The sequence below is a fragment of the Pseudoalteromonas sp. MSK9-3 genome, assembly GCF_003590335.1.
Classification (GTDB): Bacteria; Pseudomonadota; Gammaproteobacteria; order Enterobacterales; family Alteromonadaceae; genus Pseudoalteromonas.
Map to the genome: position 1 here is coordinate 173,015 of NZ_MIET01000024.1, position 57,671 is coordinate 230,685.

Consider the following 57,671-nt stretch of genomic DNA (forward strand, 5'->3'; position numbering starts at 1 on the left):
CATGCTGCCTTAGATAAAGTGGGCTTGTTAGATAAAGTGAAATGCCAGCCCAGTACCTTATCTGGGGGGGAGCAGCAACGGGTCGGTATTGCACGCGCCATTGTTAATTCACCGCCGCTATTATTAGCAGACGAACCGACCGGTAACTTAGATCCTGAGCTATCTATGGAGATCCTCAAATTATTTGAAGATTTTAATCGCCATGGTACGGCTGTTTTGATAGCAACGCATGATTTAGGTCTGATCGCGAGAATGAAATACCGTAGTTTAACCTTAGATCACGGGCGCTTGATGCAAGACCCTTTAGCTGAGGATCGTTTATGAGTTTGTTATTTAAAAGCCGAGATAAGCAAAGTAATACTCAGAAAAAGCCACTGTTATTAGGCGTCTACTTTTTTATGCTTACCATCATTCGCCAAGGTATACATAGCCTAGGGGAGATGTGGCGTACACCAATTGCTTCGTTAATGACCATATTGGTATTGGGGTTAAGCTTAACGTTGCCAGCCACATTATACGTAGTGGTGAAAAATGTGCAGCAAGTGAGCAGTGGCTTTAATGATGCAGCAGAGATTTCGTTATTTGTGAAAGAGCAAATGAGCGAACAACAAACACAAACGCTGGTTAAAAGGTTGGCGCTGTATCCTGAGATAGAGAGTGTGAGTTATATATCAAGTGCGCAAGCGTTAGCTGAATTTAAGCGGGTGTCAGGTTTTGGTCAGGCGCTTGATTATTTAGAGAGTAACCCCTTACCAAATGTTGTATTGGTTACGCCAACCAGCAGGTATAGAAAACCACAGGCTGCTCAAAAGTTGTTAGATAAGTTAGAAACGGAACGTGAGGTTGAGTTCGGTAAACTTGATATAGAGTGGCTAGAGAGATTAAATGCTTTACTGAGTCTATTGAAAGAAAGTGTCTTTACGGTGGGTCTACTGTTGTTGAGCGCCGTTATACTCATTATTGGTAACACAATACGACTCTCTATTATGGACAAAAAGGAAGAGATCCAAGTATTGAAGTTAGTTGGTGCGACAAATACGTTTATTCATACACCCTTTATTTGGACGGGTGTATGGTATGGCGTAATTGGCGGTTTAGTGGCATTTATTTGTGTTGTACTCATGCTGTGGTGGTTAGAGTCAGCAGTAAGCATGGTGGCGGGTGTATACCAAAGCAGTTACATATTACAGGGTCTAAACGGTCAAGAGTTAATGATATTATTAGGGCTCGCGGTAGGGCTTGGCTTTAGCGGTTCATTTATTGCTGTCGCGAAGTATATTAAAGAAATAGAGCCAGATAGAGTCTAATACACAGAGGCAGAGGACTGCTAAATAAACGTATTAGCAGTCTCTTAAATGATTTTAAAGTCACAAATTTGACTTATAGTGCAAGAAGGACAAATTTGCCCTGTAGTTTAAATATAAAAAATTCAATAATTTCATTCTGTTATCTTTTTCTTTTTTTTAGATAATAAAAAACTTGCTTTTTAAGTGAAAAACCTATTATATACACATTAGCACTCTCAAGGAGAGAGTGCTAATTTGAACTAAGATACTTATCACTGAGGTGAAAAATGAGTAAAGATTTATACGCAATGGCATTATTGTCTAGTCAGCAAAGCGCAAGCATGGAAGGTTACTTACAAACGGTAAGTACTATCCCTATGTTGGATGCTGAGCAAGAAAAAGTGTTAGCTACTCGCCTTCAACAAGAAGGGGATTTAGAGGCTGCTAAACAACTTATTGTGTCTCATTTACGGTTTGTTGCACACATTGCAAAAAGCTACTCAGGATATGGCCTACCACAGGCAGATCTTATTCAAGAAGGGAATATCGGCCTGATGAAGGCTGTTAAGCGCTTTAACCCCGAAGTGGGCGTTCGCTTAGTTTCTTTTGCTGTGCATTGGATCAAAGCTGAAATACATGAATATGTATTAAAGAATTGGCGGATTGTAAAAGTTGCGACAACAAAAGCGCAGCGTAAATTATTCTTCAATTTGCGTAAAAACAAAAAGCGTCTAGGTTGGTTTAACCAAGATGAAGTGTCAACTGTGGCATCAGAGCTGGGTGTGAGTGAGAAAGAAGTACGCGAAATGGAGTCGCGCATGAGTGGTCAAGACATGGGTTTTGATTTAACTAATGATGATAATGACGACACGCCAGCTTCAAGCTTTTCTCCAGTCCAGTATCTAACTGACTCAGCAAGTGATTTAGCTGAAGAGGTTGAACAGGACCAATGGAAAGAGCAGTCACAAAACCGTTTGTTTTCTGCATTGAAAACGCTAGATGAACGCTCGCAAGATATTGTCAGTGCGCGTTGGTTAGCAGATGAAAAAGCCACGCTTCAAGAGCTGGCTGAAAAATACAGTGTATCGGCTGAGCGTGTTAGACAACTAGAAAAATCAGCAATGAAAAAGCTACAGGCAGCGATGAGCTAAGCTCTTCAGTTTGTCATAAACTTGCTGTACAAATATAAAAATGCCGCTTTATAAGCGGCATTTTGCTTTTATGTGTTTAGAAAAAATTTGAGCTTACAAGTGTTCACTATTTTGATTATAATGCGCAGCAATAAAAATGAGGAGCGCCTATTTTGTTAGTCTTATTGCGTATTGTCGCGATGGCATTATTTATTGTTGTAAGTGGTCTTTTTGGGTTGTTGATGTGTTTGGTGAGGCCTTTTCACCGTAACAACGTTCACGTTATTGCCAGTTGGTTTGGCAAAATGTCACGTGTACTCGGGGTAAAGCTAGAAATTACACGCCACCCTGATAGCGAACAAGCAGGGCCTGCTATTTACGTTGCTAATCACCAGAATAACTATGATTTATTCACACTCCCTGCGGCGGTGCCAAAGAGTACGGTTAGCATGGGTAAAGAGAGCCTTAAGTGGATCCCCTTCTTTGGTCAAATGTATTGGCTATCAGGCAATATATTAATTAATAGAACCAACCGTTCTAAAGCAATGGGTACTTTGGGCAAGTCAGCAGATAAAATTAAACAGCAAGGCTTATCGGTATGGATGTTCCCAGAGGGAACACGTAGCTATGGTCGTGGGCTATTGCCTTTTAAAACAGGTGCATTTCATACAGCAATGAATGCCGACGTACCGGTGATCCCTGTGTGTATGAATACCACACATAATTGTATTAAGCTAAACCGATGGGACAATGGTACAATATATATTGATATGCTAGCGCCGGTTTACCTTGATAAAGAAACCAGCGCTCGAGACCATGCTGGTGCAGTTCAGACGTTGATGCGTGATAGAATTGTAGAGCTTGATGCGAAAATGAGAGAGAAAAATGGAAAACTGGCGCGAAATTAGCGAAGAGATTGTTGAATCATTACTTGAAGATGGTTCATCAACAGACACATTGTATGAAGTTGAGCATCACTTTGTTTGCGAAGATTTCGATAAATTAGAAGGTGCGGCATTGGCTGCATTTAAACTCGGTTATGACGTAGAAGAGCCTGCGGAGCTGGAGCTTGAAGACGGTGGCAAGATATGGGGCTTTGACGTTGTCGTTGAAGTTGAGTTGGATGCTGACGTTATTATGGAAGATGTTGATAAGTTAGCAGCGTTAGCCGTTGAACATAATATTGAATACGATGGCTGGGGTACGTACTTTCAAGAGTAAGTATGTTTTCAATTGAGCATTGCTAAAAAAAGGAAGCGGCTGCTTCCTTTTTTTGGTTTGTTAATTCATTCCTAATTAATAGCCTCAGTTAAGCACCGTGAATTGAGGTGTATTCTTGCTTTATTTACTACGAAAAAGATATTAAATATTGTGCGTATTATAGACTTTTTATAGCAAAAAGTGCTATTAATCACTTTTCCTATTTAATAGTGTATTAAACCTAATATGCGGGTAACGCTTCCTATATCAGAACTTCTGCCAGGTATGTTTGTTGACAGTGTTAACAAGCAGCGCAGCGATGCCGGTATTAAAATCAAATCACGTGGTATGGTCAGAGATCAAGCCATTATTGCCAAGCTTCTTTCTGAAGGGGTATTAGAGCTTAATATTGACTTTGCACAAAGTGATATTGAGATCCCTGAAAAGTACCAATTAAAGGAAGTTGAACGCTCAGCCCCAGAACCCACACCTATTGCCAGCTCTGTAGAAAAGCAGCCAACTGATAAGGTGATCTCAGAACCCGCTGTTAAGAAAGTCAGTAAGTTGATTGCGCCACAATCACTTGAGAAAGAATTTGAACGAGCCAGTCAGCATTTCGAAATGCACAATCGTAAAATTCAGTCTTTATATGGTGACATAACGGCGGGTGGAAAAGTTGATATTAGCTTGATCAGCGATGTTAGCAAAGAAATTGTGCAGTCGGTGCTACGTAATAGTAGTGCAATGGCGATACTGACTCGATTGAAAGACAAGGAGGGTTACAATTGGCGGCATATGATCAACTGTACCATTTTGATCAGTGTTTTTGCTAAGTATTTAGGATTGAAAAACTCAGTAATACAGCAATTGGCGATGGGCGCTATGTTGCATGATGTAGGGCACGCACGACTGCCACAAGGGATAATCAATAAAGAAGGTAAGCTGACAGCTTTGGAATATAAAGCGGTTAAAAAGCATGTTGTACAATCTTTGGGATTAGTAAAAGGTGAAAAAGGGATCACCCCGATTATGATGGATGTCATTATTAATCATCATGAACGGGTTGACGGCAGTGGCTATCCTAGAAGGTTGAGTGGGAGTAAAGTCAGTAAAGCCGCACGTATTATGGCTATTGTTGATGTATATGATGCGATCACATCGGATAGGCCTTACCAAATGAGTGAAGAGCCAGTTCATGCGCTTCGATACTTATTAGCGAACAAAGAGCAGTTTGATGCTGAGCTTGTGCAGCGGTTTATCAAATGTATGGGCGTACATCCTGTTGGAACCATTGTAAAGCTCACGAACGAGCGTTTGGCATTAGTCTTAGAGGGTAATAAACAGGCGCCGACGGCACCTAAGGTACGGGTTTTTTATAACACCAAGCATATGCATCATATTACCGCAAAAGAGCTTGATTTAAGTGATGAGGAGCAAGAGGTAAAAATTGTCGCCAGTGTGAGGCCATTAGATTATCAAATTAATTTATCCCGCCTGTTAAAAGATCATCTGTTGGTTTAGTTTGGTCGCACTGTTTGAGCTTTTGTTTTCGCGCTGACAGTATAGCCCCAGATAAACAACTACTCATTAATACTAACCACAAGTACGTTCCATTTTGTGCATGTAGCGCAATACAGCAGCACGCCAGTGCAAATAATGAAAATACTATAGACGCTAGCCAATAATGGTTTATTGGGTTGTCGCATTCCCCCGCGTGATTGCATGCACAGTAATTTGCCTTACAAAAACTAAATACACTGGCGCCTGAAAATAGCAGCGCTGCGACTACGAGTATTGCCATCGTTATCATTATTTAGTTCTCCATACTGAATCAAGCCTGTGCAAGTGTATACAAAGTTAAGTTGTTTCGTCAATACAAATAAGAATTAATATCAATTGGGGTGGTTAATAAGTCATCCGATCTGTTCCTATAATCATTTTCTTGGTGTTAAATTGTGCGATTAGATGGTTAAGATTCGTTAAGTTGCAGATCTTTGTTGTAAATTTAGGTAGTGTGTAGGCGATTAATAAGATGGCGGTTTAAGCCGGATTTACACATAGGATTGAGAATGACAGGATTTAAGAAAACTATATTGGCATCGAGTATGATGCTGTTATCTGGACAAGCATTTGCAGCGGCATTTCAATTAGCTGAGCAGAGTGTGTCAGGTCTAGGGCGTGCATATGCCGGTGAAGCTTCGGTGGCTGATGATGCGTCGGTTGTGGCACGTAACCCAGCATTGATGAGTCAGTTTAAAGGGTCACAAGTGAGTGTGGCTGCAATGTATGTTAAACCTGATGTTAGCTTGTTAGGAACTTCGACCAATAATGGCTTGAGCCCATCTGTGCTTGATAGTGACAGTATTGCGCCAAGTGCGATCGTACCCGCTGCATTTTATACGACAGATCTAGGAAATGATTGGTATGTTGGTGTTGGCTCATATTCCCAGTTTGGGCTTGCAACCGAATTTGCAGCCGATTATGCACCTGGTCAGCTTGCTGGCGAAACTGAGATTGTCACGATTAACACCAAATTAAGTGTTGCTTATCAGGTTAATGATGCTTTGACAGTTGCATTGGGCTTAAACCATGTCTACGCAGATGCAAAAATTTTGCGTACTTTTGGCGCATCACCAACGGCGATACCTGCTGCAACAGAGGCCGTTAATTTAGAAGGGGATGATCATGCTTATGGTTGGGATGTGGGTGTTAGTTATCAGTTAGACAAACATAATCGTTTTGGTGTGCATTATAGAAGTGAAACGGATGTGCGTTTTGAAGGCGAGTTTAGTAACCAGTTGCCAGCGGGTGCACCGTTTTATGGAACGCAAGGTCAAGCGCTGCCAGGCTTTGTTGAACTGACTTTACCTGCGATTGCTGAAGTATCTGGCTCTCATCACATTAATAAGCAAACGGCTTTGCATTACAGCGTTGTATGGACTGGCTGGAGTAGTTTTAAAACCTTAGCGGCGCAAGTTGAAGGGCGTGGCACCGTGTTCAGTAAAGATGAAAACTTCTCTAACTCGCTGCGTTACGCTGTTGGTGGGGATTACCAATATAACGAACATTTAAAGTTACGTGCTGGTATTGCTTATGATGAATCTCCGGCTGATCAGCATCATATGTCAATTTCTATTCCTGATACGGATAGAACCTGGTTTTCATTTGGTGGTGAATATCAATTAACAGCCAAGAGCAGTGTTGATATTGGGGTGAGTATATTACGCGGCAAAACACAGAACTTTGTAGAATCAGATAACCTAGGTCAACAGTGGGGTTTTGAATCGAAAGGGCACGCGACGGTCTTAGGTGTTCAGTACAACATGCACTTTTAATTAGCGCTTTGTTAAAAAGAAAAGGGCAGTATTCACTGCCCTTTTTTTATTAAATTTAAGAATACAAAACGGTGGTTTTATAAACTTTCAATTTTGGTTTTTTGCTCTAACAGCTTACTTTTAGCATCAGAAAATTCAGCAAGCTTTTCTTTCTCTTTCGCCAACACAGCTTCAGGTGCATTATTTACAAACTTTTCATTCGCAAGTTTCTTTTCCACTTGCGCTAGGCCTTTTTCGGCTTTTTCAAGTTGTTTTGCAATACGTGCAAGTTCAGCTTCAACATCGATAAGGCCAGCCATCGGGATTAATATCTCTAGGTTACCAACAAATGCAGTTGCACACGCAGGGGCATCATCTGTATTTTCAAGTACGGTAAACTCTTCAAGCTTTGCAAGCGCACTTAAGAATGCTTTGTTTTGTTCTAAGCGACGCAAATCTTCAGTATCTACTTTGGCCAGTAGAACACTTAATGGTTTGTTTGGACTAATGTCCATTTCACCACGAATGTTACGAATGGCCAGGATGAACTGTTTCACCCATTCTAAGTCAGACATCGCTTGCGCATCGACTTGGCTTGCATCAAATTCAGGGAAGCTTTGTAGCATGATGGTATTTGCTTCAATACCGGCCAGTGGTGCAACACGTTTCCAGATAGTTTCTGTAATGTATGGCATGAGTGGGTGCATTAAGCGCAGTAAACCTTCCAAGACGGTGATCAATGCATGGCGTGTACCACGTTGCTGAGCTTCATTACCTTTAAACAGAACCGGTTTTGTGAGCTCTAAATACCAATCGCAGAATTGGTTCCATGTAAACTCATAAATGGTATTGGCAGCAAGGTCAAAACGGTAATTATCAAGGTGCTCAGTAAACGTTTGTACGGTATTTTGGAATTGACCCAAAATCCAGCGGTCGGCTAATGAGTATTCTTTTTCACCACCACTAAAACCACAGTCTTGCTCTTCGGTGTTCATTAACACGTAGCGGCTGGCATTCCACAACTTATTACAGAAATTACGATACCCTTCTAAACGGTTCATATCCCAATTAATATCACGGCCAGTTGATGCCATTGCCGCAAGGGTAAAGCGTAGCGCATCAGTACCGTGTGGCTCGATGCCATCGGCAAAGGTCTTACGGGTTGTTTTCTCAACTTTCGCAGCGACTTTTTCTTGCATTAAGTTACTGGTGCGTTTGGTCACTAGGCTTTCTAAGTCAATGCCATCGATCATATCAAGCGGATCGAGTACGTTACCTTTCGACTTTGACATTTTATCGCCATTTTCATCGCGAATAAGGCCAGTAACATAAACCGTTTTAAATGGTACTTGTGGTTTGCCATCGTCATCTTTAACAAAGTGCATGGTCATCATGATCATGCGGGCGACCCAGAAGAAAATAATATCAAAGCCAGTGACGAGTGTATCTGATGGGTGGAAGACTTTTAAATCATCAGTATTTTGTGGCCAACCTTGGGTAGAGAAAGTCCATAAAGCAGATGAGAACCACGTATCAAGTACGTCTTCGTCTTGAGTTAGTATTACTTCGTCAGCAATATTATTGTCACGGCGAACTTCTGCTTCATCACGACCAACAAACACGTTACCTTCTGCATCGTACCAAGCTGGGATACGGTGGCCCCACCAAAGTTGTCGTGAAATACACCAATCTTGTACGTCGTTCATCCAAGAGAAGTACATGTTCTCGTATTGCTTAGGTACAAATTGAATGTCACCATTTTTTACCGCATCTTTTGCAGGTTCAGCAAGCGGTGCAACACGTACATACCATTGATCAGTAAGCAGTGGCTCAATCACAACCCCTGAACGGTCGCCGTAAGGAACGGTTAGACTGTGATCGTCAATTTTTTCAAGTAAGCCTGCTTCTTCAAATTCAGCGATGATCTGCTTACGTGCATCAAAGCGGTCAAGCCCATGGAAACGTTCAGGGATTGGCGCATCTAGTTCAAGTTCTTTGCCATCAAATGTATAGCCTTCACCCGCGCTTAATACCGCTGCATCTTTATTAAAGACGTTGATCATAGGTAGCTGATGACGCTTACCTACTTCATTATCATTGAAGTCATGCGCTGGTGTGATTTTCACACACCCTGTGCCTTTTTCCATATCAGCATGTTCATCAGCCACAATAGTAATACGGCGATTCACAATTGGCAGCAAAATATCTTTGCCGACTAAGTTTTGGTAACGTTCATCATCAGGGTTAACCGCCACACCAGTATCACCAAGCATGGTTTCAGGACGTGTGGTAGCGACAACAATGTAGTCTTTACCATCGTGGGTTTTAACACCATCAGCCAGCGGGTAACGTAAGTTCCACATGTGGCCTTGTTTGTCTTTGTTTTCAACTTCTAAATCAGAAATGGCAGTATGTAGTTTTGGATCCCAGTTTACTAGGCGCTTACCACGGTAGATCAAATCTTCTTTATGCAAGCGAACAAAGACTTCTTTTACTGCTTCAGATAAGCCATCGTCCATCGTAAAGCGTTCACGCTCCCAATCAACAGATGCGCCGAGACGGCGAAGTTGCTTGGTGATGGTGCCACCTGATTGCTCTTTCCATTCCCATATTTTGTTAATGAACTCATCGCGGCCTAGATCATGGCGAGTTTTACCTTCTTCGGCTGCGAGCTTACGTTCAACAACCATTTGCGTAGCAATACCTGCGTGGTCTGTACCGACTTGCCATAAAGTATTATTGCCTTGCATACGCTTGTAACGCGTTAGGGTATCCATGATGGTGTCTTGGAATGCATGGCCCATATGTAGGCTACCCGTGACATTTGGGGGTGGGATCATAATTGAATATGCGTCACCTTTGCCTGATGGCTTAAAGTAGCCATTTTCTTCCCAGTCTTGGTATAAAGACTGCTCTATATCTTGTGGATTATAGGTTTTATCCATTTCACAGAACCTTAATAAAATACTTTAATTTTCAATTTCTTTGGTAGAAATATTGGCACCAAACTGACGCAAACGTTTAAATCGCTCGCGAGCGGCTTGCTTGGCATTTTGTTCAGCGGGTACAAAATCGTACACCATACTGAAGCGTCTAATAAAATCAGGTAGATGAGTCGCTAAATTGATCAGTACCGTCCGTTTTCCTACGGGCGGTGTTTGACCTATTTCGACCGGAGCGCCGCCTTTTGGACCTTCACCTTGTAAATTGTGCGGTACAAAACTGTCGGGCTCAAAACACCATAAGTGTTCATCAATAACATGTGCATCATCAATCGAGTCTACATAAATAAATATGCGCTGCCCGGCACGATACTGTTTGGCTGCCGTTCGAGCGGCTAGATCAAAATGAGCCGGGCATGTTGCTCCCAGCTCATTGTCATGCTTTAACACATAAAACTGTGCATTGATGGTCATGGCGTTGGCTTAATCTTAGGCAATAAGTGATGTTTTATATCATCCTTTACTGCGTTCAAAATAAAGCCGCATTTTGACACAGAAAGCCCGCGTCATCAATCTAGCACGGTGCTTAATCCTGTTGTGCGTCGCTCACTTCAATACGGTTTAATAAGTATTGAGTTAACATCGGGACAGGACGACCTGTGGCGCCTTTGTTCTTGCCACTTTTCCACGCAGTTCCAGCAATATCTAAATGTGCCCAATTGTACTTTTTAGTAAACTTAGACAAGAAACATGCAGCTGTAATGGTGCCAGCGGCACGACCGCCCAAATTGGTGAAATCGGCAAATGGGCTGTCTAGTTGGTCTTGGTAATCATCCCACAGAGGTAATTGCCATGCTCTGTCGCCACTTTGTTCACCCGCTTTAAGTAAGTCGTGGGCGAGAGGGTTATGACTCGATAATAACCCGGTTGCATGCGCACCGAGGGCAACAATACAGGCACCTGTTAAGGTCGCAACGTCGATGACGATTTCGGGCTCAAACTTTTCAACGTAAGTCAGAGCATCACACAGTACCAAACGTCCTTCCGCATCGGTATTGAGCACTTCGACGGTTTGACCTGACATGGTGGTTAGTATGTCACCTGGGCGGTAGGCATTTGAGCTTGGCATGTTTTCGCACCCAGCAAGAATACCGATGACGTTTATTGGTAACTGCATTTCGACCAATGAGCGCATCAAACCAATAACGCCTGCGGCACCCCCCATATCGTACTTCATTTCATCCATGGCTTCGCCAGGCTTAAGTGAAATACCACCTGAGTCAAAGGTGAGGCCTTTACCGACAAAGATAATGGGCGCTTGATCTTCACTGCCGCCTTTATAGTGTATGACCGACATAACCGATTCATTTACACTGCCGCGGCCTACCGCTAAGTATGAATGCATACCTAGCTCTTCCATTTCTTTCTCGCCGATGAGATCCACAGAGACATTATTAAACTCTTCAAGCGTTTTGGCTTGCTCGCCTAAATAGCGAGGGTTACAAATATTAGGTGGCATATTGGCGACGTCTTTACATAGCTTAGCGCCTGAAGCAATGGCTAAACCATGCTCAATCGCTGTTTCGCCAATAGTCAGTTCACGTCTTGTGGGTACATTAAAAACGATTTTACGTAATGGGCGACGAAGATCTGTTTTTTTGCTTTTTAATTGATTGAATGTGTATAAACAATCTTGTGTTGTTTCTACCGCTTGGCGTACTTTCCAGTATGTATCGCGCCCTTTTACGTGCTGCTCAGTTAAGAAGCAGACCGCTTCCATTGAGCCGGTATCGTTAAGTGTATTGATGGTTTTAGAGATGATCTGTTTGTATTGCTTGTCATCAAGCTCACGCTCTTTACCGCAACCAACTAAGAGTACACGTTCACTTAGTACATTGGGTACATGGTGCAATAATAAAACTTGTCCGGGCTTCCCTTCTAAGTCGCCACGACGTAGTAAATTTGAGATGTAGCCATCACTGATTTTATCCAGCTGCTCACCGATTGGAGATAAGCGGCGCGGTTCATATACGCCAACTACGATGCACGCACTGCGTTGCTTTTCGGGGCTACCACTTTTAACGCTGAATTCCATTACGACTCCTGAGTCTATGTTATGTCTTTTTGAACTTTATATGTCTTCTGCAATCAATACCATAAATGCAGTATTATCTCTTGTGTGTCGGTATAATAATTAGGTTTGATGACATATAATAAAGTGACTAAAATAACCAGTTTACTCAAAATTTCCTACTATTCCAGTGAAACAAGACGTTTATAGGGGCAAGCATTGCTAATCTTTCGTTATTTAACTGCTGAGGTACTGAAATCGCAAGTTGCGGTGTTCCTCACATTAATGACCATTTTCGTATCTCAAAAGTTTGTGAGAATTTTAAGCGATGCGTCAGAAGGGGGCTTACCGTCACAAATGGTCGCGGCTTTTTTACTATTAAAATTGCCTCAATTAGCGGTCTATATTTTGCCTTTGAGTTTATTCTTGGGGATCATCTTAGCTTACAGCCGGGTTTACGCAGACAGTGAAATGACGGTGCTACGTGCGTGTGGTGTGAGTGAGTGGTATGTCGTTCGGGTTACACTTGTCTCTAGTGTATTGTTTGCACTCATTGCAGGTACGGTTAGCCTGTATGTTGCGCCTTGGGCCAGTGAAAAAGAGTATCAGCTTAAAGAGCAAGCGGACGCTGAGTCTGGTTTATCGGCATTACGTGCGGGACGTTTTCAGCAAACGGGCAATGAGAAGGCCGTAGTCTTTGTGCATAATATTATTGATCAAGGGCGTGAACTCAATAAAGTATTTGTGGCACAAATGCCAGATAAAGGATCAAATCAAGGTGCACGAATCGTCTACGCTCAAAAAGGACAAGTGATTGAACTTGAGTCAGGCGAGCAACAGCTGTTACTCGACCAAGGAAAGCGTTACGAAACCGATGGACTCAGTCAAGCACTCAACAAAACGGAGTTTGCGAGTTACCAAGTACAAATTCGTGAGCAAGAAATTGAACATCAGCGACGCAAGTTAGAAGCAATCCCTTCTTTGACCTTACTCGAAATGGATACACCTGAGGCGCTCGCGCAGTTTCAATTACGTCTATCAGTGCCTATTTCTATTATTTTACTGACATTAATGGCGGTGCCATTGAGTGTGGTTAATCCAAGGCAGGGAAAGTTTGCTAAGTTAGTACCTGCTATCTGCTTATATCTAGGGTATTTCATTTTACTAAATGCGGGTAAGTTTTTAGTGGCTGAAGGTAAAATTCCTGCGACCGTAGGGTTATGGTGGATCCATTTAAGTGCGCTGTTTATTGGGACTTATTTAATTGTGAAAGGGCGGCCGATGGGTGTGTGGATCAGATCGTTGTTTGCTAACAAGGAGCAACCAGCATGATGAAAACACTCGATTGGTATTTAGGTCGTAGTATTTTACAAACAACCGGTTTTGCACTGTTGGTATTTGTTGGGATCAATACTTTAATCAAATATATTGAACAGCTTAAGTCGGTTGGTCGAGGGAGTTATGACATGACAACTGCATTGCTATACACAGTGTATAGTATGCCTTCAGATATTGTGGTGTTTTTCCCTATGGCAGCGCTTATTGGTGGTTTAACAGGGCTTGGCGCCTTAGCTTCAAGCAGTGAGTTAGTGGTGATGCAAGCGGCAGGGATGTCTCGGTTACAAATTATAGGCTCAGTGATGAAAACCGCCATAGTACTTGCGGTGTGTATGATGGCATTGGGCGAATGGGGTGTACCTGAATCTGAGAAGCAAGCTAAGCAGCTCAGAAATAATGCCATTTATGGTGGGGAAGTCTTCAATGCACAAAAAGGCGTATGGGCCAAAGATGGCAATAACTTTATCAACATTGATAATATAGAAGCGTCAGGTGATTTAAAAGATGTCAGTATTTATCACTTCAACACCTCTTTAGAGCTAGAGAAAATTACGCGAGTTGCCAAAGCGCAGAGTGTTCCACAAGGGTGGCAGTTTAGTGGTATTGAAGAGGTGAATATGGGCGAGTCGCATATTGTTACTGAATACAAAGAGTCGATGCTTTATACCTCACAATTAACCTCTGAAAAATTAGATGTGGTGTCTGTAGAGCCTGAGTCACTCTCATTCAGTGGGCTTTGGTCCTATTTATCGTATTTAGAGCAGAATGAACAAGACACAAGTACGTATGATTTAGCACTTTGGCGTAAAGTTATGCAGCCATTTACAATTGCCGTGATGTTGCTGGTGGCGCTCTCATTTATTTTTGGGCCACTGCGTTCGGTCAGTATGGGGGCGAGGATCATCATGGGCGTAGTGACAGGGTTAGTATTTCATTTAAGTAATGAAATATTTGGTCCTATCGTGATGGTTTACAATGTTCCAGCGGTGTTAGGTGCGGCCATGCCGAGTGTGCTCTTTATTGGTATTGCGAGTTATTTGCTACAGCGCAAGCAATAGCCAATGAAATTAAAAGGCGCGCAGCGCCTTTTAATACAAGCACGCTAGTTTTAATCTAAGCTGTTGTATACTTTTTTATTTTCTTCTTTAGTTAAAAAGACGACTTCGGTCCCGCAAATCATATCTTGCAGCGCGCGCTTTTGTTTAAAATCAATTAAGACCAATAAATTACCTAGTCCTAGCACTGCGGTTAAGCTACGTAGCATTGCTTTTGGCCAGCTGAGTAAAGCGCCATCTGGCGTTTGTACTTTAAGACGCCATGCTCGCATACCGATTGTTTGGCCACTTTTGGTCCAAAAGTAACTGAAAAAAAGCACACTGACTAACACCAATAAAATGGCTCGCAATCCATATAATAGTGATGAACCTTGGATAAGCGCTGACACATCTTCATATTTGCCAAGAGATAGCACGCCAAAAGAGATGAGGCTCTGAATAAAAAACAAATACATAATAGTGGTTAACATCGCAAATGCGATAACCACGAGGCCATCATACATTAATGATGCTAAACGACGTAAAAGGCCCGCTTTTGGAAAATCTGACATAACAATACTCGCAGTGTGGCAGAGGAAACAAAGTTGGGTCATTCTACACAAAGGTTTTACCAATGGCGAAACCTATTAGATTTACTGCAAATAAGTGCGTTTAATCGTGTATTTGTTGTTTAACATATCATTCTTGCACAAATGTTAAGCAGTTGATGCAAATAAGCAAAAAACAGCTTGCCGGGCGGGGTTATATTTGTATAATGCATGGCATAGAGACGAGGGCATACAAACAAAGCCTTAGCTCAAAGTGGTTTTTCTTTATTTTCTCTTGTTTTAGAAGATGAAAGAAAAATTATGCCAGTGTGATGGAATTGGTAGACATGACGGATTCAAAATCCGTTGCCTTCGGGCGTGGCGGTTCAAGTCCGCCCACTGGTACCACTTTTTATAGCCCGCTGATTTATCAGCGGGTTTTTTCTTGTCTGAATTTTGAGTATGCTCCCGCGCGCGAGCTTTATCTGCTTTTCTACACTCTACTCCTTTACTAGTCGTTGTACCTCGCCATCTCTTTCACCTGGCTGCTATCACGTATTTTACATTGTTTGGTATAAGGCAACATGACGTTATTAGCCCCACAAAGACAGTTGTTATAACTGGTACTCACACTTATCTGAACTAAACTCAAATAAATAGTGATCAGAGGATGAGTTGCGTGCAATTAAGACATTCAGTATTACTGTTTAAAAATTATCCTTGCCTTGCCTTGCCTTGCCTTGCCTTGCCTTGCCTTGCTATTCGTATAAAATACCCCCTAATTATCAATTGATTGAGTATTCTATTTTGCAATTTAGAAATGATATAAATGGACTTCGAGCCATTGCCGTTATAGCTGTTGTGCTATTCCATTTTAACGCATCTTGGATGCCCGGTGGTTTTGCTGGGGTAGACGTGTTTTTTGTTATTTCAGGATTTTTAATGACTGGGATAATATTCAGAGGCATAGAGCAAGAAAACTTTTCTATTTTGAAGTTTTATGTTGCCCGAGCAAACAGGATTGTTCCTGCATTAGCAGTGCTTTGTCTGGTTTTATTAGTGTTTGGGTGGTTCTATCTTACTCCATTAGATTACAGAGCATTAGGAAAGCACGTAGGGAGTAGTATGGGCTTTCTATCCAATATCATATATTGGAGAGAGTCTGGCTACTTTGACGCTGCTTCACACGAAAAATGGCTTTTACATACTTGGTCTTTATCTGCTGAATGGCAGTTCTACATAATCTATCCATTAGTCCTTGTTGCTATGAGAAAGTTTATGTCGTTAAAGGCTATGAAAGCGGCTGTTTTAGTTGGAACGGTGTTGGGCTTTATCTTCTGTGTTGTAGCTACTTATAAATGGCCTAATCCTTCTTACTATCTATTACCTACCAGAGCGTGGGAAATGATGATTGGTGGTGTTGCATACCTTTACCCGTTAAAACTCGCAGAGAATAGAAAGAAAGTCTTTGAATGGGTTGGGTTAGCACTAATAATCCTATCTTATATTTTCATTTCAAAAGAAAACTTATGGCCTGGGTATTTAGCTTTAATTCCTGTTTTTGGTGCGTTTTTGCTAATCCAAGCTCAAAGGAATGATAGTATTGTAACAGGTAATATAATATTTCAATCATTAGGTAAGTGGTCTTATTCGATTTATCTTTGGCATTGGCCTCTTGTTGTTGCTGTATATTACTTTTCTTTAAATGAACAATTCATATATTTTGGTATTATCGCCTCTGTAATCCTTGGATTTGTTAGTAATAAGTATATAGAGGGGATTAATTTTAGAAATGACTTTTCTAATTTAGTGCAATATTTAAAGTGTAAACCTATTTGGTTTGTTTTTATGGTTGGTTTATTTGGTTGTGTGGTTTTTGCTAATCATGGTTTTATAAAGTTATCCCCTGATTCATATCAAGAATTAATAAGTAAGTCAATACCGAGCCCATATAGAGATAAGTGTCATATTGGATCTTATCAAGAACCATCTAAATCGTGTGAATATTTTGGAGAAAACATATCATGGGCTACTTTTGGAGATAGTCATACGGTTGAAATAGCATATGCATTAGCAAAAAAATTAGAGGTTAAAGGGGAGGGATTAAAACACTTTAGTTTCTCTGGTTGTAAACCATCATATAACGAGTTAGATAGCTTTAGTAAATGTGCTAAATGGTATAACGAAACGATTAAATATATAATTGACAATGATAATATAAAAAATGTTGTTTTTAATCACCGTTTCACAACAGGTATTTTTGGTGGTGATGCAAATAATTATCCTAATGAAAATAAATTTGACATTTCAAATGAATCTTTATCTACAATTGATAAATTGGATGAGTTGATTTTTTTATTGGCATCTAAGAAAAATAACGTTTATATTTTTTACCCTATACCAGATCTACCAAGACCGATAAATCAATTGATAGGTTATAAACTTCGCAATGGCGAAAGTTTAGATAATATAGTTGGTACGAAACTAAATTGGTACAAAAATAGAAATGGATATATGATTAGTCATTTTAACAAATCGAAATATCCAGCTAACGTTCATTTGATAAATCCTGAAGATGCTTTTTGTGATGAAAATAATTGTTATGCTGTAAAAGATGGAACTCCCTTTTATTTTGATGATGATCACCCCTCTGTCCTTGGTGCAAGAAAGTTAGTAGAAATGATTGAAGTATCAAATTAAATTGTCTGGAAGATCTTGAATTAACTCTTTTAGTTTTAGATCTTCCGTTTTTAAATAGAATACTTTCTTACTTCGGTCATATTTAGTATCTTTAATAAAATTATGCTTTGATAGCGTCTCTATGGGGCCTTGTTGATCAAATAGCTAACTACCAATCAACTTCTAAGTTTTAACTCTGTTGCTGATATTTGGGCATACCTAGCCAGGGTGAGATCATGAATGTATTTTAAGCAATTAACACAACCTGTCTTGCTTTAATGGGTCAAACATGATCGTATACTCTATTTTTGAGTAACGCCCATTATGAGCCTGAACGTTTTGACAAAACACTTTGAATTAATAGAAGACCCACGCCAAAAAATTAAAGTAATTTACCCTTTACACGACGTCTTGTTTCTTACCGTAGCAGCTATCATTGCTGGTTGTGAAGGCTGGGAAGACATTGAAGATTTTGGCCATTGCAAGCTCGAATGGCTGCGTCAGTATGCCCCTTTTAAGCACGCTACTCCAGTTCATGACACTATTGCACGTCTTGTCAGTCGTGTTAACCCTGACGCACTTCATAAGTGTTTTGTACAATGGATGAAAGAAACCGAAACACTTACTGACAACCAAGTGATTGCCATTGATGGAAAAACCCTGAGGCGTTCTTATGACCCATCTGACAGAAAGTCGACTATTCATATGGTCAGTGCCTTCGCGTCTCAAAATGGCGTTGTAATGGGTCAACTTAAAACAGATGCAAAATCCAATGAAATTACAGCAATTCCCGAGTTACTTGATTTACTAGAATTGAAAGGTCACTTAGTAACATTAGATGCTATGGGGTGTCAGACTAAGATAGCCAAAAAGATCATTGAAAAAGAGGCGAACTATCTATTTTCAGTTAAAGGTAACCAGGGGTCATTGCATCAAGCAATTAAAGAGGCCTTCTATACAGATAGTCAGAATGAACGTGCAGCCGCATACAGCTATCTGGAGCAACAACGTGGCCGCACTGAGTATCGTAAATATGACGTACTTCCAGCTGCACCATTCCATCTTACTGAAAAATGGTCAAAATTAACGACGATAGGGAAAGCAATTTACTACCGCATAGAGAATGGAAAAGAGCTTATCGACACTCGCTATTACATTAGCTCTGCGCAATTATCGGCAGAAGAGTTAGCCAATCATGTACGTAGCCATTGGGCCGTTGAGAATCAATTGCATTGGGTTCTTGATGTCTCATTTAGAGAGGATAACTGCCCAATAAATCGAGGTCATGCGGCAGAGAATTTCAGTACATTTAGGCATGTAGGACTGAACCAGTTGAAAAGAGAAAGTACCTTAAAAGCCAGCGTACGACGAAAACAACGCCGCGCTGCGATGGACACTGAATATTTAGATAAGGTGATCAGGGCTTAGCTGTTAACAGAATATTCACGCTCTCGCCCTGGCATACCTAGCCCAGTCATTTTATTTATTGCCTTCACTTTAATCATCGTTTCAGTATGCTGACTATTGAATTGACGACTTTTTAGCTTATCACCCATTACTTGCTTAAAACGATACATCGCCGTCTCGGCAAGTGAACGAAGATGGTACCCTGAATTCTCTTTCCACTGCGCTAACCCTATTTGGTGCATCATAAATACGGCATTATTTCTGGGGTGTCCTTCTTCCCAGTATTGGGCATTGTCTCTTGGCGGTACCCGCATAATCGCACCTTTTGCGGCGACCTCCTCATAGCAACTGCGTGTGTCATATGCTCCATCACCTGTGACTCTGTCTATATTCCTACGCAGTGGCCTGATTAAATCGGCAAGGGCTTCTCCGTCTGACACATTGACCATCGACAGCTCAGCACCCACAATATCGTGACTTGTCGCATCTACGGCCAAGTGCAGTTTTCGCCAAGTTCGGCGCTTAGACGCTCGATGTTTTCTCGTATGCCATTCACCATTTCCGTATACTTTAAGGCCTGTGCTATCGACTACGATATCTATAAAGCCTTTCCTTGCACTCTTTCTATATTGCACATCAAGTGTTTTACTGCGTTTGCATAAACAGCTATAACCCGGTGATTGCAATGAGGCATCCATCATAGTGAGCAAGGAATTTACAAACCCTTCTAAAGCCCTGAGTGGCAAATGGAATACAGCTCTTAAGGTTAAACACGTTTCAATTGCTAAATCAGAATAGTAATTTGAACGACCACGGCCACCGTGTTTTTCGGTATTCTGCCACTTTGAGATGGCACTATCACTTAGCCAAATATTGATGTTACCGCGTTGAACCAAAGCACGGTTGTACTGTGACCAATTCCTAATTTTCTTCTTCATTTCACATCATGGGTTAAGGCATTTAATGATCTGATCGCACCAAACCAAAGAAGTTCAATTATTTAGGAAACAACGCCGTCAAACGCTACCATTTCAAAATCCGTTGCCTTCGGGCGTGGCGGTTCAAGTCCGCCCACTGGTACCACTTTTTATAGCCCGCTGATTTATCAGCGGGTTTTTTCTTGTCTGAATTTTGAGTATGCGCCCGCGCGTGAGCTTTATCTGCTTTTCTACACTCTATTCCTTTACTCGTTGTTGTACCTCGCCATCTCTTTCATTTAGTGGCTATAACATATTTTGTATCGCTTGGTATAAGGCAACATGACGTTATTAGCCCCATAAAGACAGTTGTTATAACTGGTACTCACACTTATCTGAACTAAACTCAAATAAATAGTGATCAGAGGATGAGTTGTGTGCAATTAAGACATTCAGTATTACTGTTTAAAGGTGCTGCATTGATAAGTGCTGTTGTGGTGTGTGCTGTGAGTTGGTTTTTATACTGTGAAATTACCAATGGCATAAAACTAGAACGCAAATTTAGCGAACTAGAAAGCGCCATTAGTCGGATCATTTCACAAAAAGAGCGGTATATCGTTGAGCGTGAAAAACATATCGCTCAGGGGATTGAGCCACTTTACCTTAATTTTCAAGATAACTTTAATCAGCTCCTGATATTGATCATTGATGAGCCTGAACATGTTGAACAACTGGTCAAAGTCGATGAAAAAGTAAAGGAGTTTAAACAGATTTTTACTCAGTTTGAGCAGTCTCAAACTAAGCTTGGCTATAGCGAGAATGACGGAGTATATGGCGAATTTCGTTATCATGCTCATCAACTTCAATCAGTGGCCAGTAAAGCGTCGTTAACTGATTTAGAGATTCTGGTACTGGAACTGAGACGTGCGGAAAAAGACTACTTATTAAGGTTCAAACCACACTATTTAACATTGCATCAGCAGTACTTTGAAAAGGCCACGTATTTAGTTAAAACAGCCCAGCCAGAACGTGCTGCGATTAACTTACAGTATTTAGCCAAATATCAGCATGGCTTCTTGGAATACGTTGCTTTGATGCAGCAGCAAGGGCTTACGCATAAACAAGGGCTCAGGGCGGCGTTAAACCAGAATATTGAAGAAATAAAAACACAACGAAAAGTTCTCAGTGAAGGGTTGTTGAATGCAAGGCATAACAATAAATTATCGTTGATCCTGTATGACCTATCGGCGATCGTGCTTATTAGCGTGTTTTGTTTGATATTGTTAAATTATCTTAATAACCGAGTTTCTAAACATATATTAAAAATAAAACAGGTACTGCAACAAGTGACAGAGGGTGAAGACTTTTCTATCAGAACCAACTTACAGGGTGAGGATGAAATCGCTCAAATTGGGCATCATTTGGATGGTTTGTTTCACTATATTGAAACTTTACTGGCACGGTTAAGTGCAGCGCAAGCTCGGCTTATTGAAGAAGCCAAAATAGCCAGTTTAGGCAATATGGTCAGTGGTTTTGCTCATGAATTGAATACCCCGTTGGGGATTGCGATCACTAGTCAGTCTCATTTGAAAGAACAAGTGAAAGTGATAAAAGGGGAGCTAGAGTCTGGGGTATTACAAAAAAAAGCGTTAACCAAGCTTATAAGCGAAGCTGAATCTGCATTATTTTTATTAGAAAATAACTTACTACGAACGGCTTCATTAATTGATGATTTTAAAAAGGTTGCAGTTCATCAACAATATGATGACATGAATGAATTCAATTTAAGAACATTGGTTATGGGCGTCTTTGACTGTTATCAGTCAGAGCTCGTATCAGAGCATTATAGTGTTGAGTGTGAGATCCCTGAAAACTTGGTGCTAACGAGTTATCCTGCCGCGTTTAGTCAGATTTTGAGTTACTGTATAAATAATTGTATTAAACATGGAAAAGTCGACAACAAGCCACTTAATATTGTGGTATCAGCGATGGTGGTCAATGATTTTGTCCACTTTTATTTTAAAGATGATGGTAATGGCATAGATAAGGAGCTAATACCTGTTATTTTTGAACCCTTTATTACCACAAAACGTCATGATGGCGGGACAGGATTAGGTTTAAGCATTGTGTACAACCTGGTAACGCAAAAGCTCAAAGGAGAAGTAAAAATGCAGAGTCCAGCACATGGAGGCGCTTGCTTACATATTATTCTCGAAAATACACCGTACACATATGATGTAATTGAGACATTTGAACCGTCTGATGGGTAACTACGTGTTAACTGTATTGGGCTAGTATTTGATGTGCATGTACCGAATCAGAAATCGATGTCGTCGGTAAAATATCGTCAATAAAAAAGGCTACTGCATGGTAGCCTTTTTCTATTAAATTGGATTATGCTTTTTTACTTGCAACCCATTCGTCAACAAACTTCTCTAATACGTTTAATGGCAGAGGGCCATTTTTCAGTACTACATCATGGAATTGACGTATATCGAACTTATCACCAAGCTCTTTTTTAGCCGCTTCACGCAGTTCAAGTATTTTTAACATACCAATTTTATATGCGGTCGCCTGAGATGGCATAACAACATGGCGTTCTACCATTTTGATGCCGTCAGACTTTGCATTTGGTGTGTTGTTTACGTAGTAATCAATACCTTCTTGGCGAGTCCATTTCATCGCGTGGATACCAGTATCTACGACTAAGCGACAGGCGCGCCATAATTCCATTGCTAAGCGACCAAAGTCAGAATACGGGTCTTCGTATAGGCCCATTTCTTTCGGAACGAACTCAGAGTATAGTCCCCAACCTTCAGTGTAAGCGGTATAGCGACCAAACTTACGGAACTTAGGTACGCCTTCAAGTTCTTGTGCGATGGCTATTTGCATGTGGTGACCAGGAATGCCTTCATGGTATGCCAGTGCTTCCATTTGATAAGTTGGCATTGCCTCCATATCGTAAAGGTTTGCATAGTAAATACCAGGGCGTGAGCCATCTGGCGCTGGTTGTTGATAGAAAGCTTTACCAGCCGCTTTTTCACGGAATGCTTCAACACGTTTTACGATCATGTCTGCTTTTGGTTTGATAATAAATAGCTCATCAAGGCGAACTTTCATATTATCAATCATTGCAGTCGCATCATTTAGGTATTTTTCTTTACCTTCTTCCGTGTTTGGTAGGTAAAACTGTTTATCTGTTTTCATGAATTCCATGAATGCAGCTAAATCACCTTTGAAGCCAACCTTTTCTTTAATTTCACGCATTTCATCATGAATACGTGCAACTTCAGATAGGCCAATTTGATGGATTTCTTTCGCAGTTAAATCTGTGGTTGTCGTACGGGCAAGTGCATTGTTAAAGAACTGCTCGCCGTCAGGGAATTTCCATGCACCATCTCGAGAGTCTGCTTTTTTCTCGAGTTTTGCTAAGTAGTTAATTAGCTTGCTGTACGCTGGTTTCACTGCAACTTTTAGTGAGTCAGTTGCTTCATTGATCAAGGCTGATTTTTCATCTTGTGAGATCTCTAACTTTTCAACTTTACGTTTAAAGTCAGCGAGTAATGTAGAGTCTTTACCGCTTTCAAATGGTGCGCCAACAATGATGTTTTTGCTTGAATCAATTACATGTGGGAATACAAACTTCGGCGCTATAATCCCTTTATCAGCACGGATCTCTAAGTTAGTGATCAATTGTTCAAAAACTTTTGGTACGCCATTTAAACGTGAAATATAGTCTTTCGCTTCTTTCACGTTGCTGATCTGATGTTGGTTAATCAAGAATGCAGGCACCATTGAGTGTATGCCAAACATTTGGTTCACTGGGTAATTATGATGACGCCATTTATAATCAGCAATGTTGTCTTCTAGATTTTGCTTCATCAAGTCATAGCTTACTTGAGTTGCTTCATCTAGTTTATTTCGATCGATGCTGTTAAGTGTCATTAGGTTCTTTTTGGTGATAGCCAGCTCTTTTAGCGTCGTTTCTTCACTATCATCATCCCACTTATCATAATCTTGTTTGATACCCATATATGTCTGATATATGGGGCTGCGCATTACACTACTGGTGAATACTTCTTCAAAAAATGCATTGGCTTTGGTGATTTCACTTTGTTCCACTTGGACTTGTGGTGCAGGAGCAGGTTTATCAGCTGTTTGCTGACAACCACCTAATAGAGCAACACTGATTGCTGCAGCTACAAAGGTCAATTTACGCATCATAATACCCTTATTATTAATATGCCATTTGGCGGTAATTTGTAATTATTTATTTTTTTAGTTGGCGCAATAGCCAGCTTAGACGAACAATTCTAGCAGGTCATTTAAGTATCTGTGGCCCTTATTTGTAACCAACCATGAATGAGGCTCGTCAACGATAAGACCTTGAGTAATGGCCTGCGTGATCGCCGGTTGCACATCTTCAAATTTTAGCCCGGTATAACTTATAAACGCTTTTTTGCTACAGGGGGCCTGTAAACGAAAGCAATTCATAAAAAACTCAAATGCCCGATCAGACTCATCAACTTGCCAACTTTTATATAAATATGGTTTAGTTAAATCCATATAGCCACGAGGATGCTTCACCTTCTCGGTTCGCACTATTTGTTGGCCATCCAGTTGTGTAATTTTGCCATGGGCACCGCACCCAATGCCAAGATAATCGCCGAACTGCCAATAATTGAGGTTGTGGCGACATTGATAGCCAGATTTAGCATAACCAGATATTTCATACTGCTGATAACCCGCTTGAGCGAGCAAGGCTTGCCCTTGCTCTTGGATATCCCACAGGGTTTCGTCTTCCGGTAATTTAGGAGGCTTTGAGGCAAACTGCGTATTAGGCTCAATGGTTAGTTGATACCAAGAGATATGGGGTGGGCTTAAGTCTATAACACGCTGTAAGTCACTTAATGCGTCTTCAATACTCTGCCCTGGTAGCCCATGCATCAAATCCATATTAAATGAATTTAGGCCCGCAGACTTTGCTTCATGAGCAGCGTTGATGGCTTCTTGTTCACCATGTATGCGGCCCAGAGCTTTAAGTTTGTCTTCTTGTAAGCTCTGTACACCAATTGAAATGCGATTAATGCCCGCTTCTGCATAGCGCTTAAAACGGTCAGTCTCGACAGTTCCTGGGTTGGCTTCGAGGGTAATTTCAATGCCTTGTTCAAACCCAATTAAGAGTTCTACTTCTGAAAGCAACCGCATATATGCGTCTGCTGATAAAAGACTAGGGGTTCCGCCGCCAATAAAGATGCTATGAATTTTGCGGCCTTGTACATAAGGTAGGTCCGATTTTAAATCGTCAATCAGATGTTGAACATATTCTTTTTCAGGAATATCGCCTTTTTTACCATGACTATTAAAGTCACAATATGGGCACTTTTGCACGCACCAAGGTACGTGGACATATAAACTTAATGGAGGTAGCTTCACGCAGTCGCCTTAAATTGCGCAAGTAACATCTTCAATGCTTGGCCGCGATGGCTTAGAGCATTTTTCTCATCCTTAGTTAATTGCGCTGACGTGCATCCTTCACTGGGTACATAAAATACAGGGTCGTAGCCGAACCCTTCTCTGCCTTGTTGGCTTTGGGTGATTTCGCCTTCCCAGCTCGCTTGACAGATTATGGGGGTCGGATCATGCTCATGGCGCATATAAACTAGGACGCACCAGAAGCGAGCAGTACGCGCTGAGTGGTTTGTTAACGCATGTAGTAACTTGTCGATATTGTCTTGATCATTCGCTTGAGGACCTGCATAGCGTGCAGAGTAAACCCCTGGTGCGCCTTTTAAAGCGTCAACTTCGATTCCTGAGTCATCAGCGATGGCGGGTAGGCCGGTTTCTTTGGCTGCATGACGGGCTTTTATAATGGCATTCTCGACGAAAGTAGTGCCTGTCTCGGCGACTTCACTGACACTAAATTGACTTTGTGGCACCACCTCTATATTAAGCTCGCTGAGCATTGTGCCAAGCTCTTTAACTTTCCCTTGATTGCCTGTTGCTAGGACGATTTTTTGACTCATTGTCGTTTAATCCACATAAAATTTTTGTTGAAAGTTAAGTACTTGATACGTGTTGCCTTGGTTGATATTAATTTTAAAGCGATAGACTTCTTCATTGCGATAATCAACCTGGGCCAAATAGTATATTGCGTCACCATCAATGACTTCTTTAAACTCTAATGTTTGTTTACTGCCTAGCAAATTACGTGCTTCACCGGTTAAATTTGCCTTTAAAGCGGGGTTACCTTTTTTATTAGCGAGCACCGAGATATTAATGATCCCTTTATAATTACTTCGCTCTAAACCATACGCTTTGGCGATAGTCGGCTGAATAAATGTCGACGGAAAGGCGATATAATGGACTTGTAATGGGCCAAGGTTTTTGAATTGCCCACCTTGAGTGGAATTCGCATGCACGCAAACGCTGGTTGCTAACAGTATTAAAGCGAGAAAATAGTTTTTCATAAGTGGTCCTAAGGGGCACGTATTGTGCCCAGTTAAATTAACCTAATAGGTCCATCATTAGGATTTGTAAAAATTGCATACCAATGATCAAGACTAAAATTGATAAATCTAGTCCGCCAAGGGGAGGAATAACTTTACGGATCGGGCGAAGCATAGGTTCAGTTAATTGGTCGAACACCGCGGCAATGGGGTTATAGCCTTGTGCCACCCAGCTCAGTATTGCACGAATGATAAGCACCCAAAAAACTAAGCTAAAGGCTTCTTTTAAAACGGTCATCGCCCCAGTAATCGCGGCACCAACCGGGTTCCAGCCACCATAGAAAAGCACCATTAACAAAGATATTTTTGCAAACCCGACTAAAAAGGCAAGTATCAGAGACGCTAAATCTAACCCGCCAACACCAGGAATAATTTTACGTAAAGGGTTTACCGCAAAAGAGGTCGCTTTGACCACCGTTTGGCTCAGTGGGTTATAAAAATCCGCTTTAGCTAGTTGTAGCCAAAAGCGTAATAACACCACCATAAGAAATAGATCGAAGACGATCCCAATTAAAAATTGCATGGCATTCATAGTAAAACCTTATAGTTCTTGTTCCATCTGCTGAGCACGTGAAATACACGCATCCATCGCGTCGGCAACTGTGGTATGTAAGTTATGTGATTTTAAGTGTTCAACGGCTGCGTGCGTTGTGCCGCCTTTTGATGTAACGTTAGCACGCAACTGTGAAATACTGATTTCTGGTTGAGAGGCTGCCATTTCTGCAGCCCCTAAGGCGGTTTGTTGCACTAGGGCACGGGCTTGTTCAGCATCAAACCCTAAGGCGCGGGCTTTTTCTTCTATGGCTTCCATAAATAAGAAAAAATACGCAGGTGAAGAGCCTGTAACCGCAATAATATCATTTATTTTGGCTTCTGTTTCTACCCAAGTTGCAATCCCCGTACTTGAAAAAACTTGCTCTACAAAATTACGTTCTTCTGCACTGATCCCTTGGGCGAATAACCCAGATACGCCTAAACCAAGTAGGCTCGGTGTATTGGGCATACAGCGTACCATTTTAACGGGTTGACCTAGCATGTCTTGCAGCCTAGCGACGGTGATCCCTGCGGCAACTGAGACAAAAAGCTTGTTGCTTAAATCAACGTTTGCAGTTTGAAGTGAGTCGCAAAGTTGCGCCATCATTTGAGGTTTGACAGATAACACGATGACATCAGCTTCTTTTAATGCAGTAATATTGTTAGTCGTCGTTCTAACATTAAAGTCGGCCGCGACTTTGGCGAGCTTTTCTTCATTTCGGTTCGTCGCGATAATATTTTGCGGTGCAAAGCCGCTTTTGATCATACCACCAATTATGGCGTAGCTCATATTGCCAGTACCGATAAATGCAATTGTTTTATTCGACATTATTTTGCTTACCTTATTGTCTTTTTCCAAATATGTCTGTGCCAATACGCACCATGGTCGACCCCGCTGATACAGCTGTTTCTAGGTCTCCACTCATGCCCATTGATAAAGTATCTACTTGTGAATATTGGTGCTTTAGTCTATCAAAGCAAGCACGCATTTGCTGGAAATATTCTAATTGTTTGGCTTTATCAGGGGTATTTTCAGTAATCGTCATTAAACCACGCAAATTTAGTTGCCGACTGCTGTCAATGAACGCCGCTAATGAGTCTACATCGGCAAGTGTACAGCCTGATTTGTTTTCATCATGACTGATATTGACTTGGATCAGTATGTTTAAAGGCATCAGGTTATTCGGACGCTGTTCATTGAGGCGCCTAGCCAGTTTTTCTCGGTCTACACTTTGTACCCAACTAAAGTTTTCAGCGACTAAGCGCGACTTATTCGATTGAATCGGTCCAATAAAGTGCCATTCAATATCTCGGTAATGTTTGAGTGCTTGAACTTTTTCAACGGCTTCTTGAACGTATGATTCGCCAAATTGGCGATGACCTGCTTGATAGGCATTTTCAATCATTTCTAAGGGTTTGGTCTTAGATACTGCTAATATTGTCAAAGGGTGTTTAAGTTGACAGTTTTGCTGGGCTATTTCGACCCGAGAATAGGCGGACGTGAGTCGTTCTGCTATTGTAACCATATTATTATCAGCTCGTTGTGGAGTCATACATGGATATTACTGAATTATTGGCCTTTAGTGTTCAACATAAAGCCTCGGATTTACATTTATCATCAGGCGTTTCGCCAATGATAAGGGTTGATGGCGATGTTCGCCGGGTTAACATCCCTACGTTAGAAGCGAAAGATGTGAACTCTTTAGTCTATGATATTATGAATGATAACCAACGCAAAGACTATGAGCAAAATCTTGAAGTTGATTTTTCGTTTGAAGTGCCAAATTTAGCTCGTTTTAGGGTAAATGCATTTAATACCAGTCGGGGTCCTGCTGCTGTATTTCGGACTATTCCGGCAAAAGTACTGACATTAGATGAGCTGGGGGCTCCTGATATTTTTAGAGATATCGCCGAAAACCCACGAGGACTGGTATTGGTTACAGGCCCAACAGGGTCGGGTAAATCAACCACTTTGGCCGCAATGGTGGATTATATTAACGCAAACAAACATCACCATATTTTGACTATTGAAGATCCCATCGAATTTGTTCATCAAAACCAACTAAGTCTTATTAATCAACGTGAAGTACATCGTGACACGCACAGCTTTAATGCGGCGCTGCGCAGTGCTTTACGTGAAGATCCTGATGTGATCTTAGTGGGTGAGTTACGAGATTTAGAAACGATCAGATTAGCCATGACGGCGGCCGAAACAGGGCATTTGGTATTTGGTACATTGCATACCACATCGGCACCTAAAACCATTGACCGTATTGTTGACGTGTTCCCTGGTGAAGAAAAAGACATGGTTCGCTCTATGTTGTCGGAGTCTTTACAGGCTGTTATTTCACAAACATTGGTAAAAAAAGTGGGAGGCGGTCGTGTTGCTGCACATGAGATCATGTTGGGGATCCCAGCTATTCGTAATTTGATCAGAGAAGACAAGATTGCGCAGATGTATTCTGCCATTCAAACAGGTGCAGTGCATGGTATGCAAACGATGGATCAATGTTTAACAAACTTGATTAATCGAGGCTTGATCACGCAGCAAGACGCACAGCAAAAAGCACAAGATAAAAAGCAATTTGGTACAGGATATTAAGAGGTTAATCTGTAATGTTGAGTAATTATTTACAAATGATGGTAGAGCAGCAGGCCTCTGATTTATTTGTGTCAAGTGGCTTAGCGGTGAGCGCAAAGATTGATGGGGAGTTAAGAGCGTTTGATGATCAAATATTAGATGCTGATACATCACTTGCGATTGTAGAATCGGCTATGAGTGATAAGCAAAAAGCACAGTTCCATACTGAAAAAGAGTGTAATTTTGCGATTGCCACAGAAGAAGGGCGCTTTCGGGTATCTGCTTTTTGGCAGCGTGATTGTGCTGGGATGGTACTGCGACGGATTGTCACAAAAATTCCAGATGTGAATGACTTAGGTCTACCTTCTACGCTCACTGATGTGATCATGGCAAAGCGCGGTTTATTGTTATTTGTGGGCGGTACTGGTACAGGTAAATCGACTTCATTGGCGGCATTAATTGGTTATAGAAATAGAAATCAGCGCGGTCATATATTAACCATAGAAGATCCCATTGAGTTTGTGCATGAACACGCTAAAAGTATTATTACACAAAGGGAAGTAGGCTTAGATACCGAGAGCTTTGAAGCCGCTTTGAAAAGCTCGTTACGTCAGGCACCTGATGTCATTTTGATTGGTGAAATTCGCTCTCAAGAAACCATGGAATACGCACTAAGCTTTGCTGAAACTGGGCATTTGTGTGTGGCTACCCTGCATGCGAATAATGCAAATCAGGCCATAGATCGAATCATGCACTTGGTGCCCAAAGAAAAGCACGACAAATTAAAATATGATCTTGCGCTTAATTTACGTGCAATTGTCGCACAACAGCTTGTTCCCTCTTCAAAAGGAGATGGGCGAGAAGCTGCCATAGAGGTATTACTTAATTCTCCATTAGTTGCGGAGCTGATCAAAAAGGGGGATATTGGGGGGATCAAAGAAGCGATGAGTAAATCACGTGATATTGGCATGCAAACCTTTGATCAGGCTTTATTTGAACTCTATAAGCAGCAACGTGTAAATTATGCCGATGCGCTCCACCATGCAGATTCACCAAATGATTTACGTCTTATGATTAAACTGCAAAATAATGAGCAGCAAGGTGCGGGTTTCTTGCAAGGTGTGACGGTCGATGGCTTGGATTCAAAGAACTAAGCAAATACTATGCATCGTTTTATTTTCACTACTGCCGAGTGTTTACGGCAGTAGTGAAACAAGTGTGCAAATGTATATAAGAGATGATGTCTACGCTGACTATCAAAAGTTTTTGGCGGGTCGTTCTGCGCTAGATATTACCGATTTTAGTGGCGGTTATATTCGCCGAGATGTGGTCGATATGATCATCGTTCAGCAAGCGCTATTGTTGGGCGGGTTTAAAAAAACGTTCATCTATCAGACTGGGGACGTTAACTTCAGAAATACGTCTTTACTTCGTCAAGGAAAACTCCTACTGAGCTTTGATAGCTATTGGCTTGCAGATGCTAGAGCAGAGCAATCACATGTATTTATTAGTGATGCAGTGATCGAATATGGCCAATATTATGGCGGTATTTATTATGCACCAGATAATGTGCGGGTACAGAAGGTTAAGCAGCTAGATGATTTAGCTGAGCTCACCGCAGTAAGTACGCCGCGTTGGCGTACAGATTGGCAAACATTGAGTTTATTGCCATTAAAACGGTTAGCTGTTGAACATAGTTGGGTGGCACAAGCACATATGGTGAGTATGCAGTGGGTGGATTTTATGCTGATGCCGCTGATGCCAAGCAAAGGTAATGAGTATAAATTAGCGGATATTCATTTGGTTGCCCATAAAGATTTAGTGGTGTTATTGTTAGGGAGTCGTCATTTTGTGGTCTCTCGACACCATGTTGATGGCGAGCGAGCATTTAAAGCACTGCAAATAGGGTTGCATATATTAAGAGAAAAAGGCGCGATCAGAAAAGCGTACAAAGAAGCGGGATTTATTCCTGATCTCAGCCAGTTTAAAGTGTTAAATGCCACCGATATGCAATTAATAGAATCACGTTAAGTTAATATCGGCTGGTTTATTGCCATAAGCTTTCAAAGTAGCTTTCTAAAATAATGACCGCAGACATCCCGTCTACATTGCCTTTTCCGAGGTTTTTATATCCACCTTGCTCAAATAGTCGAGCTTTCGCATCAGCGGTGGTTAATCGTTCATCTTGAGTTTCTACCGCGATTTTAAAGTGGTTGTGCAAGCGGTTACCAAACTTTTTAGCGGCAAATGTCACATGTTGATTAGTACCATCCATATTGAGAGGAAGCCCAACCACAATTAAATCTGGTTGCCATTGCTCAATGTGGATGGCAATGTCATCCCAATTAGGAATACCGTCACGGGCTTTTACCGCGCCAATACTGCTGGCTGTTCCGGTAACCTCTTGTCCTATTGCCATACCAATACTGGTAGTGCCAAAATCAAAGCCCATTATAGTGCGTTGGCCTTGCGGTGTTTTTTCTTTCTTAGTCATAAATTTTAAGCATGTCCAGCTTGTGAACTCAGTTGTGTAATATCAATACCGAGCATTTGAACTGCTTTTTCCCATCTTTTTTCTGGCGGTGTATCGAATATTATACCTGATTGGGCTTCAATCACGAGCCATGAGTTTTCAAGTAGTTCAAGCTCCAATTGACCTCTTTCCCACCCAGCGTACCCAAGCGTAATCAAAAATGAGTCAGGGCTATTGCTGGTGGTTAACGAAGCGAGTACATCTTTAGAGGTGGTTATCATAATGTCAGAGCTGAGCTCCTGACTAGATGAGTAACCGGGCTTCGGGGTATGTAAAACAAAACCACGGTCAGTATGCACCGGACCACCGGCAAAAACCTGTTGCTGTGCAGAAGAATTTGATTTGTCATTATCAATGTCAATTTTATCAAGCAATTCACCCACAGTAACGTCAATGGGATGATTGACGACCAACCCCATTGCACCGTCTTCATTGTGTTCGCAAATGTAGGTGACCGTTTGCTTGAAGAAAGGGTCTTGTAGACTGGGCATTGCGATTAAAAAGTGATTTTCTAACGATTGCATAGGCAGACCCTCTTTATCTTTTTATTGAGTATGGTTTAATTTGCGCGCAATGGCATCAAAAAGTTTGTCCATAATTGAGATATCATACGCCGCTTCTATTTCTTTGACGCAGGTTGGTGCTGTAACATTTATCTCTGTGAGCTTATTGCCAATGATATCTAAACCAACAAATACCAATCCTTTTGCTTTTAACGTGGGTGCGACAGCTTCTGCGATTTTACGGTCGTCTTCACTAATTGGACGAGCTTCACCACGGCCGCCAGCCGCTAAATTGCCTCGAGTTTCACCGCCTTGTGGAATTCTAGCCAAGCAATAAGGGATCACTTCACCATCAACAACCAGCACTCGTTTATCACCTTGTTTTATTTCAGGAATAAACTGTTGTGCCATGGCAAAGCGGCTACCATGTTCTGTGAGCGTTTCACAGATCACCCCAATATTAGGGTCATCATGCTTAACTCTAAAAATGGATGCGCCGCCCATTCCATCGAGTGGTTTGAGGATAATATCTTGATGCTTATCTAGAAAGCTTCTGATCTGGGCTTGTGAACGGGTTACTAATGTATCTGGGGTATGTTCACTGAACCACGCAGTAAATAATTTTTCATTGGCATCACGTAGGCTTTGTGGTTTGTTAATAATCAAAGTTCCAGCTTGCTCTGCTCGCTCAAGCATATACGTTGCGTAGATATATTCGGTATCAAATGGCGGATCTTTGCGCATTAAGATTACGTCTAGTTCGCTCAGGGCAACACTTTGCTTTTCTTCAAGTTGATACCAATTGGTTTCATCATCGAATACTTGGGCTTTAGCTGCTGTTGCCATGGCATTACCTTGGTATAAATAGAGATCATCCATCTCCATGTAATACAGCTCATAACCTCTTGCTTGGGCTGCCATCATCATGGCAAAGCCGGTGTCTTTTTTAATATTAAAACCACTGATTGGATCTGAGATGATCCCTAACTTTTTTGCCATGTTGATACCTATTATTTACCTTAGAATTATTATCAGAGATATGGGGATCATCAGAAAAAATTAAAGAGCCAAATCACCAAATTGCAATTGCAATGCACTGAGTACCGTTAAAGCGGCGGTTTCAGTGCGCAGTACTCTTGGGCCAAGCCTCACATCAATAAAGCCTTGTTCAGTGGTATTTTCCATCTCAGGATCTGTAAATCCGCCTTCTGGGCCAACGACAAAACGAATGCCTTTTTCCGGTTCAGGCAGTGTTTTTATACTATGCTGAGCGCGCGGGTGTAATGTGAGTTTTAATTCATCACTTGGTTGTGCTAACCATTCATGGAGTTCAGTCGGTGGGTGAACTATCGTGATGATGTTGCGTCCAGATTGCTCAGCAGCAGCAATGGCTATTTTTTGCCATTGTTGATGCTTTTTGTGCAGGCGTTCACCTGATAGTTTTACGCCACAGCGGGTGGTGAATAAAGGCGTGATCTCTGTAATACCAAGCTCGACCGCTTTTTGAATCGTAAAGTCCATTTTATCACCGCGAGAAATACCTTGCCCTAAGTGTACGTGCAAAGGCGATTCACAGCCTTTATCTTCAAATTTAATGGGTGTAACACTGACTTTCTTTTTCGTTATCTCGGAGATCTCACACAAGTATTCACCGCCTTGATTATTAAACAGGGAAACCTGCTCACCTACTTTCATACGTAATACGCGAGCAATGTGGCCTGCGGCATCATCATCAAGGTAAAGGGCAGTATTTAAGGTTATCTCTGATGGTTGATAGATGTGTGGAACGCGCATAATTGTCCTGATATAACGGGGAATTCGCCAATATTAAGCGTTCATGACGCCGTCGTCTAGTCATTCTCAAGCAGATGTAAACGAGTGGGGTTATGTAATGTCCTCGCTTTCATTAAAGTGGCAGGATAAATGGTTATTATGTCCATGAGACGAGATCAGTGTGTAGTGATAACCATCAGCAGTTTGTTCAACGAGATAACGCTTGGGGTGCAATGAATCAAGAATAAACAATTGTGCTTCACTTGCTAAATGGTAATCAACTGAGGAGATCAACACGCCTTGAATTGTATGGTGTTCATGTAAGTAAGTAGCCAGCTCAGACACACTAATTTCATTAGCGAAGTCACAGTAGCTGTAGTCACTAATGAGGTTATCGAACATCATTTTCACCAAATGACGGGTGTTGTCACCCGCCACAATGAGGTTATTAGCTTCATTGTTAGCTTTTAGGTGCTCAGTAAATTCTCGGCTAAACTCCGAGTTACTATCAACCAGTAGAAAGTTGTCGAGATTAATTGACATAGCGCCACCTTGTGAAGTCTTATCCAATTGCAGACTACACAGAAAACATGTTTATAAGTAAATAGCCTATTGCTGCGAAAACAGCAAATTCTAAACAGGCGACACCAATATTATCTTGATGGTCAACTTCAAGCCCAATGTTCACTTTTGGTAAGGATAAATGCAGTAAAATGGTACTGGCAATATACAGTAGCGCCCACATTGCCCCACAATGTAAAACAACCGAAAAAAGGTTCTCTACAACCGTTGCGCCATGGTACGGAGCACTGTGTAACCCTGCATAAATTGCTAGGGCTAATCCAATGGTTTTACCAGCGTAACGGATCCCAATTGAGGTATTGGCTAAATTAAAGTTTTGTTGTAAAGAAGCACCTTGGTTTACTTTTGCAAAGCGACTTTCACGCAGTTTACTATCGAGTGCAAAAATTCCCTGCAGCAAGATAAAGCCTAATGTAACAACCAATAAATCACTGATCCCACGTGGGTGGACCCAGTGATATAGTGCTAAGACTAAAATACAGTTTGCGATGAGCATCCCTGAGTCGACCAAAGCGGCACAAATATTTTGCTTTAATATGGCTTGCCCTTCATTGAATTTATATAAAATCCACTTTCTATGAATGTACTGGCCAATCGAGATGTAAGTTAAGATAAGCAGCAGTAAAAGTGTTGCACGTAAAGGCTGTTTTTGAGCCGTCGCCATGCTTATATCGTCAAATAGGTATGCAATGCTTATGCATATGACCGCAATTTGGCATGCGTAGTTAATCCCTAAGGCAAAGTTATCTCTTTTCGCTATTTCTTCATGCAATATCTGTTTTGCTTTATATTGCACAACCAAACGCAGTGCCACAACAACTAAGCAAATCACTGAAAAACTGCTAATAATGGCAAAAAAATTGATGTTAGTTAGAGACAAATAGCTCATGGGCACTGTACTGTTAATGATGAATGTTATTACTATAACGACTCCCAACTTATTGAGCCACCGGGCAATGGAGATTTTTTATGCAATACCGTGAATTGCCATCAGATTTACAGTCATTAGCTATTGAGCGTTGGCAAGGCGTTTATCCAGAACACCGTATTGAGCACCCGATAGCACAATTGATGGCCTTGAGTGACTTTGCATTTCGACTATTACAACAACACCCTCAGCTGGGTTGGTGGCTATTAGATGCTGAACAAATGCAACAGCGTGAAGTGCCCGCGCCATTGCCTGAAGAATTAACGACCTTAAGTGAACAAGATTGCTTTCAACTATTGCGGCAATATCGTCAAAAATATTGGTTAAAAGTGATGTGGCTCGATTTTGTTTGCAAAAATGATATTTCAGACAGTATTCGTTACATTTCTAAATTATCAGAGTGCTTAATTGACGCTGCCAATTGTTGGGCGTTTTCTCAAACGGTCAAGCAATGCGGCGCGCCGCTTGATGAAGCGGGCAATATCTTACCTATGCTGGTTTTGGGCATGGGTAAACTCGGTGGTGGCGAGTTGAATTTTTCTTCTGATATCGATTTGATATTTACCTACCCCAAAAATAGTGTGACCAGTGGGGGTCGTAAACAATATGAAGCACAAGTCTTTTACACGAAAGTGGCACGAAAACTGATTGCAGCGCTGGATCAGGTGACGGTAGATGGACAAGTGTTTCGTGTTGATATGCGGTTACGGCCATTTGGAGAAAGTGGCCCATTAGTGATGAGCTTTGCCGCAATGGAAGATTATTATCAAGATCAAGGTCGAGAGTGGGAACGTTATGCCATGCTCAAAGCGCGGGTATTAGGCCCGCACACCCCATATAGTGATGAGTTTAAAAAGTTACTTAGGCCTTTTGTATATCGCCGTTATATAGATTTTTCAGTCATTGAATCGCTTAGAAAAATGAAACAAATGATTGGTCAAGAGGTCAGGCGCAAGGGGCTTGTTAATAATATCAAGTTAGGTGCGGGGGGTATTCGAGAGGTTGAGTTCATCATTCAAGCGTTGCAAATGGTGCGTGGGGGGCGTGATGTGGCTTTACAAACGCCTTCTTTGTTAGCGGCACTAGAGCAACTCATGCATTTAGATATATTACCTGCTGAAACAGCACAATTATTGGCTCGTGACTATTTATTTTTACGCCGAGTTGAGCAGTACCTGCAGGCATTTGATGATCAACAAACACAAACATTACCAGACAGCGGCATAGATATTGAGCGCTTGAATTTCTTACTTGAAACAGATGGTTTCGCGAAGAGCCTTGCATGTATTGACCAGACAATGAAGTCGGTTAGAGAAGAATTTGCCTTGGTGATTGGTGAGCAGCCACAAGAGCAGAACCCGTGTGAAGAAAGTTATGGTTTTGCTTGGTTAGAAAGTGATTTTTCAAGCTTTGGTGATGATTTGACTGATGATGTGTCACAGCAATGGAGCCTAAGACTCGACGAGTTTAAAACCAGTTTGCGCAAGCGCCAAATGGGTACAAGAGGCCGCGATATACTTGATAAGCTCATGCCTCATTTGTTGGAGCTGTTAGTAACCAAAAAAGCATCATTTGATGTTTTTAATCATGTGCTTAAGGTGATAAGTACGGTTGTTTCTCGCACCACATATTTAGAGTTGTTGTATGAAAACCAAGGGGCGCTGAAACAGTTAATTAGTCTATGTGGCCATAGTCGTTGGATAGCGGAGCACATCGCTAAATACCCTATTTTACTTGATGAGTTATTGGACCCCGCAGCATTGTATAAGCCGCTCCCGTTATCGGCGTATAAAGACGAAATTAGACATCAATTTTTGCGAATAGAACCTGATGATTTAGAGCTACAAATGGAAGCTTTACGACAGTTTAAGCAAACCCACCAATTACGTATTGCAGCAGCAGATGCAACTGGGGTAATAAGTGTTACTACAGTTAGCAATCACTTAACTGCATTGGCTGAAGCAATCATTAATCAAGCTGTAGACTTAGCATGGCAACAAATGAAAACCCGTTATGGTGAGCCGACAGGTGCTACTGAGGCTAAGAAAGGCTTTGCTGTTATCGCTTATGGCAAAGCGGGCGGCCTAGAGCTTGGCTATGACTCAGATCTTGATTTGGTTTTTGTACATAATCGTGATGGTGACAGTGATACCGACGGAGTTAAGTCTATTTCATCGCGGCAATTTTATCTTAAGTTAGCACAGCGCTTAATGCATTTATTTAATACTAAAACGGCGTCAGGTATTTTGTATGAGTTAGACACACGTCTTCGTCCTGAAGGAAATTCAGGGCTTCTTGCTATTAATTTAGAAAGTTACTTCAACTATCAACAAACTCAAGCGTGGACATGGGAGCATCAAGCACTTGTGCGTGCGAGGATGGTATTAGCTGAACCCAGTATGCAACAACGCTTTGATGAAATAAGAAATAGTATTTTGAGGCAACGTCGTGATAAGGACAAGCTACAACAAGATGTGTCACAAATGCGGGAGAAAATGCGTAGGCATTTGTCTCAAGATTCGAAGTCTCAATTTGACTTAAAGCAAGGTCATGGAGGTATGACAGACATTGAATTTGTTGCCCAATACTTAGTGCTAAATTATGCTCATCAGTCACCTGAGCTGACACGTTATACTGATAATATTCGTATTTTTGAATGTGCAGAACGAGATGGAATTCTCTGCAAAGAGGAAAAGCAGTTATTAATCGATGCGTATTGTTTATATCGAGACACTTATCATCAGCAAAGTTTAGACCAGCAAGGACGGTGTATTGAGATGAATGATACCTTTAAGTTGCTTGCTGATGGTGTGCGCAACATATTTGAAAGGTGTTTATAATAAGAAGAATGCAGAGTCAATAACCGTTTAAATTGTGCTCAAAGCTATCTTTGTTCTTATGTCGTCATAGCATAGGGGACGTTTTTATTGAGTACAGACGTTACCATTTTTTGCAATGACAGGCAGTCAAACATACTTGGCTGGAAGGTATTCACTGTGGACACCTGTAAAGCTAAGCTGCCCAATGATAAAAACACCACACCACTTTAGTTAGTTTGTCGCTTTCTACTTTTGCCAAAGTAGAAAGCTAATGTTAAATCCTGCCAGTTACCTTTTATATGTTGGTGAATGATATTCTTGAATGTCTATTGTCTTTATGACAATTAAACGTTATGCGAGCTTGGCTGAAACTTGAAATATTTTGTATAAATCAGCCTGTAGGAGGTAACTATTTCTTCGGATTTAAAATAAATTCTTTTAAAACAGATTCTTAGCTTTTTTTATTATGAATAATTTATAAGTATTCATAAGTTGTTTGATTCCCTCTTTATCCCGTAAAGTTCACTTAAGCCCAGACTTATATGGCCATGGACGAATTAACGGAATTTAAAGGAATATAAACAAAGCATGTGGCGAAACAGTAATGGTACCAGTAAATACATTGATACTTTACAACACAGTGACCGTAGTGAGTTCATATAAATAATGATGAGTTGAAAAAGGTACGTACCACTGAATCTTTTGTTTATAGAGAACTGATTATGGGCGTGAACCATTTTAATTTATGTGGCAAATGGTTCAGAACAATTTCATAAAAATAAAATTATTAAGGGATATACAATGATAAAAAAAGCAGCATTAGTATTAGGAGTTGCGTTGGGTATTATGAGTACTGCGGCAGAGGCCAGAGGGTATTGGGAATATAAAACGGTTTGTGATTACGAAACAGTGTACAAAGATGTAGACTTTACATCTTGTAGTTATGGAGGCTGGGAGAATCAGAAGTACTTCACGAGTTCTAGTATTGTTAGTGGACATGTTTCTTGTAGCAATACTATTCATAGCTCTGAGTGGATTGACAAAGAAACATGTAATTGGGAATTTCAAGGTGTTTATCCAAACCAAAAGTATGTCAGAGTATGTAAAACGACCCGGACATTGTCATCAGTATGGCTTGATTTGACTTCTCAATCACATCAGACTCGCCAAGATGCAGTGCGTCAAAAAGTACCAGGCTCTTGTCGTGAAGAGCGGGTATGGATCCCACTCTGTTCAAATTGTCAGATCCCTTAATTGATGGTTGAAACCGTAATCAGCCCATAAATTAGTTTATGGGCTTTTGTAATTAATTGGCGAGTCTGCGGCAATTCTCACGCACAAATTGTGAAGGCTTTTTAGTGATTATTGCCGCGCGTTGTCGATGACAGAAGAATGTATAGACCTCATATTCAAAATCATCATTAATGGCTCTACCGACCTGATATAAAGTAGATACAAAATCGGTATCAACCCGAAAGTTATGTTTTACGACATAGTCACGTTCAAGGTACCAAAATAGCTCTATATTCTCTTTCTTTGCGTAGGATGATAAAGCACTTTTGAGAGTATTCCCCATTTCAAAACGTCGAGGAGCAACTTCTCCAGTCCAGTTTTGACTCGAAGGTTTAACAACTAAGCCTCGTTGGGCGAGCGCATCATCCAATGGGAAAGTGGGTTTGCCAATATCGATGACAAATTGCTCTCGCTCAGTGTCTCTGTTATTAACTCTATTTTTAAAGCTCTCATAAAACTGTGATAAGCCTTGTGCGGCAGCATTAGTGGATTGCTTCATATCCATTTTCGGTAAAGCGCCATATAAAAAGTAATAGGCAGCCCAAACAAGGATAATGCCGAGTGAAAGGTGCTTTACCCAAAAGAACACAGATGAAAGCGTTTTATTTTTTTTGGCCATAGTCTCACATGCTCAATAATTAATAATAGGATGGTGCGTTTTCGTCAGCACGGGTTTTAAAGCGACGGTGCAACCACATGTACTGCTCTGGTGCTTGCATGATAGCGTGTTCCATTCGGGTATTAACGCGTCGAACATCATCATTTGGTGCGTCACTTGGAAAATTCTCCAATGCGGGATATATCGTTAAATGATACTGTCCCTTATTATCTCTGACACCACTTAAGCTCAATGTTTCACAATTTTTGCTGTTTGCAAAAAGTAATGTACCAGTGGTATTAGCAGCATCAGGGACTTGGAAGAAAGGCGCAAACTCGCAGCGATTTCTCCCATAATCTTGATCCGGTAAGTAGTAGCATAATTTTTTGTTCTTGAGTGCCTGCAATAAACCTTTCACATCCCGTTTGCCGATCAGAAATTCATTGGATCTGAGTCGACCTTTGGTCATGAAATACTCCATTAATGCATTATTGTGTGGTCGATAAAAACCAATGCCTTGTTGCTCTATGCCTAAGATACGGCCAAGCATTTCGAGGTGAAGCATATGTGGCACGAGTAGCAGCACACCTTTGCCGCTATCTTGCACTGATAGAATATGGTCAATACCTGAAATCGAACCAATCACACGGTTTATACGCCATTGGGGCCACCACCAAGCCATACCGGTTTCCAACGTGGCAAGGCCGGTATTTTCCATATTGTTAAGTACTATCTTTGCGCGTTCTTCATCGCTAAGGTGTGGGAAGCACAACTTAACATTCACTTCTGCAATATGACGGCGCTTTTTTAGAAAGCGATGTACTAGCCTCCCTAATCCCTTGCCGAGTATAAATTGCACCTTTTGAGGTAACCAAGAAATTGTATACAGGCACAGTACACCTAGCCAAGTTAACCAATACTTAGGTGCTAAAAATGCGGATTTGAAAGGGGGGTTTTTGACCACTAAACTTTTCTCTCACTGCTAATATGGGAGTAGTTTATCTATATGTGCCAAAAAATACAAAAGCCGGCTAAGCCGGCTCTATAAATATACTACTTATGGATTGCTAATTGTAATAAATTAGCCCTGAGTCAGCCCTTTATTAATGGCTTCTAAGTCATTACGAGACAGCGTACCAGCAGCTTGCTTCAGTCGTAGTGAGGAAAGGACATATTGGTAACGTAAATTCGCAACGTTACGTTTTGCATCATAGAGGTTCTGTGTACTAATTAATACGTCAACAATGGTACGAGTACCCACTTCAAAGCCAGCTTCGGTTGCTTGTAAAGCACTTTCAGCTGAAATAACTGCTTGCTCTAATGCTCTATAAGTTGCAACGTTTGACATTACTTGGTTATATGAGGTGATCACTGAACGAGTTACTTCACGCATACTCGCTTCTAAATCTTCACTCGCACCTACATACAATGCACGGGCTTGTTCTGTCGCAGCTAAAGTGCGGCCACCTGAATAAATTGGTACATTAAACGTTATGCCAACCGATGTTTGATCCTCACGAGGTTTGTGAAGTTTTCCGTTAGAGTCAGTTAGTGAATCTCCGTAACTGGCATTTAAACTCAGTGTGGGGTAGTGACCAGCTTGAGCTTGTTTAATTTGATCGTCTGCAATATCCAAATTGGCTTTTGAAATCGCGAGCGATAAATTCTTATCTTTTGCGATTTCTACAAAGTCAGTTGCTTTTCGACTAGGAGATACTGTTGAGAACGTTTCAGTATTCAGCGAATCAAGTTTATTGTGGTATTTACCAGTAATTGTACGCAGCGCTTCGCGTGCCGTTTCAACATCATTGGTTGCTACAATCTCATTTGCGACAGCTCGGTCGAACCGAGCCTGTGCTTCATGTACATCAGTAATGGCCGTTAGACCCACTTCATAACGCTGTTTGGTTTGTTCTAACTGGCGTTCGATAGCACGTTTCTCAGCTTGTACAAACTCCAAGTTATCAAGTGCACTCAGTACGTCAAAATAACCTTGTGCAATACGTACGACGAGCTCTTGTTGAGCTAGCTCATATTGTGTACTTGCTTGAATAGCACGTTTTTCTGCGATGCTTAGAGCTTCCCAAACTGACATGTCAAAAATAGTCTGACTGAGCGACAAACTTCGGCTAAATGTGTCTTGGAAACTACTACTGATTGAATATCCACTGGTATCATCTTGAAGCGGTGAAAAACCATCAGAGTCTACTTGAGTGTACCCAGCATTAAATCCAAGTTGTGGCAATAAGGCTCCAAGCGCGCTATCTTGAGCAAACTTTTGCGCATCAGCTTGTGCTTTTGCTTTGAGTACAACAGGGTCATTGGCTGTGGCAATATCGTATACTTGAAGTAAATCTTCTGCGTACGTTAGGCTGCTGGTTAATGCGCAAGATAAACCAACAAAAAGTGATAATAAGCTTTTTTTCATTTTTCGTTCAGTCCTTAGACAATTTTTATGCTAACTGCATGTTACCCTGTTTTTTTTAGAAACGAAAAAATAAATACGTAAATCAAAGCCAACAAGTGTAACAGAATATATAAGACTTCAATGGGTTTGCTCAGTCTTATTTGATAGCGTTTAATATTGGGTCAAGTGCATACTTTTTAAACCCTCAGTTTAAATAAAATAGGAAAATAAATGGCTTCATTAAATGAGTTTAGTAATCATGATGTGGAGGTTGAATCAGTCGAAAGTGTCTACCAAGGCTTTTTCAAGATTCAGGCATATCACTTTAAGCATGCGTTGTTTGCCGGTGGGGTATCACAAACGATACGCCGTGAAATATTAGAGCGAGGTCATGCTGTGGCTGTACTTCCTTATGATCCAAATACTGATTCAGTGTTGTTGATTGAGCAAATCCGTATTGGCGCGATGGCAACTAAGTCGTCACCATGGCTTCTTGAGTGCATTGCAGGTATGGCGGAAGGGTCTACTGATTATGAGCACGTCGTACGTAAAGAAGCTCACGAAGAAGCAGGGCTTCATTTAGATAAATTACACTTTATGATGTCTTATTTATCTAGCCCTGGCGGCACAACAGAGCGCCTGTATTTATACTTGGCTGAAACTGACTTATCTGAGGCGGGTGGTGTATACGGATTAGAAAGTGAGGGGGAAGATATCAAAACGCATGTGCTTACGTATGATGAGGCCATCACGAGGCTAAATAGTGGTGAAATTGATAACGCTGCAACAGTGATTAGTCTACAATGGTTAGCAATAAATAAGGCCAAGGTCTTAGCTCCATGAGGTAAAAGTTGAGGTTTAACTTTGAGTGAAGTAGTAACACAGCACGGGTACATTCAATCCTTACCCAAATATATTACGCTATGCGAGCGCAATTACTTGCGGGTTTTAAAGATGCTTCCTTTAGAAGAAGTCGGGCAGCAGCGCAGGGTAACATTGGCTGACGCACAGTATGTCATTGAAATAGACAGCTGTGCGAAATACACCACAGATATTTCGATTAAACAAATATCCAGTATCAGCGTGTTTTTACCGCAAGTACATTTATCTGTTCGTTTGTATCATGATGCCAAAGTTGCCGAAGTCATCCATCATGATTTTCATCAGCGTATCAAGCCATCGTATGGCTACCCAAACCCTCATATGCATCAAAAAGATGAAAAGTATCAGCTAAATGCGTTTCTGGGTGATTGGCTCATGGCCTGCCTTGAAAGTGGTCGAGTGCCATTAAACTGGGATGTTAACAATGGCATGGTTTGAAAATAAATACCGATTTGATAAATCAGCAATAAAAATTGCCCACATCACAGATTGTCATTTGTTCGAAGATGATACCGGCAAGTACTTCTCAGTGAATACTGCGGAAAACTTTCAACGCACACTAAATTATTTAGCCACCCTTGAACTTGATGCAATTATTTTTGGCGGCGACTTAACGCAAGATCACACGACGGCTTCATATCAATTATTTGCTAAACTCATTACAGAGTCGCCATTAAAAGCACCTGTTTTTTGGTTGCCAGGAAACCATGATGAATTGCAAACGCTTGAAGAAATCACCGAAGGTCAAATCCTTGGAGCTAAGCATATACAGCTTGAAGGGGCCGACGTGTTACTGGTTAACTCGAAAGGTCATACCCCTGCTGGGTGGTGCGAGAAAGAGCACTTGTCTGAATTACAGCAAGTATTGTTACAGAGCTCCGAACAGGTTTTGGTTTTTTGTCACCATCACCCGTTACCCATTAATGGTTATTTAGATAAGCACATATTAGAAAATGGCCCAGAGTTACTCAACTGTTTGGTTAACAGTGGGAAAGTTGCGGGTTTGATACATGGCCATGTGCACAATGAGTACCATTATGGCTACCGCGCGATGAGCATTGTGGCCACGCCTGCAACCTCAATACAATTTAGCAAATGTACCGAACAGTGGCAGCAACAGAATTTGGGCCCTGCAGTGCGGATAATCAACCTAGGTGCACAGGTGTACGATTCAGAGGTAATATGGCTCGACGGGTAATTTATATTCATGGCTTCAATAGCTCAGAGAAGTCATTTAAAGCGCAGCAATTTGGAAAGTGGCTAGCAAAGCAGCCAGTCGATTGTGAATACCTAACCCCGAGATTGAGCTTTGACCCGCGTATTGCCATAACACAGTTAGTTACGTTGATTGAGGAGGACACCGTACTGGTAGGTAGCTCATTAGGTGGCTATTACGCTACTTATTTATCTCAATTGTACGGTTTAAAAGCAGTTGTCATTAATCCTGCTGTGAAACCATTTGATTTATTAGCGGATTATTTAGGAGCACAGTATAATCCCTATCAAAAGATACATTATGAATTAACGTTAGCGCATGTAGATGCACTAGAGCAATTGTATTACCCAAGGTTAGTTCAACCCCGTTTGATAATGTTATTACAGCAAATGGGGGATGAAGTGTTACCCTATCAGCAAGCAGTGCACTATTTTGTCGCGTGTGAGCAGCGTATTGAGTTTGCTGGAGATCACAGTTTTGTGGCTTTTCAGCGCTATTTTGACACCATAGTCAATTTTTTAGATATCACGTAAAACTGAACGAATTTAATAAAAGAATCCATTTATGAGCGAACAAAACTATAACGCAGAAGCGATTGAGGTTTTAAATGGTTTAGAGCCTGTCAAACGTCGACCGGGCATGTATACCGACACCACGCGTCCTAATCATTTAGGTCAAGAGGTTATAGACAATAGTGTAGATGAAGCATTAGCCGGTCATGCTACTAAGATTGATGTTATCTTGCATGAAGATAATTCTTTGGAAGTGTGTGATGATGGCCGAGGTATGCCTGTTGATATTCACCCTGAAGAAGGTCTCCCTGGTGTTGAGCTGATCCTCACGAAACTGCATGCAGGTGGTAAATTTTCTAACAAAAACTATCAGTTTTCTGGTGGTTTGCATGGTGTTGGTATCTCGGTAGTAAATGCTTTATCAACGCGCGTTGAAATCAGTGTTAAACGAGATGGTCAAGTGCATGAAATGGCATTTGAAAGTGGTGATAAAGTTCAAGATCTTGAAGTGACCGGCACCGTGGGTAAAAGAAATACCGGCACATCTGTACACTTTTGGCCTGATGCGAGTTACTTCGACTCTGCTAATTTTTCCTTATCCAAGTTGTGTCACATTCTTAAAGCCAAAGCTGTTTTATGCCCTGGTTTAAAAATTCGCCTCATAAATAAACAAAGCAAAGAAACGCAAGAGTGGCATTATGAAGCAGGTCTTGAAGACTATCTAAAAGACAGTGCAAGCGGGTTTGAGGTACTACCAAAAAGCCCATTTACAGGCAGCTTTAGTGGTTCGACAGAAGGGGTTGAATGGGCACTTCACTGGTTACCTGAAGGGGGGGAGTCTATAACAGAAAGCTATGTTAACTTGATCCCGACCGCACAAGGCGGCACCCATGTAAATGGGTTACGTCAAGGTTTGCTAGAAGCTATGCGCGAATTTTGTGAGTTTCGTAACTTGTTACCAAGGGGCATTAAATTAACGCCGGATGATATTTGGGATAAGTGTAGCTATGTTTTGTCAGCTAAAATGCAAGACCCGCAGTTTGCCGGGCAAACGAAAGAAAAGCTGTCCTCACGTTCTTGCGCCACGTTTGTTTCAGGTATTGTAAAAGATGCATTCAGTCTATGGCTCAATGAGCATACAGATACAGCTGAACTGTTAGCTGAACTGTGCATTAGTAATGCGCAAAAGCGTATGCGGGCAGCTAAAAAGGTTGTGCGTAAAAAAGTCACCTCGGGTCCTGCATTACCGGGTAAGTTAACCGATTGTTCCGGTACAGAAACCGAGCGTTCAGAACTGTTTTTAGTGGAAGGTGATTCTGCGGGCGGATCTGCAAAACAAGCCCGAGACCGAGAGTTTCAAGCCATAATGCCACTACGCGGAAAAATATTAAATACATGGGAAGTTGAGTCGGGGCAAATATTAGCATCGCAAGAAGTACATGATATATCAGTTGCGTTAGGTATCGATCCGGATTCAGACGATTTATCGGGTTTAAGGTATGGCAAAATCTGTATTTTGGCAGATGCTGACTCGGATGGATTGCATATTGCGACATTGTTATGTGCTTTGTTTGTTCGCCATTTCCCAACGCTTGTGAATAAAGGGCATGTTTATGTGGCCATGCCACCATTATTTAGGATTGATGTTGGTAAAGATGTCTATTACGCCCTAGATGAAGATGAGAAAAAAGGGGTGTTGGCACGGATAGAAGCCGAGAAGAAACGCGGAAAAGTTAATGTGCAACGATTCAAAGGGCTAGGTGAGATGAACCCGCTTCAGCTTAGAGAAACAACCATGGATCCGAATACGCGTCGATTGGTCCAGCTAACGCTTGATGAGCAAGAGCAAACCATGGAAATGATGGATATGTTGCTTGCGAAAAAGCGTTCAGGAGATCGTAAAGTTTGGTTGGAAAACCATGGTGATAAAGCTGAATTTGGTGCATAGGAAGTGGCGATGAAATATTTATTGATGCTGTTAGCATGCTTCTTAGTCCCAATTACTTATGCACAATCGTTATTGCAACAGTTGTCGTTGCCTGAAGGGTACGAAATTAGCTACTTCGCAAAACATGTGGATAATGCCAGGCAGATGGCTGTGTCACCTACTGGCGTAGTCTATGTGGGATCACGCAAAGCAGGTAAGGTGCATGCTTTAATTGATAGCGATAAAGATGGTAAAGCTGATCGAAAAATAGTGTTGGCTCAGGGGCTCAATATGCCTTCGGGCTTAGCCATGAAAGGTGATGATTTATTTGTTGCTGAAGTCAATCGGGTGATCCGCTTTGCGAATGTAGATAAGCAGTTAAATGGGGCAACAAAGCAGTTTAATTACGAGGTGGTTTTTGATGAACTACCTAGTAAACGTCATCATGGTTGGAAGTTTATTCGCTTTGCGGATAATGGTGAATTGCTTATTCCGGTTGGCGTGGCATGTAATGTATGTGCAGAAGACCCTAAATTTGGCCGCATATTTTCATTGGATCTGGAAACCAAAAAGCTGACAACTATTGCACAAGGCGTGAGAAATTCTGTAGGATTTGATACCAACCCGAAAACTGGCAAGCTGTGGTTTAGCGATAATGGTCGTGACATGATGGGGGACGACATTCCGCCGGATGAGTTAAATCGAGTGGATACACCACAACAACACTTTGGTTTTCCATTTGTTCATGGTGGCAGTGTGCTTGACCCTGAATTTGCAAAAAATAAAACCCTGGTCGATTTTCAGCACTTTAGTGCGCCTAAACTTGCGCTTCAAGCCCATGTTGCCCCTCTGGGTTTACATTTTTATCGAGGCACTCACTTTCCAAAAGTGATGCATAATAAATTGTTTGTTGCTGAGCATGGATCGTGGAATCGCAGTAAGAAAGTGGGCTATCGCGTAATGATGGCGACAATTAAAGGGGGTGAAGTCACCGCCTATGAACCATTTGTGAGTGGTTTTTTATCAAAAGAGCAAACCTTAGGTCGTCCGGTTGCGTTCGCTGAATTGGCGGATGGTTCTTTGTTAGTTTCGGATGACTATGCGAACGCGGTTTATCGTATTCGCTATAACAATAAATAGGGTGTTACATGACTGATCCTCAAGCTTTGTCATTACAAGGCATTGAACAACAGACTATGGGGCGTTTTACCGAAGACGCCTACCTTAATTACTCCATGTATGTGATCATGGACCGAGCTTTACCGCACATAGGCGATGGTTTAAAGCCAGTTCAAAGGCGTATTATTTATGCGATGAGCGAGCTTGGGCTTTCTGCATCAGCAAAGTATAAAAAGTCTGCGCGTACCGTAGGTGATGTATTAGGTAAATACCACCCACATGGTGATAGTGCATGTTATGAAGCCATGGTATTAATGGCGCAGCCATTTTCATATCGTTATCCGCTGGTGGATGGGCAAGGTAACTGGGGGGCTGCGGATGATCCTAAATCGTTTGCTGCAATGCGTTACACTGAAGCAAAGCTATCTAAATTTGCAGAAGTATTATTAAAAGAGCTAGGGCAAGGTACTGTTGATTGGACACCTAACTTCGATGGTACGATGGATGAGCCAAAGGTATTACCAGCACGTTTACCGCATATTTTATTAAATGGTGTAACAGGTATTGCTGTTGGTATGGCCACTGATATTCCACCACATAATGTGAGAGAATTGGCTGCCGCAAGCTGTTTATTGCTAGATAAACCAAAAACCTCATTAGATGAACTACTGGATATTGTTAAAGCACCAGATTATCCAACTGATGCTGAAATTATTACCCCAAAAGCAGACATTAAAAAGATTTATACTACGGGCCGTGGCTCGATTAAAATGCGCGCTGTATATACTGAAGAGCAAGGTGAAATCGTTATCACGGCATTACCTCATCAGTGTTCAGGCGGTAAAGTCTTAGAGCAGATCGCTGCTCAAATGACTGCGAAAAAACTGCCCATGGTCGCCGACTTACGTGATGAGTCTGATCATGAAAACCCAACCCGTATTGTGATTGTGCCACGTTCAAACCGCATTAAATTTGAGCCTTTAATGGCGCACTTATTTGCGACCACCGACTTAGAAAAAAGTTATCGTGTTAATTTAAACATGATTGGACTTGATGGCCGTCCACAAGTAAAAGACATTTTACAAATTTTATCAGAATGGTTGGTTTTCCGTCGTGATACGGTGCGACGCCGCTTGCAGCATAGGCTTGATAAAGTGTTAGCGCGTTTGCATATTTTAGAAGGTTTAATGACCGCCTTTTTAAATATTGACGAAGTAATCGAGATAATACGTACGGAAGAAAAGCCGAAGACTGAGTTGATGTCGCGCTTTGCGCTATCAGACCGTCAAGCTGAAGCGATTTTAGATCTAAAACTACGTCACTTAGCAAAGCTAGAGGAAGTAAAAATTCGTGGTGAGCAAGATGAACTTAGCTTAGAGCGCGATAAATTAGAATTGACGCTAGGGTCGGAGCGTCGTATGTCGACGCTGATGAAAAAAGAAATCCAAGAAGCGGCGGAATTATATGGCGATGATCGCCGCTCACCTGTGGTTGAACGAGGTGAGTCGAAAGCCTTAAGTGAAAAAGATTTGATCCCGTCAGAGGCTGTAACGGTTGTGCTGTCAGAAAAAGGCTGGGCACGCGTTGCTAAAGGGCATGATATTGACGCACAGGGTCTGAATTATCGCTCTGGAGATAGCTATAAAGGCGCGGCAAAAGGAAAAAGCAATCAGCCTGCCGTTTTTCTTGATACATCCGGACGCGCTTTTGCGACCGATGCCCATAGTTTACCTTCAGCGCGTAGCCAAGGTGAGCCGATGACAGGGCGCTTTAATCTGGCTCCTGGGTGTAATTTTGACCACGTTCTGATGGGGGAAGATAACACCTTGCTGCTGATGGCCACCGATGGCGGATATGGCTTTATTACCGAGTTTACTGATCTGATCAGCAAAAATAAAAATGGTAAAGCTCTGGTGAGTGTCCCTAAAGGGGCTGAGCTTATTGCGCCAATAGAAGTACATGATGTCGCAACCGACATGTGTATGGCGATTTCAAACGAAGGGCGCATGTTGTTGTTTCCTTTGCGTGATTTACCTAAGCTTGCCAAGGGCAAAGGGAATAAAATCATTTCTATCCCAAGTGCCAAGGTACAAGCTCGAGAAGAGTTTGTGAAAGTGTTGGCATGTGTTCCTGCGGGCTCAGCGGTCACACTACATGCAGGTAAACGAAAGTTAACATTAAAACCCAGTGACTTAGAGCATTATTATGGCGAACGAGGTCGACGTGGTAATAAGTTACCTAGAGGTTTGCAGCGCGTTGACGAATTTGAAATCGAAGTAAGCTCAGGAAATACAGATAATAGTGCTGATGGAGCAGAATTGAGCGCTGAGTAAATAACACGGAATAAACCGATTTTAAAGGCTCACATATGTGAGCCTTTTTTATGATGTGATAGTTAACTTCAGCTCTGGATAAGCGAATTTGCCCAATAAAGCTCTTTTTCTCACTCTTGGCGTTGCTTTCATTTGTAATAGCCCGCTATTACTGCATAAAAGCGCCTTGATATTGAGCGAAATATCATCATTGGATTGTAGTTAAGTTTGTTTTCAAAACATTTTCTATTCCAAAACCCTTATCCAAACCTGAGGTTAGTTACTTGATAGATTGCCATTGAGAGTAAGTAAGACATCGCCATAACCACTCAACGGGCCCGAATTTAAAATTGCTCATCCATAACGCGGAAAAGCCGATTTGGCACACCCATACAGCAATGACAACCACGACAAGTTCACTGCGAGTCATGGTGCCATATAAGCCGAGCCCCCACCCTGAAAATACAAAACAGCAAATAAGCGACTGTGTTAAGTAATTAGTCAGTGCCATTTTTCCAATGTTGGCAAGCAGTTGCTTGAGTTTTATCAACATAGTACTACGGCAAAACATAATAAGTGCACAGAGGTAGGCGAAAGCAGAAAATATGCTACCCCAGTAATTATATAGTTGGCCTGAAAGCATGGCTTCCAATGGCCAGCCTGATGCATTGTTTTGCATGATGCCAACAATACTTAGTGTAATACCAATGCTCAGCGATACCATGCAATATCGTGCCAATCGCTTATTGCTTAGCGCATTGCCAAATAGGTTTAATTTATAAAGAGCCATACCAATACACATCAGGGCAATGACTCGGGGTAGATAAAAGAGGATGTTACTCTGCATATAAGCTGCCATGGCAACTCTATGCTCTATCGCTGCTACCCAGCCCATTTGATTAGCAGCTATATCGTCTGCTATTTGCGCCTGTGAAGGTGCCCAGTATGTGGTCATGTCAGTGATTGCTTGTGGGTCTTCGATTAATATATGGGGTAAAGCAAGGGCAATACCATAAAGGGTGAGTGAAGTTAGGCTTAGTAAGGTAACTCCTGTGATGATTAAAAACTTTACTGACTTTCTACGCATTGAGTAGACGATGAACCCTGCAATTGCATAGGTAAATAGTATATCGCCGAACCACAAGAAATAGGCGTGTAATAGGCCAATAAACATGAGTATTATCATTCTTTTGAAGTGTATTTTTCGGGTTGCAGCGCCTTTAGAATCTAGCTTGTCAGTCATTAAAACAACACCTACACCAAACAATGTGGCAAATAGTGTCATGAACTTCTGGTCGGCAAAGATATGATTGAAATAGTAAATTAAATAATCAGTGTCGTTGATTGGACCGAGCGCCAAGGGGTTTGAATAAGCGGCAAAATGAAGTGAGAATGCTTGAATATTCATCAATAGAATTCCCAGCAGTGCAACACCTCGTATCACGTCTAAATTAGTAAGCCTTTTCTGTGGCTCTAAAGGAGTTGATGAGCTTTGTGACATTGTGATGATAGTTCCTTTATGGTGTATCGGATTAAAGAGTATACGCAGTGTGTGCCTAATAAAAATACAGGGAGAGTAAGAAGAAGACGAAACGTAACCCCAAAATTACATGCTTTTATTTACCGTTTATTGAACTACTTCAGTTGATTATAAGAAGCTAAAGCATTTTTTATTTATCTGCGCTAAAATTACCGGTTATAACTTATGCCAGTTTGGCTTTGACGCAATGCAATCGCGACAAAGTGACACAACTAGCTTATCTTAATTGGCGATTTTTCGCATAGTTCCACGGGGTTTTGTATGTCAGATAAGTGCTATATCACCGCACAACAATTATTAGAAGATTCATTTCGTGTTGCAGCACAAGTGTATGAAGATGGGTTCCGTCCAGACTTCATCATCGGTATTTGGCGAGGGGGGGCTCCAATTGGTATCGCTGTGCAAGAATACTATGATTATAAAGGGATTGAGACTGATCATATTGCGGTGCGCACATCGTCTTATTATGGTATTGGTAAGCAGTCAAAAGAAATTAAAGTCCATGGGCTACATTACATTATTGAAAATGCCGATGCGGATGACTCATTATTAATTGTTGATGATGTTTTTGATTCTGGTCGCAGTATTTTTGCGTTAAAAGAAAAGCTAAGCGAATTGATGCGTTTGAACTTACCTCGGGATATTCGAGTTGCGTGTCCATACTACAAGCCAAAAAATACAAAAGTACCGATGAAGCCTGATTATTACATTCATGAATCTGATGAGTGGCTTGTATTCCCACATGAGCTATCAGGGTTAACGCCAGATGAAATTATTGCAGGTAAGTCTGACTTAACAAAGATACAGGACTTATTTAAGTAGAGGTCTATTATATGATGCACAGAAGGGGCTTTTGTGCATCATATGACAAAGACTAAATTTGCGAAAAGCTTTCTACAAACTCTTCGAGTAAGTCCATATCCACTGGCTTTAAGCCATCACTACTTCTAACTATTAAGCCTTTTTCTACTAATTCAGAGACTACGCGGCGGTAAGCGCGCTCAGTTGTAGCAAAGCGCTCTGCTTCTGCGTTGACTGTGGGATATGCTCTGAGCATAGTTGGGTGATTATTTTCAGCACGTAATAAACAGTCATTTGCAATATTGTAACTCAGTGGTAAAAGCAGCTTATTTAAGTTTATTTTTTGATTTTCGGTAAACTTAGCCGCAATAGATTGTGCGGTATACAAGCTTAGCTGCGGTTGATCTAGCAGTAATTGACGCCAGTGTTTAAGCTCAATCAAGTTATATTTAACTTCACTGAGACAAGTAACCGTGTAAATGCATGGGTGTTGGTTTAGGGCTTCTATTTCACCTATTAGGGTATTATTGCAGTCAAGCTGTCCGAGTAACAAACGGCGACCATTCCCCACATCATAGCTAAATGATACCGTGCCGCTGCGTACTAAAATCAGCTTAGTTAAAGGCTCATCTTGATGGATTAATACATCTTTTTTGCGGTGTACAAATCCATTGCCTGCGAACTTTAGCAATTGTTCTACAAGATCGGTTGAAAAGTGATATTGAAACATCTAGATGGCTCTTCGGACAATTGTCCTATTTATTAATGATAAATAACGATAGCATGAAGTCCTTGATTTCTCGCTAACTCACACCTGCGGTTTGCTAAAGTGCAAACGCCCCCGTTCCCGTGTTAGAGCTTACTTAGTCCTAATTCTATAAGGGGTTTGTGAGTTAGTTTTTTTATTCTAGGCTTATTCACACCGACAATAATTTTTTACAGCTGACTATGCTAACTCAACTACTGGGAGAGAACAAATGACTTGGGAATATTTAGGCTATATTGCCTCAGTTTTTTTAGTTATTTCACTAATGATGAGCAATGTCGTTAAATTACGCTGGTTTAATTTAACCGGATGTATATGTTTTGCTGTATATGGCGTGATGATTGAAGCTTGGCCTGTCGCACTGACCAACGGTTTACTGGCTTTGGTTAACAGTTACCATTTAGTGAAGCTGCACCGTGCATAGCGACATCGGTACAGCTTTAATTAAATTAGGGCTTTTGGTACTTAAGAACACCTGCTATCCAAGTCTGCTCAACTTTAATATCGTCTAGTTCAGTATGGGGCACCGTAAAATAATCTCGATCGATTAAGATAAAGTCTGCCCACTTTCCTTGCTCTAAACTCCCCGTTTTGTATTCTCTAAATTCACTGTATGCCGCATCGAGTGTAAAGGCACGTAATGCTTGTGTACGGTCTAGCTTTTCAGCAGAGCGCCAACCCCCTTTGGGTTTTTCGTCTCTAGACATTCGCGTGGTTGCCGCGTACAAGCCATGAAATGGATTTGCCAACTCAACAGGGTAATCGGAGCCAAATGCGAGTTTACTGCCTTGTTTTAAAAATGCCTGCCAAGCGTAAGCGCCTTGCAGTTGTGTATCGTCTAGGCGCTGTTGGGCCATTGTCATATCAGATGTTGCATGAACGGGTTGCATTGATGGGATTATGGCCAGAGACTTAAAACGAGGAATATCCTCTGGGTGAATGATCTGCGCATGTTCAATACGATTTCTTAATAATTTACCACCGACAGTTTTAAAAGTATTTTCATATGCATCAAGCACAATGCGATTGGCCTTATCTCCTATTGCATGGGTATGGGCACTGAACCCATGTTTAAAACTCAGGACGAGTAATGATTCAAGGTGCGGTTGTGTTTCGAGCATTAACCCTTGGTGTCCTTTTCTATCGTGATAGTCTTCTAGTAGTGCTGCACCACGGCTCCCTAGGGCACCATCTGCATATATTTTAACGCTGCGAATAGATAAAAAGTCCTGAGTGTCTTTTATGATGCCATGTTCAAGCATTGCTTCTAGTTTGTCGTCATTGGCTCCGAGCATAGCGTAAATGCGCAGTGGCAATATTTGGCGCTTGGCATGTTGTTGATATAGCTGCCATGTATCGTGATCTATTCCCGCGTCATGTGTTGAAGTGATCCCAAGGCTGAGTAAGTGTTCACCGGCGCTTTTGAGCGCGCGTTCTTTTTGTGCACGGTTAGTCTCTGGAATGTGCTTATTGATGAGAGATTCCGCTTTATCAATAAGCACTCCTGTTGGTACCCCGTTGTATGAACGTAGTATTTCCCCCCCACTGGGTGAGGTTGTTTGTGCATTTATTTTAGCCAGTTGCATAGCTTGTGTGTTGACCCAAATTGCGTGGCCATCCACGCGGGTGAGCACAACGGGCCTGTCTGATATGAATTTATCTAAGTGTTTAGCATTCGGAAATTTACCATTAGGCCAAAGTGTTTGGTCCCAACCACGACCTACAAGCCATCCAGTTGGGTTTTTTTGCGCATAAGCTTTGAGTTTTTTGCCTACCTCTTCAATTGAGCGGCTTCCTCGGAGGTCAAGGCGTAGCAAATTGTTACCAAGTCCGATAACGTGACCATGTGCATCAATTAACCCCGGTAACAGGGTTTTGCCTTTTCCATCTATACGTATTGCCTGGGGGAACTGCTTGAGCGTCTCATCATTGCCTATTTTAACGACTTTGCCTTCACGAAAAACCAAAACGCTGAATGTTTTTAAACCTAGGTTATTGGTCGGTGTATACCCTTTGATATTATGAATGAGCGTCGTTTTTGCTTGCACTTGCACGACAGACATTAGTGTAAATATCACAAAGCTTACGAGGTGTTTTATCTTCATTTCCCTGCCTTGTTGTCATTATGTTTAGTTATGCTGTTAGCACCTTATCTTAGTTTTTCTTTTCACTCAAATAGTGCCCTTTACTCCTTTTATCATTAAAAGGAGGTCTGTTTTAGTGTCGTATCTGTGGGTTAGGAAGGGACTACCTTAACTACATAACTATGATACTGTTCTACTTTATTGAGATAGGAGGGTAGTATGCAATTATTTATGGTCTATCTTGGGGGCCGAGTTGCTGGGTGTCATATTGAAATGCATGATGTACGGTTTGTGATTGGTGACAGCATTGAACAGTGCTACCCAAAACTTAAAGCTCAGTGGGTTGGAGAGAAAAATGCGGTTCACATGGACAGCTATACCGCAATAACACATATTCATGGTTATGAAGTAAGTTTAGTCACAGAGCCTATTGAACAAGCTGAGAAACTGTATTTTGTGAACATGGGAGGGTATCAGTCAACACATCTTGCGGAGCAACATGAGTTTGCACTGTTTATTGCTAAAAGTGCTGATGAGGCGAAGTGTCAAGCCAAAGCTCAGCTGTTAAAAGGTATGAGCCACCTACATAAAGATAACCTACACGATGTAGATGATTGTTTTGCAATAGATTTATTAGATGAGCAATATTTTATAAAACTGACGCCGAGTGGGCTACATAAGCCCTTAATACCTGATTGGTATGGTTACCATATTTTATAAAGTATTAATCTTCCTGTTGCTCTGCTTTTATTGCCATTCTAATCGCAATAATGACAATGGCGAACAATAAAAAAGGCAGCGCAGCTAAACTGTATTCAGCAATGTTACTTTCCTGAAAGCTAGGTTGAAGAATAAAGTGCCCGCCTATACAGAGCAAAATCGCCACTAGTAATAATGGCAACATGATCAATTCTTTGCGTTTTGAGTGTGTTTTCATAGCCAATCTCCTGTTTGATTCGCACTATGGCGCATATTATCATGTTCACGTTTGATACGGATCATTTGATCAACCATTTAAACGTAAGATTTGACATACAATGTTTAGTTGAGAGCTATAACAAAACCATATCGTGGATAGAAGCACAGATCTCGCACGCGTAAAGATGCCATCACTGTCTAAAAATAACCATGCAGCCCTTACAACTCGAAGATCCTTCTATAAACGCTTGTTTTAATTTAGGTGCCTATTGTTTTTTGGAACACTTGAACAAAATTTACTTGTACGAAATATCTACTTTGTTATAAATGATGATGCAGGATGGGCGGAGGTATGATGAATAAAAACATAGTTGTAATTAAATTTGGTACCAGTGTATTAACCGCTGGGAAAAAAACATTAAACAAACCTCGTATGGTTGAATTGGTGCGGCAGTGCGTACAGTTAAAAAATGCAGGGTATCAACTCGTGTTAGTTTCAAGTGGGGCTGTTGCCGCAGGTCGCTCGCAATTAACTAAGCAATGCGGTTCAACATTAAAAGAAAAACAGATGCTTGCCGCAATTGGACAGGGGCAGCTTATTCATATGTGGCAAACGTTGTTTTCCTTATATGATATTTCCGTAGCGCAAATGCTGCTTACACGCGCAG

Annotated in this window: 53 protein-coding genes and 1 tRNA gene (2 of these 54 running past the window's edge); 29 read left to right on the top strand and 25 right to left on the bottom strand. The window is 41.4% G+C overall.

Annotated features, from left to right (window positions below):
* The 7 genes from ftsE to BGP78_RS09510 all read left to right on the top strand — a co-directional run.
* Positions 1–324: the final stretch of a cell division ATP-binding protein FtsE gene (ftsE, locus tag BGP78_RS09475; protein WP_119861169.1), read on the top strand. The gene continues 354 nt to the left of window position 1, outside the view; only the last 324 of its 678 coding nucleotides appear in the window; its start codon lies off the left edge, out of view; its stop codon occupies positions 322–324.
* Positions 321–1,307 (top strand): permease-like cell division protein FtsX, encoded by a 987-nt coding sequence (gene ftsX, locus BGP78_RS09480; RefSeq protein ID WP_119861170.1) that lies wholly within the window; start codon positions 321–323, stop codon positions 1,305–1,307. Before ftsE ends, ftsX begins: the two co-directional genes overlap by 4 nt.
* 266 nt (positions 1,308–1,573) lie before the next feature.
* Positions 1,574–2,437, top strand: coding sequence for an RNA polymerase sigma factor RpoH (gene rpoH / locus BGP78_RS09485; RefSeq protein ID WP_119861171.1), 864 nt, complete (start codon positions 1,574–1,576; stop codon positions 2,435–2,437).
* A gap of 179 nt (positions 2,438–2,616) precedes the next feature.
* Positions 2,617–3,324 (top strand): 1-acylglycerol-3-phosphate O-acyltransferase, encoded by a 708-nt coding sequence (locus tag BGP78_RS09490; protein WP_404936040.1) that lies wholly within the window; start codon positions 2,617–2,619, stop codon positions 3,322–3,324.
* Positions 3,302–3,637: a ribonuclease E inhibitor RraB gene (gene rraB, locus BGP78_RS09495; protein ID WP_119861173.1), complete on the top strand. Its 336-nt coding sequence runs from the start codon at positions 3,302–3,304 to the stop codon at positions 3,635–3,637. The genes BGP78_RS09490 and rraB overlap by 23 nt, the downstream gene beginning before the upstream one ends.
* Positions 3,638–3,862: 225 nt before the next feature.
* Positions 3,863–5,137 carry an HD domain-containing phosphohydrolase gene (locus BGP78_RS09500; protein ID WP_119861174.1) on the top strand — a complete coding sequence of 425 codons (1,275 nt, stop codon included), beginning with the start codon at positions 3,863–3,865 and terminating at the stop codon, positions 5,135–5,137.
* Positions 5,138–5,685: 548 nt separating this feature from the next.
* A complete protein-coding gene (locus BGP78_RS09510) occupies positions 5,686–6,951 on the top strand; it encodes an outer membrane protein transport protein (protein ID WP_119861175.1) in 1,266 nt (421 codons plus the stop codon).
* Positions 6,952–7,028: 77 nt separating this feature from the next.
* Here BGP78_RS09510 and BGP78_RS09515 read toward each other — a convergent pair whose 3' ends face one another.
* From BGP78_RS09515 to pepA, 3 genes are all read right to left on the bottom strand, one after another.
* Positions 7,029–9,875 carry a valine--tRNA ligase gene (locus tag BGP78_RS09515; protein WP_119861176.1) on the bottom strand — a complete coding sequence of 949 codons (2,847 nt, stop codon included), beginning with the start codon at positions 9,873–9,875 and terminating at the stop codon, positions 7,029–7,031.
* A 24-nt stretch (positions 9,876–9,899) separates the two neighbouring features.
* A complete protein-coding gene (locus BGP78_RS09520; RefSeq protein WP_119861177.1) occupies positions 9,900–10,346 on the bottom strand; it encodes a DNA polymerase III subunit chi in 447 nt (148 codons plus the stop codon).
* 112 nt (positions 10,347–10,458) lie between these two features.
* Positions 10,459–11,967 (bottom strand): leucyl aminopeptidase, encoded by a 1,509-nt coding sequence (gene pepA / locus BGP78_RS09525; RefSeq protein ID WP_119861178.1) that lies wholly within the window; start codon positions 11,965–11,967, stop codon positions 10,459–10,461.
* Between the two features lie 195 nt (positions 11,968–12,162).
* Here pepA and lptF point away from each other — a divergent pair, with 195 nt between their 5' ends.
* Together lptF and lptG are read left to right on the top strand one after the other, a co-directional pair.
* Positions 12,163–13,275, top strand: a complete 1,113-nt coding sequence (gene lptF, locus BGP78_RS09530; protein ID WP_119861179.1) for an LPS export ABC transporter permease LptF — start codon at positions 12,163–12,165, stop codon at positions 13,273–13,275.
* Complete coding sequence (gene lptG / locus BGP78_RS09535; RefSeq protein ID WP_119861180.1) at positions 13,272–14,339, top strand: LPS export ABC transporter permease LptG; 1,068 nt, start codon at positions 13,272–13,274, stop codon at positions 14,337–14,339. The genes lptF and lptG overlap by 4 nt, the downstream gene beginning before the upstream one ends.
* A gap of 50 nt (positions 14,340–14,389) precedes the next feature.
* Here the strand turns inward: lptG and BGP78_RS09540 are convergent, their stop codons facing one another.
* A complete protein-coding gene (locus BGP78_RS09540; protein ID WP_119861181.1) occupies positions 14,390–14,887 on the bottom strand; it encodes an RDD family protein in 498 nt (165 codons plus the stop codon).
* 299 nt (positions 14,888–15,186) lie between these two features.
* Here BGP78_RS09540 and BGP78_RS09545 point away from each other — a divergent pair.
* From BGP78_RS09545 to BGP78_RS09555, 3 genes are all read left to right on the top strand, one after another.
* Positions 15,187–15,271 (top strand) — tRNA-Leu (locus BGP78_RS09545).
* Positions 15,272–15,670: 399 nt separating this feature from the next.
* The gene (locus BGP78_RS09550) at positions 15,671–17,563 is read left to right on the top strand and encodes an acyltransferase family protein (RefSeq protein ID WP_119861182.1); all 1,893 of its coding nucleotides are present in this window, start codon (positions 15,671–15,673) and stop codon (positions 17,561–17,563) included.
* Between the two features lie 303 nt (positions 17,564–17,866).
* Positions 17,867–18,970 (top strand): ISAs1 family transposase, encoded by a 1,104-nt coding sequence (locus tag BGP78_RS09555; protein WP_119861183.1) that lies wholly within the window; start codon positions 17,867–17,869, stop codon positions 18,968–18,970.
* Here BGP78_RS09555 and BGP78_RS09560 read toward each other — a convergent pair.
* A complete protein-coding gene (locus tag BGP78_RS09560; RefSeq protein WP_119861184.1) occupies positions 18,967–19,887 on the bottom strand; it encodes an IS5 family transposase in 921 nt (306 codons plus the stop codon). The two genes, BGP78_RS09555 and BGP78_RS09560, sit on opposite strands and share 4 nt — an antisense overlap.
* 416 nt (positions 19,888–20,303) lie before the next feature.
* Between BGP78_RS09560 and BGP78_RS09565 the strand changes: the two genes are divergently transcribed.
* Positions 20,304–22,136 carry a HAMP domain-containing sensor histidine kinase gene (locus BGP78_RS09565; RefSeq protein WP_119861271.1) on the top strand — a complete coding sequence of 611 codons (1,833 nt, stop codon included), beginning with the start codon at positions 20,304–20,306 and terminating at the stop codon, positions 22,134–22,136.
* Positions 22,137–22,260: 124 nt separating this feature from the next.
* On the opposite strand, the gene BGP78_RS09570 is transcribed toward BGP78_RS09565, so the two are convergent.
* From BGP78_RS09570 to BGP78_RS09600, 7 genes are all read right to left on the bottom strand, one after another.
* Positions 22,261–24,087, bottom strand: coding sequence for a DUF885 family protein (locus tag BGP78_RS09570; protein WP_119861185.1), 1,827 nt, complete (start codon positions 24,085–24,087; stop codon positions 22,261–22,263).
* Positions 24,088–24,165: 78 nt separating this feature from the next.
* Positions 24,166–25,302 (bottom strand): radical SAM family heme chaperone HemW, encoded by a 1,137-nt coding sequence (gene hemW / locus BGP78_RS09575; protein ID WP_119861186.1) that lies wholly within the window; start codon positions 25,300–25,302, stop codon positions 24,166–24,168.
* Positions 25,299–25,892, bottom strand: coding sequence for an XTP/dITP diphosphatase (locus tag BGP78_RS09580; protein ID WP_119861187.1), 594 nt, complete (start codon positions 25,890–25,892; stop codon positions 25,299–25,301). The genes hemW and BGP78_RS09580 overlap by 4 nt, the downstream gene beginning before the upstream one ends.
* A gap of 6 nt (positions 25,893–25,898) precedes the next feature.
* Complete coding sequence (locus tag BGP78_RS09585; protein ID WP_119861188.1) at positions 25,899–26,336, bottom strand: DUF4426 domain-containing protein; 438 nt, start codon at positions 26,334–26,336, stop codon at positions 25,899–25,901.
* A gap of 37 nt (positions 26,337–26,373) precedes the next feature.
* Positions 26,374–26,907, bottom strand: a complete 534-nt coding sequence (locus tag BGP78_RS09590) for a YggT family protein (RefSeq protein ID WP_010362488.1) — start codon at positions 26,905–26,907, stop codon at positions 26,374–26,376.
* A gap of 9 nt (positions 26,908–26,916) precedes the next feature.
* Positions 26,917–27,738 carry a pyrroline-5-carboxylate reductase gene (proC, locus tag BGP78_RS09595; RefSeq protein WP_119861189.1) on the bottom strand — a complete coding sequence of 274 codons (822 nt, stop codon included), beginning with the start codon at positions 27,736–27,738 and terminating at the stop codon, positions 26,917–26,919.
* 13 nt (positions 27,739–27,751) lie between these two features.
* A complete protein-coding gene (locus tag BGP78_RS09600) occupies positions 27,752–28,462 on the bottom strand; it encodes a YggS family pyridoxal phosphate-dependent enzyme (RefSeq protein ID WP_182912257.1) in 711 nt (236 codons plus the stop codon).
* 2 nt (positions 28,463–28,464) lie between these two features.
* On the opposite strand from BGP78_RS09600, the gene BGP78_RS09605 reads away from it, so the two are divergent.
* The 3 genes from BGP78_RS09605 to BGP78_RS09615 are packed head-to-tail and all read left to right on the top strand — an operon-like array spanning position 28,465 to position 31,521.
* Positions 28,465–29,511, top strand: a complete 1,047-nt coding sequence (locus BGP78_RS09605; protein ID WP_010362491.1) for a type IV pilus twitching motility protein PilT — start codon at positions 28,465–28,467, stop codon at positions 29,509–29,511.
* Between the two features lie 14 nt (positions 29,512–29,525).
* Positions 29,526–30,644 (top strand): PilT/PilU family type 4a pilus ATPase, encoded by a 1,119-nt coding sequence (locus BGP78_RS09610; RefSeq protein WP_119861190.1) that lies wholly within the window; start codon positions 29,526–29,528, stop codon positions 30,642–30,644.
* A complete protein-coding gene (locus BGP78_RS09615) occupies positions 30,622–31,521 on the top strand; it encodes a hypothetical protein (protein WP_119861191.1) in 900 nt (299 codons plus the stop codon). The genes BGP78_RS09610 and BGP78_RS09615 overlap by 23 nt, the downstream gene beginning before the upstream one ends.
* Before the next feature lie 16 nt (positions 31,522–31,537).
* Here the strand turns inward: BGP78_RS09615 and ruvX are convergent, their stop codons facing one another.
* The 6 genes from ruvX to BGP78_RS09645 all read right to left on the bottom strand — a co-directional run bounded on the left by ruvX (position 31,538) and on the right by BGP78_RS09645 (position 35,770).
* Positions 31,538–31,984: a Holliday junction resolvase RuvX gene (gene ruvX / locus BGP78_RS09620; protein WP_119861192.1), complete on the bottom strand. Its 447-nt coding sequence runs from the start codon at positions 31,982–31,984 to the stop codon at positions 31,538–31,540.
* A gap of 5 nt (positions 31,985–31,989) precedes the next feature.
* A complete protein-coding gene (locus BGP78_RS09625; protein ID WP_119861193.1) occupies positions 31,990–32,547 on the bottom strand; it encodes a YqgE/AlgH family protein in 558 nt (185 codons plus the stop codon).
* 21 nt (positions 32,548–32,568) lie between these two features.
* Positions 32,569–33,525, bottom strand: coding sequence for a glutathione synthase (gshB, locus tag BGP78_RS09630; RefSeq protein WP_119861194.1), 957 nt, complete (start codon positions 33,523–33,525; stop codon positions 32,569–32,571).
* Positions 33,526–33,585: 60 nt separating this feature from the next.
* Entirely contained in the window at positions 33,586–34,320 is a 735-nt protein-coding gene (gene rsmE, locus BGP78_RS09635; protein ID WP_119861195.1) for a 16S rRNA (uracil(1498)-N(3))-methyltransferase, read from the bottom strand.
* A gap of 90 nt (positions 34,321–34,410) precedes the next feature.
* Positions 34,411–34,842: a hypothetical protein gene (locus tag BGP78_RS09640; RefSeq protein ID WP_119861196.1), complete on the bottom strand. Its 432-nt coding sequence runs from the start codon at positions 34,840–34,842 to the stop codon at positions 34,411–34,413.
* A gap of 34 nt (positions 34,843–34,876) precedes the next feature.
* Positions 34,877–35,770 carry a hypothetical protein gene (locus BGP78_RS09645; RefSeq protein WP_119861197.1) on the bottom strand — a complete coding sequence of 298 codons (894 nt, stop codon included), beginning with the start codon at positions 35,768–35,770 and terminating at the stop codon, positions 34,877–34,879.
* 80 nt (positions 35,771–35,850) lie between these two features.
* On the opposite strand from BGP78_RS09645, the gene glnE reads away from it, so the two are divergent.
* Together glnE and BGP78_RS09655 are read left to right on the top strand one after the other, a co-directional pair.
* Complete coding sequence (gene glnE, locus BGP78_RS09650) at positions 35,851–38,649, top strand: bifunctional [glutamate--ammonia ligase]-adenylyl-L-tyrosine phosphorylase/[glutamate--ammonia-ligase] adenylyltransferase (protein WP_119861198.1); 2,799 nt, start codon at positions 35,851–35,853, stop codon at positions 38,647–38,649.
* A gap of 780 nt (positions 38,650–39,429) precedes the next feature.
* The gene (locus BGP78_RS09655; RefSeq protein ID WP_119861199.1) at positions 39,430–39,882 is read left to right on the top strand and encodes a hypothetical protein; all 453 of its coding nucleotides are present in this window, start codon (positions 39,430–39,432) and stop codon (positions 39,880–39,882) included.
* Positions 39,883–39,934: 52 nt separating this feature from the next.
* Here BGP78_RS09655 and BGP78_RS09660 read toward each other — a convergent pair whose 3' ends face one another.
* The 3 genes from BGP78_RS09660 to tolC form a co-directional block, all read right to left on the bottom strand.
* Positions 39,935–40,540, bottom strand: coding sequence for a TcpQ domain-containing protein (locus BGP78_RS09660; protein WP_119861200.1), 606 nt, complete (start codon positions 40,538–40,540; stop codon positions 39,935–39,937).
* Between the two features lie 19 nt (positions 40,541–40,559).
* Positions 40,560–41,483, bottom strand: a complete 924-nt coding sequence (gene lpxL / locus BGP78_RS09665; RefSeq protein ID WP_119861201.1) for an LpxL/LpxP family Kdo(2)-lipid IV(A) lauroyl/palmitoleoyl acyltransferase — start codon at positions 41,481–41,483, stop codon at positions 40,560–40,562.
* A 117-nt stretch (positions 41,484–41,600) separates the two neighbouring features.
* Positions 41,601–42,947 (bottom strand): outer membrane channel protein TolC, encoded by a 1,347-nt coding sequence (gene tolC / locus BGP78_RS09670; RefSeq protein WP_119861202.1) that lies wholly within the window; start codon positions 42,945–42,947, stop codon positions 41,601–41,603.
* A 210-nt stretch (positions 42,948–43,157) separates the two neighbouring features.
* Between tolC and BGP78_RS09675 the strand changes: the two genes are divergently transcribed.
* Genes BGP78_RS09675 through parC form a run of 7 tightly spaced genes read left to right on the top strand, consistent with a single transcriptional unit; the run spans position 43,158 to position 50,915 of the window.
* A complete protein-coding gene (locus BGP78_RS09675) occupies positions 43,158–43,769 on the top strand; it encodes an NUDIX domain-containing protein (protein ID WP_119861203.1) in 612 nt (203 codons plus the stop codon).
* Between the two features lie 21 nt (positions 43,770–43,790).
* Positions 43,791–44,246 carry a DUF1249 domain-containing protein gene (locus tag BGP78_RS09680; RefSeq protein ID WP_119861204.1) on the top strand — a complete coding sequence of 152 codons (456 nt, stop codon included), beginning with the start codon at positions 43,791–43,793 and terminating at the stop codon, positions 44,244–44,246.
* On the top strand, positions 44,233–45,006 hold the full coding sequence (locus BGP78_RS09685) for a metallophosphoesterase (RefSeq protein WP_119861205.1): 774 nt from the start codon (positions 44,233–44,235) through the stop codon (positions 45,004–45,006). The genes BGP78_RS09680 and BGP78_RS09685 overlap by 14 nt, the downstream gene beginning before the upstream one ends.
* On the top strand, positions 44,991–45,557 hold the full coding sequence (locus BGP78_RS09690; protein ID WP_119861206.1) for a YqiA/YcfP family alpha/beta fold hydrolase: 567 nt from the start codon (positions 44,991–44,993) through the stop codon (positions 45,555–45,557). Before BGP78_RS09685 ends, BGP78_RS09690 begins: the two co-directional genes overlap by 16 nt.
* Positions 45,558–45,588: 31 nt before the next feature.
* Positions 45,589–47,484 carry a DNA topoisomerase IV subunit B gene (gene parE / locus BGP78_RS09695; protein WP_119861207.1) on the top strand — a complete coding sequence of 632 codons (1,896 nt, stop codon included), beginning with the start codon at positions 45,589–45,591 and terminating at the stop codon, positions 47,482–47,484.
* A gap of 9 nt (positions 47,485–47,493) precedes the next feature.
* Complete coding sequence (locus tag BGP78_RS09700; RefSeq protein WP_119861208.1) at positions 47,494–48,603, top strand: sorbosone dehydrogenase family protein; 1,110 nt, start codon at positions 47,494–47,496, stop codon at positions 48,601–48,603.
* 8 nt (positions 48,604–48,611) lie between these two features.
* Positions 48,612–50,915 (top strand): DNA topoisomerase IV subunit A, encoded by a 2,304-nt coding sequence (gene parC / locus BGP78_RS09705; protein ID WP_119861209.1) that lies wholly within the window; start codon positions 48,612–48,614, stop codon positions 50,913–50,915.
* A gap of 259 nt (positions 50,916–51,174) precedes the next feature.
* Here the strand turns inward: parC and BGP78_RS09710 are convergent, their stop codons facing one another.
* A complete protein-coding gene (locus tag BGP78_RS09710; RefSeq protein WP_119861210.1) occupies positions 51,175–52,395 on the bottom strand; it encodes a DUF418 domain-containing protein in 1,221 nt (406 codons plus the stop codon).
* Positions 52,396–52,695: 300 nt separating this feature from the next.
* Between BGP78_RS09710 and BGP78_RS09715 the strand changes: the two genes are divergently transcribed.
* Complete coding sequence (locus tag BGP78_RS09715; protein ID WP_119861211.1) at positions 52,696–53,256, top strand: phosphoribosyltransferase; 561 nt, start codon at positions 52,696–52,698, stop codon at positions 53,254–53,256.
* A 52-nt stretch (positions 53,257–53,308) separates the two neighbouring features.
* Here BGP78_RS09715 and BGP78_RS09720 read toward each other — a convergent pair whose 3' ends face one another.
* Positions 53,309–53,965, bottom strand: coding sequence for a Crp/Fnr family transcriptional regulator (locus tag BGP78_RS09720; protein WP_119861212.1), 657 nt, complete (start codon positions 53,963–53,965; stop codon positions 53,309–53,311).
* Between the two features lie 247 nt (positions 53,966–54,212).
* Between BGP78_RS09720 and BGP78_RS09725 the strand changes: the two genes are divergently transcribed.
* Complete coding sequence (locus BGP78_RS09725; RefSeq protein ID WP_119861213.1) at positions 54,213–54,425, top strand: YgjV family protein; 213 nt, start codon at positions 54,213–54,215, stop codon at positions 54,423–54,425.
* A gap of 25 nt (positions 54,426–54,450) precedes the next feature.
* On the opposite strand, the gene BGP78_RS09730 is transcribed toward BGP78_RS09725, so the two are convergent.
* Positions 54,451–56,106, bottom strand: a complete 1,656-nt coding sequence (locus tag BGP78_RS09730; RefSeq protein ID WP_182912258.1) for an amidohydrolase — start codon at positions 56,104–56,106, stop codon at positions 54,451–54,453.
* A gap of 198 nt (positions 56,107–56,304) precedes the next feature.
* Here BGP78_RS09730 and BGP78_RS09735 point away from each other — a divergent pair, with 198 nt between their 5' ends.
* Complete coding sequence (locus BGP78_RS09735; protein WP_119861214.1) at positions 56,305–56,805, top strand: DUF1543 domain-containing protein; 501 nt, start codon at positions 56,305–56,307, stop codon at positions 56,803–56,805.
* 4 nt (positions 56,806–56,809) lie between these two features.
* On the opposite strand, the gene BGP78_RS09740 is transcribed toward BGP78_RS09735, so the two are convergent.
* Complete coding sequence (locus tag BGP78_RS09740) at positions 56,810–57,022, bottom strand: hypothetical protein (RefSeq protein WP_119861215.1); 213 nt, start codon at positions 57,020–57,022, stop codon at positions 56,810–56,812.
* A gap of 333 nt (positions 57,023–57,355) precedes the next feature.
* Between BGP78_RS09740 and proB the strand changes: the two genes are divergently transcribed.
* Positions 57,356–57,671: the start of a glutamate 5-kinase gene (gene proB / locus BGP78_RS09745; protein WP_119861274.1), read on the top strand. The gene runs 800 nt beyond the window's last position; 316 of the gene's 1,116 nt are visible here — the first part of the coding sequence; the start codon lies at positions 57,356–57,358; its stop codon lies beyond the right edge, outside the window.

Coding starts and splice junctions, on each gene's coding strand:
- ftsX (WP_119861170.1), top strand. CDS start 321: ATGAGTTTGTTATTTAAAAGCCGAGATAAGCAAAGTAATACTCAGAAA.
- rpoH (WP_119861171.1), top strand. CDS start 1,574: ATGAGTAAAGATTTATACGCAATGGCATTATTGTCTAGTCAGCAAAGC.
- BGP78_RS09490 (WP_404936040.1), top strand. CDS start 2,617: ATGGCATTATTTATTGTTGTAAGTGGTCTTTTTGGGTTGTTGATGTGT.
- rraB (WP_119861173.1), top strand. CDS start 3,302: ATGGAAAACTGGCGCGAAATTAGCGAAGAGATTGTTGAATCATTACTT.
- BGP78_RS09500 (WP_119861174.1), top strand. CDS start 3,863: ATGCGGGTAACGCTTCCTATATCAGAACTTCTGCCAGGTATGTTTGTT.
- BGP78_RS09510 (WP_119861175.1), top strand. CDS start 5,686: ATGACAGGATTTAAGAAAACTATATTGGCATCGAGTATGATGCTGTTA.
- BGP78_RS09515 (WP_119861176.1), bottom strand. CDS start 9,875: ATGGATAAAACCTATAATCCACAAGATATAGAGCAGTCTTTATACCAA.
- BGP78_RS09520 (WP_119861177.1), bottom strand. CDS start 10,346: ATGACCATCAATGCACAGTTTTATGTGTTAAAGCATGACAATGAGCTG.
- pepA (WP_119861178.1), bottom strand. CDS start 11,967: ATGGAATTCAGCGTTAAAAGTGGTAGCCCCGAAAAGCAACGCAGTGCG.
- lptG (WP_119861180.1), top strand. CDS start 13,272: ATGATGAAAACACTCGATTGGTATTTAGGTCGTAGTATTTTACAAACA.
- BGP78_RS09540 (WP_119861181.1), bottom strand. CDS start 14,887: ATGTCAGATTTTCCAAAAGCGGGCCTTTTACGTCGTTTAGCATCATTA.
- BGP78_RS09555 (WP_119861183.1), top strand. CDS start 17,867: ATGAGCCTGAACGTTTTGACAAAACACTTTGAATTAATAGAAGACCCA.
- BGP78_RS09560 (WP_119861184.1), bottom strand. CDS start 19,887: ATGAAGAAGAAAATTAGGAATTGGTCACAGTACAACCGTGCTTTGGTT.
- BGP78_RS09570 (WP_119861185.1), bottom strand. CDS start 24,087: ATGCGTAAATTGACCTTTGTAGCTGCAGCAATCAGTGTTGCTCTATTA.
- BGP78_RS09580 (WP_119861187.1), bottom strand. CDS start 25,892: ATGAGTCAAAAAATCGTCCTAGCAACAGGCAATCAAGGGAAAGTTAAA.
- BGP78_RS09585 (WP_119861188.1), bottom strand. CDS start 26,336: ATGAAAAACTATTTTCTCGCTTTAATACTGTTAGCAACCAGCGTTTGC.
- BGP78_RS09590 (WP_010362488.1), bottom strand. CDS start 26,907: ATGAATGCCATGCAATTTTTAATTGGGATCGTCTTCGATCTATTTCTT.
- proC (WP_119861189.1), bottom strand. CDS start 27,738: ATGTCGAATAAAACAATTGCATTTATCGGTACTGGCAATATGAGCTAC.
- BGP78_RS09600 (WP_182912257.1), bottom strand. CDS start 28,462: ATGACTCCACAACGAGCTGATAATAATATGGTTACAATAGCAGAACGA.
- BGP78_RS09605 (WP_010362491.1), top strand. CDS start 28,465: ATGGATATTACTGAATTATTGGCCTTTAGTGTTCAACATAAAGCCTCG.
- BGP78_RS09610 (WP_119861190.1), top strand. CDS start 29,526: ATGTTGAGTAATTATTTACAAATGATGGTAGAGCAGCAGGCCTCTGAT.
- BGP78_RS09615 (WP_119861191.1), top strand. CDS start 30,622: ATGGCTTGGATTCAAAGAACTAAGCAAATACTATGCATCGTTTTATTT.
- ruvX (WP_119861192.1), bottom strand. CDS start 31,984: ATGACTAAGAAAGAAAAAACACCGCAAGGCCAACGCACTATAATGGGC.
- BGP78_RS09625 (WP_119861193.1), bottom strand. CDS start 32,547: ATGCAATCGTTAGAAAATCACTTTTTAATCGCAATGCCCAGTCTACAA.
- gshB (WP_119861194.1), bottom strand. CDS start 33,525: ATGGCAAAAAAGTTAGGGATCATCTCAGATCCAATCAGTGGTTTTAAT.
- rsmE (WP_119861195.1), bottom strand. CDS start 34,320: ATGCGCGTTCCACACATCTATCAACCATCAGAGATAACCTTAAATACT.
- BGP78_RS09640 (WP_119861196.1), bottom strand. CDS start 34,842: ATGTCAATTAATCTCGACAACTTTCTACTGGTTGATAGTAACTCGGAG.
- BGP78_RS09645 (WP_119861197.1), bottom strand. CDS start 35,770: ATGAGCTATTTGTCTCTAACTAACATCAATTTTTTTGCCATTATTAGC.
- glnE (WP_119861198.1), top strand. CDS start 35,851: ATGCAATACCGTGAATTGCCATCAGATTTACAGTCATTAGCTATTGAG.
- BGP78_RS09655 (WP_119861199.1), top strand. CDS start 39,430: ATGATAAAAAAAGCAGCATTAGTATTAGGAGTTGCGTTGGGTATTATG.
- BGP78_RS09660 (WP_119861200.1), bottom strand. CDS start 40,540: ATGGCCAAAAAAAATAAAACGCTTTCATCTGTGTTCTTTTGGGTAAAG.
- tolC (WP_119861202.1), bottom strand. CDS start 42,947: ATGAAAAAAAGCTTATTATCACTTTTTGTTGGTTTATCTTGCGCATTA.
- BGP78_RS09675 (WP_119861203.1), top strand. CDS start 43,158: ATGGCTTCATTAAATGAGTTTAGTAATCATGATGTGGAGGTTGAATCA.
- BGP78_RS09685 (WP_119861205.1), top strand. CDS start 44,233: ATGGCATGGTTTGAAAATAAATACCGATTTGATAAATCAGCAATAAAA.
- BGP78_RS09690 (WP_119861206.1), top strand. CDS start 44,991: ATGGCTCGACGGGTAATTTATATTCATGGCTTCAATAGCTCAGAGAAG.
- parE (WP_119861207.1), top strand. CDS start 45,589: ATGAGCGAACAAAACTATAACGCAGAAGCGATTGAGGTTTTAAATGGT.
- BGP78_RS09700 (WP_119861208.1), top strand. CDS start 47,494: ATGAAATATTTATTGATGCTGTTAGCATGCTTCTTAGTCCCAATTACT.
- parC (WP_119861209.1), top strand. CDS start 48,612: ATGACTGATCCTCAAGCTTTGTCATTACAAGGCATTGAACAACAGACT.
- BGP78_RS09710 (WP_119861210.1), bottom strand. CDS start 52,395: ATGTCACAAAGCTCATCAACTCCTTTAGAGCCACAGAAAAGGCTTACT.
- BGP78_RS09715 (WP_119861211.1), top strand. CDS start 52,696: ATGTCAGATAAGTGCTATATCACCGCACAACAATTATTAGAAGATTCA.
- BGP78_RS09720 (WP_119861212.1), bottom strand. CDS start 53,965: ATGTTTCAATATCACTTTTCAACCGATCTTGTAGAACAATTGCTAAAG.
- BGP78_RS09725 (WP_119861213.1), top strand. CDS start 54,213: ATGACTTGGGAATATTTAGGCTATATTGCCTCAGTTTTTTTAGTTATT.
- BGP78_RS09730 (WP_182912258.1), bottom strand. CDS start 56,106: ATGAAGATAAAACACCTCGTAAGCTTTGTGATATTTACACTAATGTCT.
- BGP78_RS09735 (WP_119861214.1), top strand. CDS start 56,305: ATGCAATTATTTATGGTCTATCTTGGGGGCCGAGTTGCTGGGTGTCAT.
- BGP78_RS09740 (WP_119861215.1), bottom strand. CDS start 57,022: ATGAAAACACACTCAAAACGCAAAGAATTGATCATGTTGCCATTATTA.